The sequence below is a fragment of the Novosphingobium resinovorum genome, from assembly GCF_027922145.1.
GTDB lineage: Bacteria > Pseudomonadota > Alphaproteobacteria > Sphingomonadales > Sphingomonadaceae > Novosphingobium > Novosphingobium resinovorum.
This window is the reverse complement of sequence record NZ_BSFC01000003.1, coordinates 1-56,473: the sequence shown is the minus strand read 5'-3', so window position 1 is coordinate 56,473 and position 56,473 is coordinate 1. Positions and strand designations below refer to the sequence as shown.

The 56,473-nt window shown below is 66.0% G+C and carries 48 protein-coding genes (1 of these 48 cut by a window edge); 20 read left to right on the top strand and 28 right to left on the bottom strand.

Annotation, left to right across the window (positions count from 1 at the left end; all coding sequences use genetic code 11):
* Both PKE80_RS01750 and PKE80_RS01745 read left to right on the top strand, forming a co-directional pair.
* A protein-coding gene (locus PKE80_RS01750) for an acyltransferase family protein (protein WP_271181021.1) crosses the window boundary here: on the top strand, positions 1-710 show its 3' portion. It extends 373 nt beyond the left edge of the window; only the last 710 of its 1,083 coding nucleotides appear in the window; its start codon lies off the left edge, out of view; it ends in the stop codon at positions 708-710.
* A gap of 89 nt (positions 711-799) precedes the next feature.
* A complete protein-coding gene (locus PKE80_RS01745) occupies positions 800-1,711 on the top strand; it encodes a fructose bisphosphate aldolase (protein WP_271181020.1) in 912 nt (303 codons plus the stop codon).
* 59 nt (positions 1,712-1,770) lie between these two features.
* On the opposite strand, the gene PKE80_RS01740 is transcribed toward PKE80_RS01745, so the two are convergent.
* A complete protein-coding gene (locus PKE80_RS01740; RefSeq protein ID WP_036522773.1) occupies positions 1,771-2,340 on the bottom strand; it encodes a hypothetical protein in 570 nt (189 codons plus the stop codon).
* Between the two features lie 95 nt (positions 2,341-2,435).
* On the opposite strand from PKE80_RS01740, the gene thiE reads away from it, so the two are divergent.
* The gene (gene thiE / locus PKE80_RS01735) at positions 2,436-3,083 is read left to right on the top strand and encodes a thiamine phosphate synthase (protein WP_271181019.1); all 648 of its coding nucleotides are present in this window, start codon (positions 2,436-2,438) and stop codon (positions 3,081-3,083) included.
* Positions 3,084-3,191: 108 nt separating this feature from the next.
* Here the strand turns inward: thiE and PKE80_RS01730 are convergent, their stop codons facing one another.
* The 4 genes from PKE80_RS01730 to npdG all read right to left on the bottom strand — a co-directional run bounded on the left by PKE80_RS01730 (position 3,192) and on the right by npdG (position 6,353).
* A complete protein-coding gene (locus PKE80_RS01730) occupies positions 3,192-4,112 on the bottom strand; it encodes a TIGR03619 family F420-dependent LLM class oxidoreductase (protein ID WP_271181018.1) in 921 nt (306 codons plus the stop codon).
* Positions 4,113-4,231: 119 nt separating this feature from the next.
* Positions 4,232-5,089, bottom strand: a complete 858-nt coding sequence (locus PKE80_RS01725) for an SDR family NAD(P)-dependent oxidoreductase (protein ID WP_069707648.1) — start codon at positions 5,087-5,089, stop codon at positions 4,232-4,234.
* A gap of 38 nt (positions 5,090-5,127) precedes the next feature.
* A complete protein-coding gene (gene cofC / locus PKE80_RS01720) occupies positions 5,128-5,706 on the bottom strand; it encodes a 2-phospho-L-lactate guanylyltransferase (RefSeq protein ID WP_271181017.1) in 579 nt (192 codons plus the stop codon).
* Positions 5,703-6,353 (bottom strand): NADPH-dependent F420 reductase, encoded by a 651-nt coding sequence (gene npdG / locus PKE80_RS01715; RefSeq protein WP_271181016.1) that lies wholly within the window; start codon positions 6,351-6,353, stop codon positions 5,703-5,705. The genes cofC and npdG overlap by 4 nt, the downstream gene beginning before the upstream one ends.
* Positions 6,354-6,435: 82 nt before the next feature.
* Here npdG and cofE point away from each other — a divergent pair, with 82 nt between their 5' ends.
* Genes cofE through cofH form a run of 3 tightly spaced genes read left to right on the top strand, consistent with a single transcriptional unit; the run spans position 6,436 to position 10,501 of the window.
* The gene (cofE, locus tag PKE80_RS01710; RefSeq protein WP_271181015.1) at positions 6,436-7,218 is read left to right on the top strand and encodes a coenzyme F420-0:L-glutamate ligase; all 783 of its coding nucleotides are present in this window, start codon (positions 6,436-6,438) and stop codon (positions 7,216-7,218) included.
* The gene (cofD, locus tag PKE80_RS01705; protein ID WP_271181014.1) at positions 7,215-8,180 is read left to right on the top strand and encodes a 2-phospho-L-lactate transferase; all 966 of its coding nucleotides are present in this window, start codon (positions 7,215-7,217) and stop codon (positions 8,178-8,180) included. The genes cofE and cofD overlap by 4 nt, the downstream gene beginning before the upstream one ends.
* A 2-nt stretch (positions 8,181-8,182) precedes the next feature.
* Entirely contained in the window at positions 8,183-10,501 is a 2,319-nt protein-coding gene (cofH, locus tag PKE80_RS01700; RefSeq protein WP_271181013.1) for a 5-amino-6-(D-ribitylamino)uracil--L-tyrosine 4-hydroxyphenyl transferase CofH, read from the top strand.
* A gap of 99 nt (positions 10,502-10,600) precedes the next feature.
* Here the strand turns inward: cofH and PKE80_RS01695 are convergent, their stop codons facing one another.
* The 3 genes from PKE80_RS01695 to PKE80_RS01685 form a co-directional block, all read right to left on the bottom strand.
* Positions 10,601-11,077: a VOC family protein gene (locus tag PKE80_RS01695; protein WP_271181012.1), complete on the bottom strand. Its 477-nt coding sequence runs from the start codon at positions 11,075-11,077 to the stop codon at positions 10,601-10,603.
* A 1-nt stretch (position 11,078) separates the two neighbouring features.
* Positions 11,079-12,308 carry a sulfotransferase family protein gene (locus PKE80_RS01690; RefSeq protein ID WP_271181011.1) on the bottom strand — a complete coding sequence of 410 codons (1,230 nt, stop codon included), beginning with the start codon at positions 12,306-12,308 and terminating at the stop codon, positions 11,079-11,081.
* Between the two features lie 79 nt (positions 12,309-12,387).
* Positions 12,388-13,281 (bottom strand): helix-turn-helix transcriptional regulator, encoded by an 894-nt coding sequence (locus PKE80_RS01685; protein ID WP_271181010.1) that lies wholly within the window; start codon positions 13,279-13,281, stop codon positions 12,388-12,390.
* A gap of 160 nt (positions 13,282-13,441) precedes the next feature.
* On the opposite strand from PKE80_RS01685, the gene PKE80_RS01680 reads away from it, so the two are divergent.
* From PKE80_RS01680 to PKE80_RS01670, 3 genes are read left to right on the top strand one after another with little or no spacing between them, the layout of a single operon-like run.
* On the top strand, positions 13,442-14,233 hold the full coding sequence (locus PKE80_RS01680; RefSeq protein ID WP_008831673.1) for an SDR family NAD(P)-dependent oxidoreductase: 792 nt from the start codon (positions 13,442-13,444) through the stop codon (positions 14,231-14,233).
* A 29-nt stretch (positions 14,234-14,262) separates the two neighbouring features.
* Positions 14,263-15,273, top strand: coding sequence for a zinc-dependent alcohol dehydrogenase (locus PKE80_RS01675; protein ID WP_271181009.1), 1,011 nt, complete (start codon positions 14,263-14,265; stop codon positions 15,271-15,273).
* 1 nt (position 15,274) lies between these two features.
* Positions 15,275-16,516: an MBL fold metallo-hydrolase gene (locus tag PKE80_RS01670; RefSeq protein WP_271181008.1), complete on the top strand. Its 1,242-nt coding sequence runs from the start codon at positions 15,275-15,277 to the stop codon at positions 16,514-16,516.
* A 129-nt stretch (positions 16,517-16,645) separates the two neighbouring features.
* On the opposite strand, the gene PKE80_RS01665 is transcribed toward PKE80_RS01670, so the two are convergent.
* Positions 16,646-17,431: an SDR family NAD(P)-dependent oxidoreductase gene (locus PKE80_RS01665; RefSeq protein ID WP_271181007.1), complete on the bottom strand. Its 786-nt coding sequence runs from the start codon at positions 17,429-17,431 to the stop codon at positions 16,646-16,648.
* A gap of 221 nt (positions 17,432-17,652) precedes the next feature.
* On the opposite strand from PKE80_RS01665, the gene PKE80_RS01660 reads away from it, so the two are divergent.
* A complete protein-coding gene (locus tag PKE80_RS01660) occupies positions 17,653-18,456 on the top strand; it encodes an SDR family NAD(P)-dependent oxidoreductase (protein ID WP_271181006.1) in 804 nt (267 codons plus the stop codon).
* Between the two features lie 39 nt (positions 18,457-18,495).
* Here PKE80_RS01660 and glmS read toward each other — a convergent pair whose 3' ends face one another.
* The 4 genes from glmS to PKE80_RS01640 all read right to left on the bottom strand — a co-directional run bounded on the left by glmS (position 18,496) and on the right by PKE80_RS01640 (position 22,009).
* Positions 18,496-20,319, bottom strand: a complete 1,824-nt coding sequence (gene glmS / locus PKE80_RS01655; RefSeq protein WP_036522793.1) for a glutamine--fructose-6-phosphate transaminase (isomerizing) — start codon at positions 20,317-20,319, stop codon at positions 18,496-18,498.
* 18 nt (positions 20,320-20,337) lie between these two features.
* A complete protein-coding gene (locus PKE80_RS01650; protein ID WP_069707660.1) occupies positions 20,338-20,706 on the bottom strand; it encodes a type II toxin-antitoxin system VapC family toxin in 369 nt (122 codons plus the stop codon).
* Positions 20,703-21,062 (bottom strand): ribbon-helix-helix domain-containing protein, encoded by a 360-nt coding sequence (locus PKE80_RS01645; protein WP_271181005.1) that lies wholly within the window; start codon positions 21,060-21,062, stop codon positions 20,703-20,705. The genes PKE80_RS01650 and PKE80_RS01645 overlap by 4 nt, the downstream gene beginning before the upstream one ends.
* 116 nt (positions 21,063-21,178) lie before the next feature.
* Positions 21,179-22,009 (bottom strand): TIGR00266 family protein, encoded by an 831-nt coding sequence (locus tag PKE80_RS01640; RefSeq protein WP_271181004.1) that lies wholly within the window; start codon positions 22,007-22,009, stop codon positions 21,179-21,181.
* Between the two features lie 287 nt (positions 22,010-22,296).
* On the opposite strand from PKE80_RS01640, the gene PKE80_RS01635 reads away from it, so the two are divergent.
* On the top strand, positions 22,297-22,920 hold the full coding sequence (locus PKE80_RS01635; protein WP_271181003.1) for a tetratricopeptide repeat protein: 624 nt from the start codon (positions 22,297-22,299) through the stop codon (positions 22,918-22,920).
* 133 nt (positions 22,921-23,053) lie between these two features.
* Here PKE80_RS01635 and glmU read toward each other — a convergent pair whose 3' ends face one another.
* On the bottom strand, positions 23,054-24,421 hold the full coding sequence (gene glmU / locus PKE80_RS01630) for a bifunctional UDP-N-acetylglucosamine diphosphorylase/glucosamine-1-phosphate N-acetyltransferase GlmU (RefSeq protein WP_271181002.1): 1,368 nt from the start codon (positions 24,419-24,421) through the stop codon (positions 23,054-23,056).
* Between the two features lie 61 nt (positions 24,422-24,482).
* Between glmU and PKE80_RS01625 the strand changes: the two genes are divergently transcribed.
* Together PKE80_RS01625 and PKE80_RS01620 are read left to right on the top strand one after the other, a co-directional pair.
* Positions 24,483-25,181, top strand: a complete 699-nt coding sequence (locus PKE80_RS01625) for an HAD-IA family hydrolase (protein ID WP_271181001.1) — start codon at positions 24,483-24,485, stop codon at positions 25,179-25,181.
* A 60-nt stretch (positions 25,182-25,241) separates the two neighbouring features.
* Positions 25,242-26,120, top strand: coding sequence for an isocitrate lyase/PEP mutase family protein (locus PKE80_RS01620; RefSeq protein ID WP_271181000.1), 879 nt, complete (start codon positions 25,242-25,244; stop codon positions 26,118-26,120).
* Positions 26,121-26,221: 101 nt separating this feature from the next.
* Here PKE80_RS01620 and PKE80_RS01615 read toward each other — a convergent pair whose 3' ends face one another.
* Entirely contained in the window at positions 26,222-29,053 is a 2,832-nt protein-coding gene (locus PKE80_RS01615; protein ID WP_271180999.1) for a M16 family metallopeptidase, read from the bottom strand.
* Between the two features lie 238 nt (positions 29,054-29,291).
* Positions 29,292-30,074, bottom strand: a complete 783-nt coding sequence (gene purC / locus PKE80_RS01610) for a phosphoribosylaminoimidazolesuccinocarboxamide synthase (RefSeq protein ID WP_008832179.1) — start codon at positions 30,072-30,074, stop codon at positions 29,292-29,294.
* A 154-nt stretch (positions 30,075-30,228) separates the two neighbouring features.
* Here purC and PKE80_RS01605 point away from each other — a divergent pair, with 154 nt between their 5' ends.
* Positions 30,229-30,819, top strand: a complete 591-nt coding sequence (locus PKE80_RS01605) for a GNAT family N-acetyltransferase (protein WP_271180998.1) — start codon at positions 30,229-30,231, stop codon at positions 30,817-30,819.
* 119 nt (positions 30,820-30,938) lie between these two features.
* On the opposite strand, the gene PKE80_RS01600 is transcribed toward PKE80_RS01605, so the two are convergent.
* From PKE80_RS01600 to PKE80_RS01585, 4 genes are read right to left on the bottom strand one after another with little or no spacing between them, the layout of a single operon-like run.
* Positions 30,939-31,409 (bottom strand): low molecular weight protein-tyrosine-phosphatase, encoded by a 471-nt coding sequence (locus PKE80_RS01600; protein ID WP_271180997.1) that lies wholly within the window; start codon positions 31,407-31,409, stop codon positions 30,939-30,941.
* Positions 31,410-31,441: 32 nt separating this feature from the next.
* Positions 31,442-33,271 carry a response regulator gene (locus PKE80_RS01595; protein WP_271180996.1) on the bottom strand — a complete coding sequence of 610 codons (1,830 nt, stop codon included), beginning with the start codon at positions 33,269-33,271 and terminating at the stop codon, positions 31,442-31,444.
* Positions 33,261-34,127 (bottom strand): CheR family methyltransferase, encoded by an 867-nt coding sequence (locus PKE80_RS01590; RefSeq protein ID WP_008832175.1) that lies wholly within the window; start codon positions 34,125-34,127, stop codon positions 33,261-33,263. Before PKE80_RS01590 ends, PKE80_RS01595 begins: the two co-directional genes overlap by 11 nt.
* A 13-nt stretch (positions 34,128-34,140) precedes the next feature.
* Entirely contained in the window at positions 34,141-37,233 is a 3,093-nt protein-coding gene (locus tag PKE80_RS01585; protein WP_271180995.1) for a response regulator, read from the bottom strand.
* Positions 37,234-37,467: 234 nt separating this feature from the next.
* On the opposite strand from PKE80_RS01585, the gene PKE80_RS01580 reads away from it, so the two are divergent.
* From PKE80_RS01580 to PKE80_RS01570, 3 genes are read left to right on the top strand one after another with little or no spacing between them, the layout of a single operon-like run.
* On the top strand, positions 37,468-39,231 hold the full coding sequence (locus PKE80_RS01580; protein WP_271180994.1) for a pilus assembly protein TadG-related protein: 1,764 nt from the start codon (positions 37,468-37,470) through the stop codon (positions 39,229-39,231).
* Positions 39,228-39,821 (top strand): TadE/TadG family type IV pilus assembly protein, encoded by a 594-nt coding sequence (locus PKE80_RS01575; RefSeq protein ID WP_271180993.1) that lies wholly within the window; start codon positions 39,228-39,230, stop codon positions 39,819-39,821. Before PKE80_RS01580 ends, PKE80_RS01575 begins: the two co-directional genes overlap by 4 nt.
* Complete coding sequence (locus PKE80_RS01570; protein WP_271180992.1) at positions 39,818-40,483, top strand: TadE/TadG family type IV pilus assembly protein; 666 nt, start codon at positions 39,818-39,820, stop codon at positions 40,481-40,483. Before PKE80_RS01575 ends, PKE80_RS01570 begins: the two co-directional genes overlap by 4 nt.
* A gap of 191 nt (positions 40,484-40,674) precedes the next feature.
* Here PKE80_RS01570 and PKE80_RS01565 read toward each other — a convergent pair whose 3' ends face one another.
* The 4 genes from PKE80_RS01565 to PKE80_RS01550 form a co-directional block, all read right to left on the bottom strand.
* Positions 40,675-42,726, bottom strand: coding sequence for a glycoside hydrolase family 97 protein (locus PKE80_RS01565; protein WP_271180991.1), 2,052 nt, complete (start codon positions 42,724-42,726; stop codon positions 40,675-40,677).
* Positions 42,723-44,342, bottom strand: coding sequence for an alpha-amylase family glycosyl hydrolase (locus PKE80_RS01560; protein ID WP_271180990.1), 1,620 nt, complete (start codon positions 44,340-44,342; stop codon positions 42,723-42,725). Before PKE80_RS01560 ends, PKE80_RS01565 begins: the two co-directional genes overlap by 4 nt.
* Before the next feature lie 49 nt (positions 44,343-44,391).
* Positions 44,392-46,215 (bottom strand): alpha-amylase family glycosyl hydrolase, encoded by a 1,824-nt coding sequence (locus tag PKE80_RS01555; RefSeq protein WP_271180989.1) that lies wholly within the window; start codon positions 46,213-46,215, stop codon positions 44,392-44,394.
* Positions 46,216-46,380: 165 nt separating this feature from the next.
* The gene (locus tag PKE80_RS01550; protein ID WP_271180988.1) at positions 46,381-49,170 is read right to left on the bottom strand and encodes a TonB-dependent receptor; all 2,790 of its coding nucleotides are present in this window, start codon (positions 49,168-49,170) and stop codon (positions 46,381-46,383) included.
* 276 nt (positions 49,171-49,446) lie between these two features.
* Between PKE80_RS01550 and PKE80_RS01545 the strand changes: the two genes are divergently transcribed.
* The 3 genes from PKE80_RS01545 (at position 49,447) to PKE80_RS01535 (ending at position 53,545) form a co-directional block, all read left to right on the top strand.
* Positions 49,447-50,481, top strand: a complete 1,035-nt coding sequence (locus PKE80_RS01545) for a LacI family DNA-binding transcriptional regulator (RefSeq protein WP_069709135.1) — start codon at positions 49,447-49,449, stop codon at positions 50,479-50,481.
* Between the two features lie 301 nt (positions 50,482-50,782).
* A complete protein-coding gene (locus PKE80_RS01540) occupies positions 50,783-52,294 on the top strand; it encodes an MFS transporter (RefSeq protein ID WP_271180987.1) in 1,512 nt (503 codons plus the stop codon).
* A 93-nt stretch (positions 52,295-52,387) separates the two neighbouring features.
* On the top strand, positions 52,388-53,545 hold the full coding sequence (locus PKE80_RS01535) for an isovaleryl-CoA dehydrogenase (protein WP_271180986.1): 1,158 nt from the start codon (positions 52,388-52,390) through the stop codon (positions 53,543-53,545).
* Positions 53,546-53,640: 95 nt separating this feature from the next.
* Here PKE80_RS01535 and PKE80_RS01530 read toward each other — a convergent pair whose 3' ends face one another.
* Genes PKE80_RS01530 through PKE80_RS01515 form a run of 4 tightly spaced genes read right to left on the bottom strand, consistent with a single transcriptional unit; the run spans position 53,641 to position 56,209 of the window.
* Positions 53,641-54,264 (bottom strand): ATP-binding cassette domain-containing protein, encoded by a 624-nt coding sequence (locus PKE80_RS01530; RefSeq protein WP_271180985.1) that lies wholly within the window; start codon positions 54,262-54,264, stop codon positions 53,641-53,643.
* Positions 54,254-54,955, bottom strand: coding sequence for a molybdate ABC transporter permease subunit (gene modB / locus PKE80_RS01525; RefSeq protein ID WP_271180984.1), 702 nt, complete (start codon positions 54,953-54,955; stop codon positions 54,254-54,256). The genes PKE80_RS01530 and modB overlap by 11 nt, the downstream gene beginning before the upstream one ends.
* A gap of 8 nt (positions 54,956-54,963) precedes the next feature.
* Entirely contained in the window at positions 54,964-55,785 is an 822-nt protein-coding gene (gene modA / locus PKE80_RS01520) for a molybdate ABC transporter substrate-binding protein (protein WP_271180983.1), read from the bottom strand.
* 43 nt (positions 55,786-55,828) lie between these two features.
* Positions 55,829-56,209 (bottom strand): winged helix-turn-helix domain-containing protein, encoded by a 381-nt coding sequence (locus tag PKE80_RS01515; RefSeq protein WP_271180982.1) that lies wholly within the window; start codon positions 56,207-56,209, stop codon positions 55,829-55,831.
* Between the last annotated feature and the right edge of the window lie 264 nt (positions 56,210-56,473).

The following is a 56,473-nucleotide window of genomic DNA, read 5'->3' as shown; positions in this document are numbered from 1 at the left end:
TGCTGCCGTCGCCCTTCACCAACACGCTGTTCCCGATGAACGTGCCGGCGTGGTCGCTGTTCTTCGAACTCGTCGCCAGCCTCGGCCTCGCGCTGGTGCTGTTCCGTCTGCCGCGCATCGGGCAGCTTGCCGTGGCGATCGCCGCCGCCTGCTTCTTCGTGCCCGCCGTGCTGGCGCGCGAGGGCGGCAATCTTGGTCCGTTGTGGAGCCAGATGGGCACGACGATGCTGCGCACGACGATGTCGTTCACCGCAGGCGTGCTGATCGCCGGGTTACCCGTGAAAGAGGTCCGCCATCCCGGCTGGCTCGGCGTTTTCTGCCTCATCGCGATCCTCGCGATGCTGGTCGCCGATCCGGCGTTCATTCCCAAGGGCTGGTACGACGTCACTTGCGCCGTGCTTGTCTCGCCGCTGCTGGTCTGGCTGGGCTCGCGCGGCGAACCTTCGCGTGTACTGATGCCGGTGGCGTGGTTCCTCGGCGAAGTGTCCTACGCGGTCTATGCCGTGCACTGGGCGCTGATGGAGCCGCTGCGCTACTTCAAAGACGATCTCGGCTGGAACGAAGTGCTGATGGGCGCGGTCTACCTTGCCGCCTGCGTCGGGCTCGGCTGGCTTTGCGTGCGCTTCGTGGACATTCCGCTGCGCCGGCGCCTGAACGTCATGCTGCATGCGAGGGCGCGACACGTGCCGCCGCGCGCTATACCGAATTGACCCCCTAATGACAGATGCCGCAGTTGCGAACAGAGGGAGCGCAGCGTAGGCTTTATTTCAAGTTGCCGAACAACTCAGGAGGAGAAACCATGCAGTATTCGGAAATGACGGCCAAGATGGCCGACGGTGACGGCTTTATCGCCGCACTCGACCAGAGCGGCGGTTCGACGCCCAAGGCGCTCAAGGGCTACGGTATCGAGGAGGATGCCTGGTCGACCGAGGAGGAGATGTTCGGTCTCATCCACGAGATGCGCGCGCGCATCATTTCGTCGTCGGTGTTCTCGGGGGAGAAGGTCATCGGCGCGATCCTGTTCGAGCGCACCATGGACGGCACCGTCGAGGGCGTGCCGACCCCGCAGGCGCTGATCGCCAAGGGCGTGGTCCCCTTCATCAAGATCGACAAGGGCCTGGAGGATGAGGCCAACGGCGTTCAGATGATGAAGCCGATGCCGACGCTGGACGAGCTGCTTGCGCGCTCGAAGGCGCTGGGCGTCTACGGCACCAAGGAGCGCTCGGTCATCAACTCGGCCAATGCCGAGGGCATCGCAGCCGTCGTCAAGCAGCAGTTCGAGATCGGCGCACAGGTGCTCTCGCACGGCATGATGCCGATTATCGAGCCCGAAGTGAACATCAAGAGCGAGACCCGCGCCGAATGTGACAAGCTGCTCCTCGACGCGATCCTCGAGAACCTCGACGCGCTGCCCGAGGGCCAGCAGGTCATGCTCAAGCTCTCGCTGCCGATCGTGCCGGGCACGTTCGATCCGCTGATCGATCACCCCAAGGTGCTGCGCGTGGTAGCCCTGTCGGGCGGTTACTCGCGCGCCGACGCCTGCGTCGAACTGGCGAAGAACAAGGGCATCATCGCCAGCTTCAGCCGCGCGCTGCTTTCGGACCTGCGTTCGCAGATGAGCGACGCGGAATTCGACGCGGCGCTGGGCGAGGCGATCGACGCGATCTACCTCGGTTCGACGCAGAAGGCCGAGGCTGCCGCGGCAGCCTGATCCTTCGGGACCGGACAGGAAGAGGCGGCGCTCGAAAGGGCGCCGCCTTTTTCGTGGGCTCAGTAGCCGCCCATGAAGCGGAAGCCGAAGCGATAGGCCGACTGCGCGACGGTGCCGTGGTTGTCACCGCCCGCGACCTTGTCCGGCTGGACCTCGACGAGTTCGAGCGTGCCGTCGGCGACCGTCACCGGCTTGCCCGAGGTCACTTCCACCTCGCCGCCGCGCCCGCTGTCGATGCGTACGCGCAGACGGACCTGCCCGCCCCAGACGCAGCGCGCATTCATCGGGCACCGGCTGTCCTCCAGCACCGCCAGCGGGGTGATGCGCGGGCCGCCTACGGTTACCGTCTGGCCGAGCGCGGCGTAAGTCAGCGAGGGCTCGGGAGTCGCGACCGGCAGTTCCGACGGCGGGGGATAGCTCTGGGCGGGAGTATAGGGCGGCGTAACTGCCGGGCCGGGATAGCTCGCGGCCGGAGGGGCTGACGGCGGCGGCGCTGCGGGAGGCGGAGGAGCGCTCGCCTGCGGATAGGCGGGTGGATATGGTTGCATCCGGGCCGGATCGGCCGGGGGTATGACGGTGCAGCCGGCAAGGGCGGCTCCGGTCAGGGCGAGCGCTATCGGTATCCTCATGGCGCGCGATGCAACACCCGGGCGCCTGAACGGTTCCCGAACGCCGCGTGTTCGGAACGCTTGGCGTTGAGGCGCGGCGCGGCTAGAGCACCCGCATGAAAGACGAAGCCGACATTCCGCGCGCATCCACGCAGCTCTATCTGATCTCGTCGCTCGACGCCGGCGGGGCCTTCCCCGACCGTCTGGCCCGCGCGCTCGACGCAGGCGAAGTCGCGGCCTTCCAGTTCCGCGTCAAGGACGTGGACCAGCATGAGGCTGCGCGTCTGGCCGAGCCGCTGCAGAAGATCTGCGCGGACCGCGAGGTCGCGTTCATCGTCAACGACTCGATCGGCCTTGCCAAGCGCCTCGGCGCGGACGGCGTGCATCTCGGGCAGGAGGACGGCAGCGTCGAGGAGGCACGTCAGGCGCTCGGCCGCGATGCGCAGATTGGCGTGACCTGTAATGCCAGCCGTCACCTCGCCATGGAAGCGGGCGAGAACGGCGCCGACTACGTGGCGTTCGGTGCGTTCTTCCCCACCACGACGAAGGTGACCAAGCATATCGCTGGTCTCGACCTGTTGGAATGGTGGCAGTCGATCTTCGAGATTCCGTGCGTCGCCATCGGTGGGATTACTCCGGAAAACTGCGGTGACCTCGTGCGGGCGGGCGCGGACTTCCTTGCGGTTTCGGGCGCAGTCTGGAACGGCGACGAGGAAGCGGCGGTCCGCGCGTTTCACGAAGCACTGGCGGCGGTGCAGGGCTGAGCGCCTGAACCCACCCCCAACCCCTCCCGCAAGCGGGAGGGGAGCGAGACTTGCTGAGCCTTAGGCGAAGCTAGTCGCAGCGGGGTGGGCCTTGGCGCGGCCAGAGCGTCAGAAATCGATCTTCGCGATCACCTCTTCCCCGAACTTCTGGGCCTGTTCCAGATACTCGGCTCGCGTCTCGGTGTAGATCGTCGCGCCGGAACCATCGACGCCGAGCGACTTGAGGTTGGCGAAATGGTCCAGCGCTTCCTGCGCGTTCCAGCCCCCTTTCACCGAATAAGTCGAGGATGCGATGACCTTGGGCGGAGTCTCGCGGCCGACTTTCTCGCAATGCGTGGCCATGTAGGCGATGGCTTCCAGGATGTCCTCGTCGCCTTCGAGATTGGCGGTGCGGGCGGTATCGGTCACCGCCTTGGGCACGAAGAACGGGTGCCAGGCATCGCCCAGTTCCACCGCCCGGCGCAGCGCGCGCTTGGAATTGCCGCCCACCAGCAGCGGCGGATGCGGGGTTTGCGCCGGGGTCGGCAGCACACGGTTGCCGAGCGCGGTGAAGCCATTGCCCTCGAAGGTGAAGTCCTCGCCGGTCCAGGCGAGCTTCATGGCCTTCATGTATTCGTCCATGATATCGTTGCGACTGTCGAAATCGACGCCCAGCGCCTTGTACTCCGCCTTCATGTACCCCGCGCCAAGGCCGAGGATCACGCGCCCGCCGGTAAAGTGGTCGAGGCTCGATACGGCGCGCGCGGTGATGAACGGGTTGCGATAGGGCAGGACCAGGATGTTGGTCTGCAGCCGCAGCGTGGTCGTGGCGGCGCCCAGCATCGAAAGCATGACGAAGGGGTCCTGCGCATAATGCCCGCCATTGTCGAGCCAGCGCGAAGAGGGCACCGGATGGTCAGTGACGGTGCCCGCGTAAAAGCCCGCAGCCTCGACCGCCTTCGCGATCTGGTGCAGCGCTTCCATGGTGCCCCATTCCTGCGGCTTGTCGATGTGGTCGAAGGGCAGGCTGGTGCTGAGGGTGAAGGTCATCGCTCTCTCGTTTCATGAACCGGGTTCGTCATTGCGAGCGGAGCGAAGCAACCCAGGGCGGTTTGCGCATCGCTGGATTGCTTCGCTGCGCTCGCAATGACGATGAAAGTGGGCATGGTTTACTCGGTGACTTCAGGCGGCAGAATCCAGACCTCGTTACGGTCGCGCGCCCATCCGCCCGAGGCCCACGAGCCTCCGTCTACCGGGATCACGGTGCCGGTCACGTAGCTGGCCATCGGGGAGGCGAGGAACACCGCCACGCGGCCGCATTCCTCGTCGATCCCGGGGCGGCCCGCAGGAATGCGCTTGCGGGCGCTTTCGACTTGCGCGGGGCTGGGCTGGAACCACGCCGCCTCGTCCACCGGGCCGGTGAACTGGCCGCGCGTGCCGGGCGTCACCGTGTAGTCGGGCGCGATGGTGTTCACGCGGATGCCGTGCTCGGCGAATTCGAGCGCGAGAGTGCGGGTGAGGTTGTTGATCCCTGCCTTGCACGCGGCATAGACGGCATAGCCCGGCGCAGCCCGGCTCGCCTCGATACTGGTGACGTTGACGATCGCGCCGCCGCGCCCGCCTGCGATCATCACCGGCACCGCCGCCTGTGTCGCGGCGAGATTGCTGACAAGGTTGAGGTCGATGTGCCGACGCCAGTTCTTCTCAGTGAGGTCGAGGAATCCGCGTCGGGTCACGCCGCCCGCGTTGTTCACCAGCACGTCGAGCCGTCCGAAAGTGTCCGCCGTGCGCGCGATCGCGCCTTGCAGGGCCTCGACGTCCATGACGTTGCCGGGGATGCACAGCGCCTTGCGGCCACGCGCCTCGATCATCGCGGTGACTTGCGCGCAGCGTTCCGGGATCGCCTCTATGATCGCCACGTCGGCGCCCATGTCGGCCATGCACAGCGCGATCGAGCGGCCGATGCCGCCGCCGCCGCCAGTCACGAAGGCCACTTGCCCGGTCAGGTCGATGTCGCTTGCCTGCACTCGCCTCTCCGCTTTACGGGGCCGTGTGCGGCCTCTGGTCAGTTCGTCAAAGCGAACAGGTGTGCAGCATCGGCCAGGTCGGCGGGCTCGTCTATATCATTTGCGAGACCCGGCGTGGTGATCGTCACGGCGTTCAGACCGAGCGTTTCCGCAGCCGCGCGGTGAAGTTCGGCACTGCCGGTGCCGTACTGGAAGCGAAAGTCTGCCGCTTTGGGCAAGGGTAGCGAGAGCGCATTGGTGCCGGTGCCGTGGCGATCGGTGGCGATGCCGAGGGTGCAGGCGGGCAGGGCGGCAAGCTGGCGCAGGTCCTGTGCATCAAGGCGCGGCAGGTCTCCCGCGACGACGATCAGTCGATCGGGCGGAGCACCTCGCGACAGGATTGCCAGCGCGTTTTCCAGCGCCGCGTTGAGTCCGTCACCATCGTCGAAGATGAAGGGCAACGCGCCGCGTGGTGGTCCCAGCAGGATCGTACGGTCCACCGCGCCCGCTGCCGCCTCGATCACGCGCGACAGCATCGCTTCGACCAGCCTGTCACGCTCATGAGGGGGCAGCGCGGGGGCGAGGCGGGTCTTGCCGCGTCCTCGTGCCTTGACCGGGATGAGCGCCCAGACGGTCATGGGATCGCGGGCGCTTCGGCCAGATTGGTGAAGCGGATACCCGCGCCGTCGGCCTTGTAGGTCTTGTTCATGTAGATGAGGATCGAGGTCAGCGCTTCCGCCGCCGCCGAGTTGGCGAGCGCTCCGCCCGAAAGGCCGCGCAGGCCCATGCCGGGGCACAAGTCCACCACCGTCTGGCGCGCGGCGACGTCGTCGGAAAAGACCAGCACGTCGCAGTCGATCGCATGGTCGGAATCGAGGTGATGCGCCGAGACGTTGTGGAACGCCGTCACCAGCCGTGCCTCGGGGCCAAGATGCGCCCGGGCCTGCGCGGCGGCGCTGCCCTCGACGGGAAGCTGCACGCGCATGACCTTGGGCGGAACGAGCGGAACGGTCGTATCCACGACCACCGCATCTCCTATCCGGTCGCGGATCTGCGCAAGGGTATCGCCCTGTGAGCCGTGCGGCACCGTCACGATCACCACGTCTTTGCCTTCCGCCGCATCGGCGTTGGCGGCATGGCCCGCCGCGCCCAGCTCCTCGGCGGTTGCTTGCGCTTTTTCGGCGGAGCGGGAGCCGATCGTCACCGCGTGACCGGCCGCGACGAGCCTGCGCGCAATACCTTTGCCGAGGGCTCCCGTGCCGCCGATGACTGCGATGCTTGCCATGCTTGTATCTCTCCCGCGAAGTTTCGCGCCCTTGGATTGTCGTTGTCGGGGGCGGACCTAAGGTGTCGTTCGGGAGAACAGGATGAACGCTCTTCGAGAACTTACAGTACGACCGCTTGCCGGATTGCCCATGTTCGCCGCGGGGCAGTCTATTGCGCAAGCGATTTGCACCGCGCTCGTGGCCCAGGGTGACGGCTTACGCGATGGCGATATCTGCGTGGTTGCGCAGAAGATCGTCTCCAAGATCGAAGGGCGTTCAATCGACCTTGCGGCGCTGACGCCGGGAGAGGAGGCGCGGGCTCTAGCGGAGCGGACCGGGCGCGATCCTGCCATGGCGCAGGCGATCCTGGACGAGAGCGCCGAGATCATGCGTCCGCATCCGGCCGCGATCATCGCCCGGCATCGCACCGGCCATGTGCTTGCCAATGCCGGGATCGACGCCAGCAATGTCTCCGGTGGAGATGCGGGCACGGTGCTGCTCTGGCCGTGCGAGCCAGATGCGTCTGCGCGGCGCCTGCGCGCGGAACTGGCCGAGGCCAGCGGCGTGCGGGTGGCGGTGGTGATCGCCGACTCCATGGGCCGCGCATGGCGCATTGGCACGGTGGGCACCGCGATCGGCTGCGCGGGGCTTGCCGTGCTGGAGGACCGCCGAGGGCGCGGCGTCGATCTCTACGGCCGTACGCTGCAGGCAACGGTGATTGCCGTGGCGGACTCGATCGCAGCTATGGCGACGTTGGTCATGGGCGAGGGGGACGAAGGCACGCCGGTCGCCATCGTGCGGGGCGCAGGCCGCTGGACCTGCGAGGATGACGGACCGGGTGCGGTGAGCGGCCTGCGTCCAGTGGAACAGGACATGTTTCGATGACGGGCAAGCACGTACTCGCTCTCAGCGGCGGTGTCGGCGGGGCTAAGCTGGCGGCGGGGCTGGCGGCAGTGCTCGCGCCGAAAGACCTCACCATCGTGGTCAATACGGGGGACGACTTCGAGCACCTTGGCCTGACGATCTGCCCGGACATCGATTCGGTAACTTACGCACTCGCGGGGCTCAACGACACGGTGCGCGGCTGGGGCGTGAAGGACGAGACATGGCAGGCCATGGCCATGCTGCGCGCGCTGGGCGAGGCGGACTGGTTCAACCTCGGCGATCGCGACATGGGGATGCACATCGCCCGGTCCTGGCGGCTGCGCGCCGGCGATACCTTGTCGCAGGTGACCACGCGGCTGACGCGCGAACTCGGTATCGCGCACGCGATAGTTCCCATGAGCGATGCCCCCGTGCGCACCCAAGTCGGCACTGCGCAGGGGTGGCTGGACTTCCAGCGCTATTTCGTCGCCGAGCAGTGCCGGCCGGTGGCCACCGGCGTGCGGTTCGACGGCGTTCCCGGTGCTGCGCCATCGCCCGCATTCGCCGAGGCACTGGCCCGCGACGACCTTGCCGCCATCGTCATTTGCCCCTCGAATCCGTACCTCAGCGTCGATCCGATCCTCAGTCTCGAAGGTGTGCGCGAGGCACTAGTGCGGCGGCGAGTTCCTGTGGTGGCGGTATCGCCGCTGGTCGGCGGCGCGTCGATCAAGGGACCGCTCGGCAAGTTGTTGGGAGAACTGGGCAGGCCCGTTTCCAACGTCTCGATCGCCGATCACTACTCCAATCACCGGGGCGATCTTCTCGACCATCTGGTGATCGACGAGGCCGATGCCGCCGATGCGGGGGGCTTGCGGGAGAGGGGCCTTTCGGTCACCGTTTGCCCAACAGTCATGTGCCACGCCGGTGACCGGGAGAGGCTTGCGCGCGAAGCACTGATCGCAGCCGGTATCGAAACAGGATGACCATGGCACGCGACGACGAAGCACTGATAACCCGTCTCCTCACCGCGCCACTGGACGATGTTCTCGCCGAGGCACGGATGCGGCGCGACACCCGCTTCGGAGCGCTGACACCGGCACGGATGACCTATTCGCGCAAGGTCTTCATCCCGCTGACCCGGCTCTGCGCCGACGTATGCCACTACTGCACCTTCGCGACGACGCCCTCCCGGCTGCATGCCCCTTATCTGACCGAGGAAGAGGTGCTGGACATCGCGCGGGCCGGGCTCGCGGCGGGCTGCAAGGAAGCGCTGTTCACGCTCGGCGACGCGCCTGAGCGGCGTTATTCAGCCGCGCGCGAGTGGCTGGAGGAGCGCGGCTTCACGCGCACCATCGACTACGTGCGCCACTGTGCGCAGCGGGTTCTGGAAGAGACGGGCCTGCTTCCGCATATCAATGCCGGGGTTCTGGAGGAGGCCGACTGGCGGATGCTGCGCCCGGTCGCGGCATCGGTCGGGCTGATGCTGGAGAGTACGTCCGAGCGCCTGCTCGACAAGGGCATGTGCCATCATGGATCGCCGGACAAGGTCCCCGCGGTTCGTCTCGCGTCGCTGGCGGCGGCAGGGCGGGCGCGGGTGCCGACCACGAGCGGCGTCCTCATCGGCATCGGCGAGACCCCGCGCGAGCGGATCGAGGCGCTGATCGCCCTGCGCGATCTGTACGAAGAGCATGGGCACCTGCAGGAAGTCATCGTCCAGAATTTCTGCCCGAAGCCCGGCACGAAGATGTCCGGCGCTATCGAGGCGAGCGAAGCGGACTTCCTGCGCACCATCGCCGCCGCGCGGATCGTGCTGCCGGACAAAGTGTCGGTGCAGGCACCGCCGAACCTCAATGATGAGCGCCTCGTCGAACTGATCGACGCAGGCATCGACGACTGGGGGGGCATCTCCCCGGTGACGCTCGATCACGTGAACCCCGAGGCGCCCTGGCCCGAAATCGCGCGGCTTGAGGCGGTCTGCGCCCGGGCCGGGCTGCCGCTGGTAGAGCGGCTGACGATCTATCCGCGCTTCGTTGAGGCGGAAGGCTGGCTCGATCCGGCGATCCGATCTGCAGTCCTGCGACTTGCCGATGCCGATGGACTGGGGCGCGACAGCCGCTGGAGTCCCGGCATCACGGACCGCGCGCCGGGGACAGTGCACGCGCCGCTTGGCATGCGGCACGACGGCCCGGTGGCGGCGCGGCTGCACCGGATACTCGATCGCGCGGCAAGCGGCTTTGCGCTCGGCGAGGAAGAGATCGCCGCGCTGTTCGCGGCTCGGGGCAGTGCTGCGCAGGCGGTGGTGGAGGCGGCGGACGCCTTGCGGGCCGAGGTGCGCGGCGACGTCGTCACGTACGTCGTCAACCGCAACATCAACTACACTAACATCTGCACGCATGCCTGTTCGTTCTGCGCCTTTTCGAAGACCAGCAGCAAGGCGGGCTATCGTGACAAGCCCTACGACCTCGACCTCGAGGAGATCGCCGGCCGCGCCCGTGAGGCGGTGGCGCGCGGGGCGACCGAAGTTTGCCTGCAGGGCGGCATCCACCCGCGCTACACTGGCGAGACCTACCTCTCGATCCTGCGCGCGGTGAAAGATGCGTGCCCGGACCTGCACGTCCATGCCTTCTCGCCGCTGGAGGTCAGCCAGGGTGCCCGCACGCTGGGGATGCCGGTCTCGGATTATCTGTCCATGCTGCGCGATGCGGGGCTGGGTTCGCTCCCCGGTACGGCGGCGGAAATCCTGTGCGACGATATTCGCGAGAAGATCTGCCCGGACAAGCTGACGACCGCCGAATGGCTCGATGTGGTCGGTTCGGCGCATCGGGTGGGGCTGCCGACCACATCGACGATCATGTTCGGACACCTCGAAAGCCCGCTGCACTGGGCGCGGCATTTGCTGGCTTTGCGCAATCTGCAACTCGACACCGGCGGTATCACCGAGTTCGTGCCGCTGCCGCTCGTCCACATGGAGGCGCCGTTCTACCGCAAGGGCCAGTGTCGCAAGGGGCCGACCTGGCGTGAGGCAGTGATGATGCATGCGGTCGCCCGGTTGGCGCTGCACGGGGCGATCGATTCGATACAGGTCTCATGGGTCAAGCTGGGCATGGACGGGGCGGCGGCGGTGCTGGCGGCAGGCGCCAACGACCTTGGCGGAGTGCTGATGGACGAGAGCATCAGCCGCGCGGCCGGAGCCTCGCACGGGCAACTGGCTGAGGTTTCCGACATGCGCGCGGCGGCGGAGAGCGTCGGACGCAAGCTGCGGCAGAGGACGACGCTTTATGGAGATGTGGGAGTGATGGCCTGACCCTTCGACAAGCTCAGGGTGAGCGGGTTTAGTGTAAACCTCCAATCCCGCTCAGGCTGAGCTTGTCGAAGCCCCGGCGTTAAAACGCCAGCCCGGTTCTCACATCGCCCGGATATGCTGCCACATCGGCTCGGGCATCCAGGTATATTCGATGTAGTGCCCGAAGACCTTGCGCGCATCGAGGTACAGGAATTTCAGTCCGCCCTCCGGCTCGCCCGACAAGTCGCGCTCCATCGCGATCGGGAATTCCTGCGCGTTCACCCGCGAGCGGAAGTCGGCCCAGTCGGGCACCCGGAAGCAGATGTGATGGAAGCGCAAGGGGCCGCCATTCGACAGGCAGTTGGCAAAGATGCCGACCTCGTCGATCTCGCTCTCGATCAGTTCATATTGCAGGTCGTCGATCCAGATGAAGCAGATGCGGCTTTTCTGGCGCTTCGGCCCCGATGGCGTCAGCACGGTCTGGTCGACCGGGATGATCGTCGGTTCCTTTTCCAGCCCGCGCCCTCGGAACAGGTCGATCCCTGCTTCAATGTCGTCACAGACATAGGCGTTCTGGTAGTGCAGCCCTTCGAGCATCTCAGCCCTCCCGCGCGACGTCGTAGCGTGACAGGTAGCGCTCGAACAGCGGCTCCAGCGCCTCCTTGCTCAGCCCGTATTGCGCCAGCTTGTATTCGTGGCGGCCGAACTTGTCCTGCGGGTTGTCGTCCACCCACTTCTGGACTCCGGCCTCGGCCTCGGCGGTCCATTCGTCGCCCAGCGCCGCGTAGACCTTCTTCGTTGCGGCGACCGGGTCCTCGACGATGTCGGCGTAGTGGACGTCGATGATCTTGTCCTCGCCGTACTTGTCGCGGAAATCCATGATGCGGTTGGCGTGCTCGGCCGCCTGCCAGGGGTAGTCCTCGGCCAGCCACTCCGCATCGATCCGGCCCATGTGCGCCTGATGGCTGAGCGAGATCACCGAGCACAGCGACCCCGTCGCGGTGAAGGGATCGCGGTGGGTCCAGATCACGCGGGCGTCGGGATAGACCTTGAAGATCGTCTCCAGCCACAGCGAGTGGCTGGGCTTCTTGACGTTCCAGACGCCGGTGGTGTGCTGCTGCAGAACCTGCAGGAACTTCTTGTGGTACTCGTAGGCGCTGGTCATGTCGCACGAGAAGATGAAGTCCTTGTAGAGCGGCAGCTTGCCCTTGGACTCGATCATCAGCGTCTTGAAATCGTGCGCCATGAAGAACACGCATTCGTTGGGGTAGACCGCCGAGCCGCGATAATACTTGCCCATGGCGGGGTTGGCTTCGAGCGCGGCCTTCTCCTGCGCGAGCCGGGTGGTCGCGCGCGGGTCGGTCGTCAGCAGGGCGTTCGAGGTGACCGGGGGCACCGGATCGTCGATCTCCCAGGTCAGCGGCGAACGACGCGAGGGATCTGCGGCAAGGAGATTCGACATCAGCGTGGTGCCGGTGCGCGGCACGCCCATGACGAAGACCGGGCGCTCTACAGGGCGCTGCAGCAGTTCCGGATTCTCGCGCAGGTATTGCGAGACCTTGAGGCGGCCGCGTAGGTAATGCAGCGTGTCGTTCCGGGCGCGGGCGATGCCGCCTTCGCTCATCCAGCCCTTGGCGATGCCTTCGTTGAACGACTGGGTGAAGACGTCGAAGCCCTCGCGCCAGCTGTCGTTGTCGAAGCTGTCGATCCCGGTTTCCTTCATCGCCTGCTCGACGAGGGCATAGCCCAGATGGTGCTCAGTGGTGGTGGCGGTGGTGGCCATGGTGTGGTTGTCCCCTTCCCGGCGGCCGATCGTTCGGCCTTTCATGGGCATGAGATAACCTGTCGATGCCCCGCCGTGGCAACGCGGATGACCCGTCAAAACCAGACCTTCTGTCGAATTCGGGTCAAGACCCGACAGGCTCGGTGAGGACGCGCCCCTGCCTCTGGCGGAAGGTGCTGGGGCTGGCTCCCACGGCGCGGCGGAAGGCGAAGGTGAAGCTGGAGGGAGAGGAGAACCCCATGGTGAAAGCGATGGTCTTCACGCTCTCGCCCTCCATCAACAGGCGCTTGGCGGCCTCCATGCGGCGCTGCTCGATGTAGTCGCCGATCGAGCAGGCGCGGCTGACACGAAACCCTCGCGTGAGTTGGCGCACCGACAGCGCACACAGCTTCGCCAGTTCCTCCAGCGACGGCGCGGCAAGGTCGTCGGCAAGGCGCTCGTCGATCAGCCGCAGCCGCCAGCCTGACAGGCCGCCGGTCATCGGACGCTCGGCCACTTCAAGGCAGTGACGGCCCAGTTCGATCGCCAGTTCGCCGCCGAGAAAGTCCAGCATCCTCTGCGCGGCGAGCCCGGGGTGGCGCACTTCGGCGGTGATGCGGAACAGCAGCGCGCGGATCTGCGCACTGCCGATGTCGAGCGCGGCGGCAAGGTGCGGATCGTCCCAGGTCAGGCGATGGCCGACGAGGTCGTGGACCAGTCCCGCGTCGATGGTGCAGGTCAGCGATGCCTGCCGCCCCGTGCCGCCTTTGATGTGGAGTTCCTCGCCCGGCGGCAGCACGAAGATGTCGCCCAGCCGTTCCAGTCGGTGCGGTCCCCATCGCTTGCGATAGCCGCCGCGCGATTGCAGCGGACGGGGGGTGAGGCACATGTTGACGTGGTAGTCCCGGCCGACCGCATGGACGGTGTTTGTCGGGTCGGGAATGTCGAAGCGCACGATCTGCGCGATCACGCCGCGCGTTTCCAGTTGCGCGTCGATGCTCATCTTCGAACGATGCGCCTCGGGCATCCTCATCTCCATCAGCGTCATCTTCGGCAGGTCGGCCGCAATGTGTCCCGGACGCCACGTTAGGGCCCGAATTCTATGCCTGCCGCGCTTGCCGGGCAATCCTCTCGCGAGGAACATCGCGCCGGTGAACACGCCGCGATGATGGCACGGTTTGGGACAGAGGAAGACAAGGATGGCGAAAAGCCTGTTCGACTGCGCGGGCAAGGTGACGGTGGTGACCGGCGGTAACGGCGGCATCGGCTTCGGCTTCGCGATGGGCGTGGCGAAGATGGGCGGCGACCTCGCGATCTGGGCGCGCAACGCCGAGAAGAGCGCGAAGGCCAAGGCCGAACTCGAAGCGGCCGGTGCGGGGAAAGTCGTCGCCTATCAGGTCGATGTTTCGGAAGAGGTGAACATCGCCCAGGGTTATGAGGCGGTCATGGCCGACTTCGGGCGGGTGGACTGCGTCTTCGCGAATTCCGGGGCTTCGCCGCGCTACAACTCGGTCTTCGAGATGCCGACCGATCACTGGTACGACTTCCAGAAGACCGCGCTGCACGGCGCCTTCTTCACCTTGCGCGAAGGTGCGAGGCTGATGAAGGCGCGCGTCGAGGCGGGGGACGAATCGGGCGGAAGCCTTGTCGCCTGCGGCTCGCTCTCGCTGTTCCAGGGCCTTGCGGGGAAGATGGAATATGCCTCGTCCAAGGCGGCGGTGGCGGCGGCGATCCGCTGCCTTGCCATTGAACTGGCCCCGCTCGGCATTCGCGCCAACGTGGTGGCGCCGGGCCTCGTCATCACGCCGATGATGGGAGAGGGCGCACGCGCCGATGCCGTTGCGCAGCACTTCGCCCCGACGATACCGATGAAGCGCACCGGCTTTCCCGCCGACTTCGAGGGCATCGGCGCCTACCTGTGCTCGGACGCCAGCAGCTTCATGACCGGTGAGACGATCACCATCGACGGCGGATACATGGTCCGGCCGTAAACGCGGCGGACCGGCAAGGAGAGAGGCGTATGGAACTGCTCAGGATCCACGGCTCGGGCGATGTCAGGCTCGACCCTTATGAACGTCCCGCGACGGGGCCGCTCGACGTGGTGGTGAAGATGAAGTCGGTGGGCATCTGCGGCTCCGACCTTTCGTATATCAAGATCGGCGGCATTCCGACGCCCGGTACGCTGACGGCGCTGGGCCACGAAGGCGCGGGCGAGGTGATCGAGGTCGGCGCGGGGGTCGAGGGCATCGCGGTCGGTGATCCGGTGGTCGTCAACCCGATGATGACGCCGGGCAACATCGGCTCCGGCGGCCCGGAAGGGGCCTTCACGCAGGAATTGCTGGTGCGCGAGGCGCGGCTGGGCGAATCGATCCTGCCGATCCCCGACGGCATCGACTACGATGTCGCCGCCATGTGCGAGCCGCTTGCCGTCGCCATGCACGGGGTCAATCGGGCCGAGGTGAAGCCCGGCGACAAGGTCGTGGTGTTCGGCTGCGGGCCGATAGGGCTCGGCATGCTGCTGTGGCTGATCGATCGCGGGGTGACCGACGTGGTGGCGCTCGACCTTTCCGAGGAGCGCCTGGAACGCGCCCGCGCGCTCGGCGTGCGGGCCGCGCTCAACCCGGCCGAGGTGGACTTGCGCGCGGAACTGGCGCGCCTTCATGGCGAAGTACCGAGCTATGGGCGCGTGGGCGTCGGCACCGATGCGTACATAGACGCGGCAGGGGCGCCGAACATCCTGACGCAAGTGATCATGATGGCGAAGTTCCACGCGCGCCTCGTCATCACCGCCGCCTATATGAAGCCGCTGGAGTTCCCGGCCGGCCGCATGCTGACCAGCGAGATGACCATCACCACCGCCGTCGGCTACCCCACCGAAATGCCCGAGGTGATCGCGGCCATGCCGCGCCTCAAGGACAAGATCGCCGCGATGATCAGCCACAAGCTGCCGTTCCGCGACGTCATGAAGGGCCTTGAGATCGCGGCGAGCCCGCAGTCCGCCAAGGTCATGATCAGCTTCGAGGAGGTCTGAAATGAGCGACGTAAAGGATGCAGGACCCAAGCTGGCCGGACTGGTGCGCGCAGGCGACGAGCAGGCCGAGGCGATCCGGGTGACCGACTTCATCTTCCAGGCGAACGACATCTCCAACGCCTACCTCGTCACCACCGCCGAGGGTGACGTGATGGTCAACACCGGCTTCATGGACAATGCCGAGCGCACCAAGCGCCTGCTGACGCCGCACCGGACCGGGCCGCTCGCCTTCGTGATCCTCACGCAGAGCCATGCCGACCACTACGGCGGCTTGCCGGAATTCCTCGAAGACGGCACGCAAGTGATCGGCGGCCCCGGCTTCAACGAGGCTTTGGCCGACATGAACGGCCTGCAGGCCTTCTTCGGGCCGAGAAGCCGCAAGCTCTGGGGCTCGACGCTCAAGCGCGGTTCCACGCCCAAGCCGCCGCCGCACGTCGTGCCGGACATTCTCGTCGATCGCCGCCTGACGCTGGAACTCGGCGGGCGCACCTTCGAGCTGATCTCCACGCCTGAGGGCGAGACGGTGGACAGCCTCACCGTCTGGCTGCCGAAGGAGAAGATCGCCTTCACCGGCAATGTCTTCGGTCCGGTGTGGCTGTCGATGCCGTTTCTCAACACCCTGCGCGGCGACAAGCCGCGGCTGGTGCGCAATTACCTCAAGTCGCTGGAGACCATTCGCGATCTCGGCGCCGAGATCGTGATCACCGGCCACGGCGAGGCGATCGTCGGCAAGGATCGCATCCGCGCCGACCTCGACAAGCTGCACGCTGCGGTGTCTCACGTGCGCGACTATACGCTGGAGGGCATGAAGGCGGGCAAGGACGTCCACACTCTGATGCGTGAATTCGCTTGGCCCGAGGGGCTGGAGATCGGCGAATTTCACGGCAAGGCGAGCTGGGCGGTCAAGTCGATCTGGCGCGAGTATTCGGGCTGGCTGCACTATGAGGACGGCACCACCGCGCTCTACGGCGTGCCGCGCAGCAGCATCGATGCGGATCTTGTCGAACTGGCGGGCGGGGCGGCAAACCTTGCCCGGCGGGCGCAGGAGAAGCTGGACGGCGGCGCAGCGCTGGAAGCCGTGCACCTTACCGACATAGCCCTCGGCGCGGAACCGACCAACGCCGAGGCCATCGCCGTCCGCAAGGCCGCGCATGAAGTCTTGCTGGCCGAGAGCGGCGGACGCAATCTGTCGGAAACGATGTGGCTGCGCGCTGAAATCGCGGAGATGGAAGCGAAACTCTGAGGGCGTCCGGCGGGGGCTTCGACAAGCTCAGCCTGAGCGGATTTGAGAGGTTTACACCACCTCCGCTCACCCTCAGCTTGTCGAAGGGGCAGGCACAGCCTGTCGACGCCCCCGCCGCACACCCCATCCTCAATCGTCGATCCTGACCATTCCGCCCAGAACCGGTCCGCCCGCGACGGCGATGGCTTCGCCGGTGATGTAGCTTGCCGCATCGCTGACGAGGAAGCCGACGAGCTGCGCCACGTCCTCGGGCTGGCCGTAGCGGCGCAAGGGGAAGACATGCGCGGCGTTGTCCGCGTCGAAGCCGGTTTTCTCCCACCCGGCGCGGGCCTTCTCGGTCGCGGTCATCCCGGGGGCGACGGCGTTGACGCGCACACCTGTTGGCCCCCACTCGGCAGCCGCGACGCGCGTGAACATCTGGACGCCCGCCTTGGCCGCCGAATAGGCCGCCACGCCCTGCGTTCCGTGCATCCCGGCGACCGAGGACACGTTGACGATGCAGCCTTTCACCTTGCGCAAATGCGGAAAGGCCGCCTGCGAGGCATACATCGCCGAGTTCAGGTTGAGTGCGATGTCGCGGTCCCACTTGGCCGGGTCCATCTTCGCGATGCCGACGTGGCCATGCGCGCCGCCCGCGTTGTTCACGAGGATGTCGAGCCGCCCGAAATGCACTGCTGCCGTCTCGACCATGGCCTGTACGGGCGCCAGTTCGCGCACGTCGGCCTCCACCGCCAGACCCTTGCGGCCGAGCGCTTCGATCTCCGCCACCACCGCGTCGAGCGGCGCGCGCTTGCGACCCGCCACTGCAATGTCCGCGCCGCGCCGGGCCAGCAGCAGTACGATGGCCCGGCCGATGCCGGTGCCGCCGCCGGTCACCAGCGCCACGCGGCCGGTCAGGTCGAATTCCTCGAACATCCTTTTCTCCTCTCCCTCGGGCGGTATCGCCAGCGTCGCCGCGATATTCGGGACGCTTCGGCCTTCCGGCTCTAGGCAAGCACCGCCGCACCTTATTCACTCGGGTCGGATGGCATGCGGGCATCGCCGGGATGATCGGCGGATACGGGCAGTGCCAAGGGACTCGCAGATAAAGATAGTAAATACTATCTAATGCGCATGCAACATGGGAGCGGGATGAAATGAGCGAACACGATCTACTCGACCTTGGTGGACAAGTGGCGATGGTCACCGGCGCCGGGCAGAACGCGGGACGCGGGATCGCGCTGGAACTGGCGCGCCACAATGCGGGTGGCATCGCAGTGAACGATTTCGTGCCCGAGCGCGCCGAAGCCGTAGCCGAGGAAATCCGCGCGATGGGCGTGCCGGCGCTGGCGGTGCCCTTCGACGTGGGCGATCTCGACGCGATCCGCGCTGCTGATGCCGCGATCAGGGACAAGCTCGGCGCCGCGACGATCCTGGTCAACAATGCCGGGATGGCCGGGCCGGGAGGCTCGCTGCGTCCGACCCTCAACTTCTGGGAGGAGGAGCCCTCGGCCTGGGACCGCTATCTGCGCACCAACCTCTACGGCGTCTACAATGCCTGCTTTGCGTTCATTCCGAACATGGTGGCGGCGAAGAAGGGCCGCATCGTCACCATAGTTTCGGATTCAGGCCGCGTGGGTGAGCCCAAGCTCGCGGTCTATGCCTCGGCCAAGGCGGGGGCGCAGGGTTTCGTGCGCTCGATCGCCAAGGAACTCGGGCGCTACAACGTGACCAGCAACGCCGTCTCGCTGTCCTCGCTGATGCCGGACATGCCTGCGGAGAAGCTCGCCGAAGTCATGCAGGGCGATCACGCCAGGGCGCAGATGGCCCGCTACACGATCCGCCGCTACGGCAAGTCCGACGACGTCGCCGCGCTCGTGACGTTCCTGTGCTCCGACGCGGCGGAGTGGATCACGGGACAGACCTATCCGCTCAACGGCGGTTACGCGCCTTCGATGTGAGGCAAGAGCGCGCGGTTCGCCAACCGCGCGCCTTCGCGTTCACTCGACCGTGACACTCTTGGCGAGGTTGCGCGGCTGGTCGACGTCGGTGCCCTTCACACAGGCGACGTGATAGGCGAGGAGTTGGACCGGCACCGCGTAGACCAGTGGGGCGATCAACGGGTGGACACGCGGCATCTCGATGGTCGCGATGCAGCCTTCGCCCGCCTCGGCGATGCCTTCCGCGTCGGAGATCAGCACGACCTTGCCGCCGCGTGCGCGCACCTCCTGCATGTTGCTGACGGTCTTCTCGAACAGCGGGCCGGAAGGGGCGAGGACGATCACCGGCACCGCTTCGTCGATGAGCGCGATGGGGCCGTGCTTCATTTCACCCGAAGCATAACCTTCGGCGTGGATATAGCTGATTTCCTTGAGTTTCAGTGCACCTTCGAGGGCCAGCGGGTAGTCCGGGCCGCGTCCGAGGTAGAGCACGTCGCGTGCGGGCGCGATGAGGTGCGCCATGGCGGCGATTTCCTCGTCGTGGTCGAGCGCGGCGTTGAGGCTGGCGGGTGTGGCGAGCAGGTGCTGGACGACTTCCGCTTCCTCAGCGCGGTCCATGCGCCCGCGCTTGACCGCCAGATGCGCGGCGAGGGCGGCGAGAACAGCAAGCTGGCAGGTGAAGGCCTTGGTCGAGGCGACGCCGATCTCCGGACCGGCGTGGGTCGGCAGCAGGAGGTCCGCCTCGCGCGCCATCGTGCTGGTGGGCACGTTGACGACGACGGCAATGGTCTGCCCGGCCGCCTTGCAATGCTTGAGCGCGGCGAGGGTGTCGGCCGTCTCGCCCGATTGCGAAATGAACAGGGCGAGGCCGCCGTCTTCCAGAACCGGGTCGCGGTAACGGAACTCGCTGGCCACGTCGATATCGACGGGCACTCTGGCGAAAGTCTCGATCCAGTACTTCGCGACCATGCCTGCGTAGAAGCTGGTGCCGCAGGCAACGATGGTGATGCGCTTGACCGAACCGAGGTCGAAATCGATCTGCGGCAGCGCTACCGACTGGTCGACCTGGCGCAGATAGCTGCGCAGCGTCTGGGCGACCACGGTGGGCTGCTCGAAGATCTCCTTCTGCATGAAGTGGCGGAAATTGCCCTTCTCGATCGCCACGGCCGAGGCGCCCGAGGTGACCACCTCGCGCGTCACCGGATTGTTGTCGGCGTCGTAGATCGTCGCGCCCTCACGGGTGATGACGACCCAGTCGCCTTCTTCGAGGTATGTGATCTTCTGAGTCAGCGGGGCGAGGGCCAGAGCGTCCGAACCGAGGTACGTCTCGCCGTCCCCGTAGCCGACGACCAGCGGCGAACCGAGGCGGGCACCGATCAGCATGTCCGGGAAGCGGCGGAAGGCGATTGCGAGCGCGAAGGCGCCGCGCAACTGCGGCAGGACCGCCTTGACGGCGTCTTCCGGCGATACGCCCGCTTCGACCTGCTCGGACACCAGATGCGCGACGACTTCGGTGTCGGTCTGGCTCTCGAAGGTGCGCCCGCGCGATTCGAGGGCTTCGCGTAAAGGTTTGAAGTTCTCGATGATGCCGTTGTGGACGAGCGCCAGTTCGGCGGTCGCGTGCGGGTGGGCATTGGCGGCGGTCGGCGCGCCGTGGGTGGCCCAGCGGGTATGGGCGATGCCGGTCAGGCCCGGCGCCGGATCACGCGCCAGTTCCTTGACGAGGTTCATCAACTTGCCCTCGGCGCGGCGGCGCACGAGCTGGCCGTCAAACAACGTACAGACGCCAGCGCTGTCGTAGCCGCGATATTCCATCCGGCGCAGGCCGTCGACCAGCCGGTCCGCCACGTCTTCCTTGCCGACGATGCCGATGATGCCACACATGAGATTAAGTGCCTTGGTCTAGAGAGAGTAGGGGACGCGGATGCCCGGCATGCTTGCCGGAAAATCCTTGGTATTTCGTGTAACCAGAATGCGCTGGCGCACTTGCGCAGAGGCCAGGATGATCGCGTCGGGCAATTTCAGTTTCGGTCGCTCCCGTCGCAGCGCTGCGGCATGGCGAGCGATCTCCGCATCCACTTCCTCGATCAGGAAGCCGGACAGGAATATCTCTATGTTCCTGAGAGTTGCGCCGCCTTCCTTGGAAAGAACCTCAGTCCAGACCAGCCTGCTTATGCAGGGCCGATCAACACGTGCGATCTCGGCGTGGGCGGGCGGAAAACCGTTCAGCGCATCGATCAGGATATTGCTGTCGAACGAATAACCGCTCATTTTGCAGACGGCTTCCCGCCGGATTGGGCGAGATAATGCGCGCGTTCGCGGTCATCCTGCTCGTCGAAAAGGTCCGGAAATTCGGCCTTCACCTCTTCGTAGTCGTCATCCCACGGCCGGGTCCACGAAGCGCGCTCGCGGCGTTGCCAATCTATTGGATCGCCGATGTCCTGGCGGTTCTTCCAGATGCCGAAAGCCTGATCCAGCCAGTCCTTGCCGCTCGCCGGCTGCGCCTGGGCCTTGTAGGTCGATACCGCCTCGCGCAGGACCGAGGCGCGCGACTGGCCGAGTTCGGCGGCGCGGGCGTCGAGCCAGCGGATGTCCTCGTCGGGCAAGTCTGCGAGAATGCGCGTCATGATATCGCGATATCATATCGTGATATCATCGGCAAGGCGGATGTATCGTGAGCCATGGCAGGACAATGCCGGATCGCCGATGACCGGGCGCTGTCCTGCACATTACATTCGCGTCATCAATCTCCGTCGATGAGGTTGCCCAGCGAGCCCAGCAGCGATCCCTCGCCGCGGTTCTGACCGCCGGTCGAGCCTGCCGCCGCCAGCATCCGCCCGGCGAGCCGCGAGAACGGCAGCGACTGGATCCAGACTTTCCCGGGGCCGCGCAGGCGGGCAAAAAAGACGCCTTCTCCACCGAAAATCATGGACTTGACGGAGCCTGCTCGCACCACGTCGAACTCCACGCTGGGCTGGAAGGCGGCGACGCAGCCGGTATCGACGTGCAGTTCTTCTCCGGGGCGAAGCTCGCGCTCGATCACGGTGCCGCCCATCTGGACGAAGACCCAGCCGTCGCCTTCCAGCTTCTGCATGATGAAGCCTTCGCCGCCGAACAGGCCGGTCAAGATGCGCTGCTGGAAGTGGATGCCGATGGACACGCCTCGCGCGGCGCACAAGAAGGCGTCCTTCTGGCAGATCAGCCGTCCGCCGACTTCGTCCAGCTTAATCGGCAGGATCGAGCCAGGGATGGGCGCCGCGAAGGATACGCGCGCCTTGCCTGAGCCGCGATGCGTGAAGACGGTCGTGAACAGGCTCTCGCCGGTGACGAGGCGCTTGCCCGCGCCCAGCAGCTTGCCCATGAAGCCGCCGCCCTGATCTGCCGAGCCTTCGCCGAACACGGTGGTCATGTCGATGGAGGCGTCCTTCCAGACCATCGCCCCGGCTTCGGCCACCGCGCTTTCGCCGGGGTCGAGTTCGATCTCGACGAACTGGAGTTCCTGGCCCTTGATCTCGAAATCGACGTCGTCGGAAAGCGATGAACTGCGCGTATGGCTCCAGGGGCTGTTTGCCATCGAAAATCTCCGTCGTCGGCCCACCAGCGGGCCATGTGCGATGAGACGAGGGTTTGGTTTCGGCAAGATGACTTGTCAAACCGCGCCGGTCGGATATTCTTCGCAGTTCAACGAACACTGTCTGACGATTGGCCCACGTAGAAGGGCTCGGCACAGACCGGCGCGGTATCGGTGTTTTGGGGAGAGGAAAAACACCGATGAACGCTCGAATTGCGTCTTCCGTTCTTGTTTCGCTTTTCATCGCGGGAGCGGCTCATGCCGAACCCGTGCAGCAACAGCCGCATCTTGTGGCGGCCAATTTCGCACCCGCCGCGCGGGTGACGGATACCCGCTTCGATGCGGCCGCGCATGTCCAGCAGGGCTACGATCTGATCCGTCAGGGCAAGCAGGCGCAGGCGGTCAAGCTGTTCGACAAGGTCATCGCCGATGCCGACCAGCGGCTTTCCGGCGATTTGCGCCCGCGCCTCTGCCGTGATGGCGGGGCTGGCACCGCGGGCAGCGTCGATGTCGATCCCGCACTGTGCGAGGCGCATTTCGGCAAGGGCTTCGCGCTCATCGATCTCGGTCGAGGCGATCTTGCCGAGGCTGAATTGCGGCAGGCCTCGCAGATGGCGCCGGGCAATGCCCACTTCGCCAACGAATATGCCGAACTCTTCAAGTCGCGCCGTGACTGGCAGGGAAGCTATGATCTGTTCGCCAAGGCCTGGGCCGTGGTCGACAAGTCCACGACCGGCAAGGACGCACGGATAGCAGCGCGCGCCCTGCGGGGGATGGGTTTCACCAAGGCGGCGATGGGGCAGTATGACGAGGCGGAGAAGTTCTACGACCAGTCGCTACAGTACGATCCCAAGAGCGAGATCGCGCGGGTGGAACTGAGCAATATTTCACGCCGTAAGCTCATCGGTTCCTGAGCTTTCAGTTCCCAACACCAGATCGTCATTGCGAGCGAAGCGAAGCAATCCAGGGCCGCGTAAACCGCCCTGGATTGCTTCGCTTCGCTCGCAATGACGAACGTGTTTCAGGTCGGCGGCATACCCGGCTGGATCAGCCCTTCAACTCGGCCTTCTTCTTCTTCATCGCATCATGGAAACGGTCGGCCCAGCCGGGCTTGACCAGTTGTTCCCCGCGCACGAGGCGCAGTTCGCCGTCCGCCACGTCGCGGGTGACCGCGCTGCCCGCCGCCACGATCGCGTCGGCGCCGATCTTCACAGGCGCCACCAGCGCGCTGTTGGAGCCGATGAAGGCGCGCTCGCCGATCACGGTCTTGTGCTTGAAGTAGCCGTCGTAGTTGCAGGTGATCGTGCCCGCGCCGATGTTGGCGCCCGCGCCGACCACCGCGTCGCCGAGGTAGGTGAGGTGGTTGGCCTTGGCGCCTTCGCCCAGCACGGCGTTCTTCATCTCGACGAAGTTGCCGATCTTGGACCCGGCCTTGAGCACCGCGCCGGGCCGCAGGCGAGCGTAGGGTCCGATGGCGACGCCGCTTTCGAGCGTCGCGCCCTCGAGGTGCGAGAAGGCGTGAATGACGACGTTATCGGCGACACTCACACCGGGGCCGAACACCACGTTGGGTTCGACGGTGACGTCGCGGCCGAGCTTCGTGTCCCAGGCGAAGAATACGGTTTCCGGCGCGATCAGCGTCACGCCATCGGCCATGGCCTGAACTCGGCGCGTCTTCTGCCAGCGGCCCTCGGCTTCGGCGAGTTCGCCGCGGCTGTTGATGCCGCCGACTTCGTCCGGGTCGTCAGTTACGATCACCGCGCAGGCGCGTCCTTCGAGCGTGGCGATATTGACGATATCGACGAGGTAATACTCGCCCTGGGCGTTCTCGTTGCCGACTTTGGCGAGCAGGTCGAACAGATCGGCCGACTTCACCGCCATCAGGCCCGAGTTGCACAAGCGGCAGGCGCGCTGTTCCTCGGTGGCGTCCTTGTACTCGATCATCATCGCGATGCGCCCGTCGTCATGGGCGAGCACACGGCCGTACTGCAGCGGGTCCTCGGGCTGGAAGCCGAGCACGACCACCGCCGGGGCATCCTCGGCATGGAGGCGGGCGATCATCGCGCGCATCGTCTCTTCGCGCACGAAGGGCACGTCGCCGTAGAGGATCAGCACGTCGCCGTCGAAGCCTGCCAGCGCGCCCTCGGCCTGCTGGACGGCGTGGCCGGTGCCGAGCTGCGGCTCCTGCACCGCGATCGTCGCGCGGCTGCCCAGCGCCTTTTCCAACTGCTCGCGGCCATGCCCGGCGACGACGACCTGCCGCTCGGGAGCCAACTGCGCGGCGTTCGCCAGCAGATGTTCCAGCATCGGACGGCCGGCTACGGGATGGAGCACCTTGTGCAGGTCGCTCTTCATGCGGGTGCCCTTGCCGGCGGCGAGGACGACGATTGCGAGGGGGTTACTGGCCAAAGTCATGGGTGCTCTCCTGCCAGCAAATTGTTGCGGTTTCCATCCCGAGCCTGCACTGCTTGGCGCAATGACCAGCTTTCCTTTTCAGATCGTCGGTTTCGACCTCGACGGAACCCTTCTCGACAGTCTCGGCGACCTTGGCCACGCGGTCAATCACGCCCTTTCTCTGGAAGGCCGCCGACCGGTCCCGCGCGAGGAAGTGCGCGGGTTCGTGGGCGGCGGCGCGCGCAAGATGCTCGCCAATGCGCTCGTCGCGACGGGCGGCGCGGTGGACGATGTGCGCTTCGAGGAACTGCACGATGCGCTGCTCGCCTTCTATGAGGCGAACATCGCGGTCGAGACCTGCCTGTTCCCCGGCGGCACGGCGATGCTGGACGAACTGGCGGCGTGCGGCGTGAAGATCGCCGTCGTCACCAACAAGCTGGAGCGGTTCGCCACGAAGATCTTCGGCGAACTCGGCCTGTCGGAGCGGTTCTACACGGTGATTGGCGGCGACACCCTCGGCCCCGGCCGGGCCAAGCCGCGTCCCGACCTGCTGCAGCTCATGCTGGAACGGGGCGGGGAAGGGCGTGCGGCTTATGTCGGCGACACCACGTACGACACGCGCGCGGCGGCGGCGGCGGGGCTGCCGTGCATCGCGGTCAGCTTCGGTTTCAACGACCTGCCGCCCGGCGAACTCGGCGCGTCGGCGGTGATCGACCATTTCGACCAACTCGTCCCCGCGCTCGAGCGGATCGGCAACAACGCGGGGCCGATACCCGCCTGACCCGCTTGCCCGCCCGGCGGCTTCGTGCGAGCCCTCCGTTCGAAAGAGGGAGAACCGACGATGCCGACACCGGGTGAGAAGCTGCGCGTGCTGATCGAGAACGGCGAGCATTTTGTCGCCGCCGAGGCCTACAGCGCGCTCACCGGGCGGATCGTCCAGCAGGTCGGGTTCAAGGCGGCCTATCTTGGCGGCCATGCCTGCTCGGCGTTTCACTATGCGGTGCCCGACAACGGCATCTTCAGCCAGATCGAGCAGATCGATCAGGCAGGTCGCATCGCGCAGGCCATGGATATTCCGCTGATCGCCGACGCCGATACGCTGGGCGAGACGGTGGCCGATGCATACCGCTTCACGAAGATGTACGTCGCGGCTGGGATCGCCGGGTATCACGTCGAGGACGAGGTGAACCCCAAGCATTCCAAGCACGTCAACGGCTTGTGCTCGATCGAGGAAATGCAGTGCCGGATCGAGGCCGGGGTGAAGGCGCGGGGCGATTCGGGCCTGGTGATCATCGCGCGCTGCGATGAACTCTACACCAGCGCCAACGGCGGCGGCGGTTCGGGCTCGGTGGAAGAGGCGATCCGGCGCGGGCACGCTTATGCCGAGGCGGGGGCGGACGCGATCGTCTTCGCCAGCGCGCCGCCCGAGCAGCAGGGCGGGGTCATCCCGCATATGCCGATCCCGGTCTGCACTTTGGGGTTCAACTTGCCGGATACGGGGTTCACGCTTTCGACCGGGTGGGGCTGGGTCTCGGCGGCGGTGAACCACCTCAAGATGGCGCGCGAGCTGATGGAGACCGGCTCGGTCGCCAGCGCGATGGACGCTTTCCGTAACTTCCCGGAGAAGTACGACCTGATCGATCAGAAGCTGTATGATGATCTTATCGTCGATTGGGCGGAGCGGACCGGCAAGCCGACGCGGCCCAATCACGCGCGATAGCCCCTCCGTCCGTCATTGCGAGCGTAGCGAAGCAATCCAGGGCAGTCTTGAGCCGCCCTGGATTGCTTCGCTACGCTCGCAATGACGAGGTATGCGGGGGCTTACTTCGGTTCCGCCACATCCTTCGGCAGCGCCAGCACCTCCAGCCCGGCCTCGGGCGTGAGGTAGCGCTGGGCCATCGCCTGCACGTCCGCCGGGGTAAGCGCCAGCAGCTGTTCGCGCGCATTTTGGAAACGCTCGATCCGATCGGGCTGGGACTGCGCGTGGTCGACGAGTGCCATCCAGCCCGCATTGCTCTTGAGCGCGTTGGCGAGGCTTTCGATCATCGGCTGCCGCGCACGCAGCAGGATGTCGGCGCTGACCGGGGCCTTGCGCAGATCGTCCAGCACCTGCCGGATCGCCGCGCGTGTCGCGGGCACTTCGGCGACGTCCACCGAGGCGTTGACCGAGAAGGTGCCATAGCCTTTCCACTCATGCGAAAGCTGGCTCGATGCCGAGGGCGAGTAGGCCTTGCCCAGCGCCTCGCGCAGCTGGTCGGTCAGTTCGACGCGCATGACCCGTTCCAGCAGTTCGAGTTCGAGCGCCTCGACCGGATCGGTGTCGTCGCGCGTGGGCCAGGTGATTCGTATCAAGGCCTGATCCGCAGGGCCGGTGTGACGGACGATCCGCGCCGACCGATCGCTGGCGAAGAGGCGAGGGGGCTGGCCGGTCTCACCATGGAAGGCCGTCTCGCGGGCGGGCAGGGCGCCAAACGTGCGGGCAACCAGCGCGATCGCGGCGTCTTCGTCGATGTCGCCGACGAGGCCGATCTCGATCGCGCCCCGGGCCAGCCGGTCGCTGACGTCGGTCTTCAGCTTGGCATAGGACAAGTGGCGATAATCCTCGACGTTGCCGAGGCTGAAACGCGGGTCGTCGTTGCTGAGGATGCCGCCGATGCGGGCCGCGAGCGCCGAGGCCGGGGTCGCATCGAGCTGTGCGAAGTAGTTGTTGATCGCCTGCCGATAGCGCACTTCGCCTTCGGGCCGGTAACCGGGGTCGGTGACCAGCGCGGCTAGCAGCTGCAGCTGGATTTCGAGGTCGCGCGGGGTCGTCGTCACCCGCGAATCGAAGCTCGCCGCCGCGCTCGACAACCCGAGCCCGACGCTGCGCCCGGCGAGAATCGTGTCGAGCGAATCGCGGCTGTGCTTGGCGAGGCCGCCATCGTCGAGATTGGGCACCAACTGCGTCGCATGCGGGTTCTCGCGCGTGTTCAGCCGGTCGCCGCCGTCGATGGCGAGGCTCACGCGCACGCGGTCCTTCTCCAGATCGGTCTTGCGCAAGTTCAGCATGACCCCGTTGGCGAACCGCACCTCGCGGATGCCGAGGTCTTCGCGCCGGGTGTCCGACACGACCTGCCCTGCCGGGCCGAAATCGGTGTAGGCGAACTGCGCGGTATCGGCACCGGTTTCCTTGTCGATTTTCGCGCGCATGACCTCGCGCCAGGCATCGCGCAGCGCGGTTTCACCGCCTTCGGGCGCCTTGCGGCCCTGGAAGCGGATCAGCGGCGCGTCGAGTGTCAGCGCCTCGCGTTTGAGAGCGGCGAGCACGGCGTCAGGGGTGATCTGCGGGGCGAAGCGCTCGAAGCGTTCCAGCCCCGACTGCGGGGTGGAGGGCACCATCTCGTCATCGACCAGCGAGAGCGCCAGCGCCGTCAGCATCGCATTGCTGCGCGTCGAGGCCGAGGCTGCGGCATTGACGATGCCGGTGCGCACTTGCGCCACCTGTTCGGCGACTTCGGCCGCCGAGAAGCCGTAGGCGAGGGCGCGGCGGTATTCGATTCCGGCTGCCTCCAGCCCGGCGCGCCACTTGCCGTCCACGGTGTCGATGATGATGCGGGTCGAGCGTGCCGCCTTGAACACGTCGCCGGTGCCGAAGCCTGCGCCCCGGAACGGCGGCTCGGCGCTGCGGGCGAGGCGCTGGAGGCGGCGGTTGACGATGTCGTAGCCGATCGAGCGCAGCAGCGTCTCACGGCGTTCGGCGATCGTATCGGGCTCGTCCTGATAGGCCCCGTTGCGCTGGACGGTGACGCGCTCGGACAAGGCCGGGTCGAGGTAGACGCCGGTGCGCGCCTTGTCCTTGGCCTTGACCGGGCCGGGGAAGGGTTGGGGCTCGGCGGGCTTGGCGCTCCAGTTGTTGAAGTGGCGCACGATGCCCGCTTCCACCGCATCGACGTCGAAATCGCCGACCACTACCAGAGTGACGTGGGCCGGGACATATTCGCGCTCGTAAAAGGCGCGCAGGGATGCGGCATCGGCGGCGTTCAGCGTCTCGACGGTGCCGATGGGAAAGCGCTGGGCGTAGAGCGATTTGGGGTAGAAGAACCGCGTCGTGTCGATCGCGTTGCGCAAGGCCCAGGAATTGCGATCGCGCATTTCCGCCAGCACGACGCCGCGCTCGCGGTTCACCGCCTCCTGCGAGATGGTGAGGTTGCTCGCCGTCTCGCGCATCAGCATCAGTGCGGTGTCGATCAGCGCGGGATCGTTGCGCGGCAGGTCGAGCTTGTAGAGCGTGCGGTCGAAGCTGGTCGAGGCATTGGTGTCGGCGCCGAAGGCCAGCCCCTCGCGCTCCAGCAGCGGCACCATCTGGCCCTCGGGCACGCGCTGCGAGCCGTTGAAGGCCATGTGTTCGAGGAAATGCGCGAAGCCCTGTTCGGCAGGGGATTCGTCGAGCGATCCGGCCTCGACGTCCATGCGCACGATCGCGGTTCCGGCGGGCGTCGCGTTGTGGCGGACGATGTAGCGCATGCCGTTGGGCAGGCGGCCGAAGCGAAAATCGGGATCGACCGGGATGTCGCTGCGGTCGAAGGCCCAGACAGCCTCTTGGGCGGGTTTGTCCTTTGCAGCCAGTGGCATGGGAGCCAGTGCGACAAGGAGCGCGATCAGGGAAACTCTCATCGCTTTGAGGAGTGCCAAGGCCGGAAGGCGAAGGCAAGGCGCATGTGACAAGAAGCGAAGGCCCACCCCCAACCCCTCCCGCAAGCGGGAGGGGAGCAGGACGCATCGCCTTCCCGCTTGCGGGAGGGCCGGGAGGCTTGGCAGCTTGCTGCCTAGCCGGACGGGGTGGGCGTGGCCCATAGAAAAAGGCGGCGCTCCCACCGGAACGCCGCCCTTTCAATTCAACGCCTTGCGAGGCTTACTTGCCGCGCAGCTTGCGGTGCTTGGTCAGGTCCAGCACTTCGCTCGGGCCGTTGTCGTCCTGCAGCAGGCCGAGGCGGCGGGCGACTTCCTGGTAGGCCTCTTCCTCGCCGCCGAGGTCGCGGCGGAAGCGGTCCTTGTCGAGTTTCTCGCCGGTGGTCATGTCCCACAGGCGGCAGCCGTCGGGGCTGATCTCGTCGGCGAGGATCACGCGGCTGAAGTCGCCGTCCCAGATGCGCCCGAATTCCAGCTTGAAGTCGACGAGGCGGATGTTGATCGCCGCGAACATGCCCGCCATGAAGTCGTTCACGCGGATCGCCATGGCGGCGATGTCCTGCATCTCGTCATGGTTGGCCCAGCCGAAGCAGGCGATGTGTTCCTCGGCGATCAGCGGGTCGCCCAGCGCGTCGTCCTTGTAGTAATACTCGATCAGCGTGTGCGGCAGCATCTCGCCCTCGGGGATGCCGAGGCGCTTGGAGATGGAACCGGCGGCCACGTTGCGCACCACGACCTCGATCGGGATGATCTCGACCTGGCGGACCAGCTGCTCGCGCATGTTGAGGCGGCGGATGAAGTGGTTGGGCACGCCGATGTGGTTCAGGCGCGTGAACACATACTCGCTGATGCGATTGTTGATGACGCCCTTGCCCTGGATAGTGCCCTTCTTCTGGGCATTGAACGCGGTCGCATCGTCCTTGAAGTACTGGATCAGCGTGCCGGGCTCGGGGCCTTCGTAAAGGATCTTGGCCTTGCCTTCGTAGATCTGGCGGCGACGGGACATGCGCTTGGGTCCTTGCAAAACGTGCGAAAGAGCAAGCCCCGGCGCTTCGGGAAGGCCGGGGCATTCGAGCGGGCATATAATGGAAGCCGGTGTAAAAGCAAACTGCCCGCGCGGCAGGGGCCTCCGGGGCGAAGATGAGCGAGGAATTGTGCGGATGGGCGTGACTATCGAGGTGCTGACGGGGGCGCAGATGCTGGCGGCCGTGGGCGATCTTGCGCAGCTGCGGATCGCGGTCTTCGCCGAATGGCCCTACCTCTACGACGGCGCGGAGGCTTACGAGGAAAGCTACCTGCGCGAATTTGCCGAGGCGGCCAATGCCGTGCTGGTGGCGGCGCGCGATGGAGCCCGGGTCGTGGGTATGGCGACGGCCTCTCCCATGGCGGCGCAGAAGGCGGAGTTTCGCGCGCCTTTCGAGTCGCGCGGGCTGGACGTGGCGGGGGTTTTCTACTTCGGCGAATCCGTGCTGCTGCCGGAATATCGCGGGCAGGGCATCGGCCATGCCTTCTTCGACCATCGCGAGGCCCAGGCGCGGCGGTGCGGTGCGAAGGCGACGACGTTCGCGGCGGTTGTGCGGCCTCTCGATCATCCGGACCTTCCGGAGGGGTACGTGCCGCTCGACGGGTTCTGGCGCAGGCGCGGGTATGTGCCGGTCGAGGGACTGGTCACCGAACTGGCGTGGAAGGACCACCGGGATGAGGGCGATCGTCCGAAGCCGATGCAGTACTGGATGCGGGAGCAGGGGTAGTGGCTTGCCGTCAGGCCCACCCCGTCCGGCTAGGTCCTTCGGACCAAGCCTCCCGGCCCTCCCGCAAGCGGGAGGGCCGGGAGGCTTAGGCCGCAGGCCTTAGTCGCAGCGGGGTGGGCCTATCGCGCCTTCAACTCTGCCACCAGCGCCCGTGCCGCCGCGCTGACCTGCTCCCACGTCGACTCGAACCCTTCCGGCCCGCCGTAGTACGGATCGGCCACGTCCTGCCCCTCCAGCCCCGGCACGTGGTCGAGCAGCAGCGACAGGCGCGCCTCGCCATCGGAGGGCGCGATGCGGCGCAAGTCGGCGAGGTTGGAGGCGTCGAGCGCGACGATGCGGTCGAAACGGCGGAAGTCCTGCGCCTTTACCTGCCGCGCGCGGTAGGAGTGGATGTCGATGCCGTGGCGCGCGGCCTCGGCGCAGGAGCGCGGGTCCGGTCCCTTGCCGACATGCCATGACCCGGTGCCGGCCGAATCGACGAGCACCTCCAGCCGGGCGCGCTCGGCCTCGTGGCGCAGCGCGGCTTCGGCGAGGGGAGAGCGGCAGATGTTGCCGAGGCAGACGAACAGGACGGAGGGAACATGCGACATGTCCCTCGCGATAGCGTGACCGGCCCGCTCCGTCACTCCGCGAGTTTCTGGGGTATGGGAGCCTTCGCGCTTTCGGCCAGCTGCAGCAGCATCGCCCGTACGTCGGCGACGACGAAGGGCTTGTTGAGCATCGGCCGGTCGGCGTGACTCTGCGGCAGATGCTCGCGGTCATAGCCGCTGACGAAGGCGAAGGGCGTGTCACGCGCGGCGAGGGCGTCGGCGACGGGGTCGATCTTCTCGCCGTTGAGATTGCCGTCGAGCAGCGCGAGGTCCGGTCCTGCCTCGCGGATCATGGCGAGGGCCTGTTCGCACGAGGTCGCCGGACCGATGGCGACGCAGCCGCCATCCTCGATCTCCATGATCAGTTCCATCGCGACCAGCGGCTCGTCCTCGACCACGAGTATGCGCATCGGCGGCATCGACGCAGGCGCATCGGCCACCGGCGGAGGGGCGACCGGTTGCGGTTCGGGTTCGACCACACGGGCTCCGGGCACCAGGGGCAGCACCATCGACCAACGCACGCCTTCGGGCGCGAACTCGGAGACGATGCGGGCGCCGTCGGAAACCATGCTGTGCTCGATCAGGGTCGAGCCGAAGCCGCGCCGCTCAGGGGGAGAGACCGGCGGGCCGCCGTGTTCGCTCCATTCCATCGCCAGCACGTGGCTGGTGACGGTCCAGGCGAGGCGCACCGTGCCGACCGCATTGGAGAACGCCCCGTACTTGTGCGCATTGGTGGCGAGTTCGTGGAACACCAGCGAGAAGCGCAGCGCCAGTTCGGGCGGCAGGTCGGCGTCGGGGCCGTCGAGCAGCAGCCGGTCCTCGCTGAGCGCACCGATGGCGACGTGGTCGGCGATGAGGCGGCGCAGGCTCGCGCTCTCCCACGTGGTCGCGCTGAGCATCGAGTGCGCGCGCGCCAGTGCCTGCAGGCGGCCGGTGAAGGCATCCTGGAACTCCCGGTGCGAGCGGGCATGGCGGAACCCCTGCGAGGCGATCGCCTGCACCGTTGCCAGCGTGTTCTTCACCCGGTGGTTGAGTTCGCCGATGAGCAGGCGCTGGGTGTCCTCGGCGCGGCGGCGTTCGGTGATGTCGAGCATCTCGATCATCACGCTGCCCGGGCGCAGGCCAGTGCCCGCGAGCGAGGAACAGTACCATTCACCTTCACGCAAGGACCCGTCGGCACGGCGATAGCGGTGCTCCTGCATGGCGCGGCGGTCGCCGCCTTCGAGCAGTTCGCCCATGCCCTTCAGGAACGCCTCGCGCCCGCCGTTCGGCGGCAGGAACGGCGCTTCGGAAAGCGGCACGCCGAGCATATCGGCTGCCGTGTAGCCCATCGTGCGTTCGGCACCCTTGTACCAGCCAACGATACGCAGGCTGGAGTCGATCTCCAGCACCGCCATTGGCGAATTGTCGCCATGCGCGCGCAGACGGCCCAGCGCGGCGCCGAGTTCATCGCGCTGGAATGCGATCTCGCGGCGCTGGCGGGCCAGCTCGACGAACACCGTGACCTTCGAATTGAGCACGGTGATGTCGATAGGCTTGAGCAGGTAATCGACCGCGCCGGTCTCGAAGCCGCGGAACTTGCGCCGCTCGTCCGTGGCGACGGCGGTGAGGAAGATGATCGGCACGCCGCGCGTCCGCTCGGTGCCGCGCATGAGTTCGGCCAGTTCGAAGCCGTCCATCTCGGGCATCTGCACGTCGAGCAGGGCCAGCGCGAAGTCCTGCCTGAGCAGCAGTTCCAGCGCCTCGAACCCGGAGGATGCGGTGACGAGTTCGACGCCGGGCTGATCCAGCGCGGCTTCCAGCGCGATCAGGTTCTCGCGGACGTCGTCCACCGCAAGGATGCGCAAGGGTTCATTCGGCAAAGGCGGCCTCCTGCACATCGTGCGTGGTGCGCCGCCAGATTTTCTCGGCCGGGGCGAAGTCTGAAAAGCACTCGGTCTCCGCCGAGAACGCGACGGTCTCCTTGGAGCCGAGGCCGAGGAAGCCGCCGGGCGGCAGCGACTGGGCGAAGAGGCCGAGCGCGCGGTCCTGCAGGGCGCGGTCGAAATAGATCAGCACGTTGCGGCTCGACACCAGCTGGACCTCGGAGAACACCGCATCGCTGGCGAGGTTGTGGTCGGCGAAGACCGCGCGGCGGCGCAGCGCCGGATCGAAGCGGGCGACGTTGCTGTTGGCGGTGTAGTAGTCCGAAAGCGAACCCTTGCCGCCCGCCTCGCGGTAATTGCGCGAGAAGCCGGCAATGCGCTCGATATCGAAGATGCCTGCCTCGGCCTTGGCCAGCGCGGGGCGGCTGATGTCGGTGCAGTAGAACATCGTGCGATCCTCCAGCCCCGCCTCGCGGAACAGGATGGCGAGGGAGTAGAACTCCTCGCCGTTGGCGCAGCCCGCGATCCACACCTTGATCGTCGGCCATGTGGCGAGGTGGGGGATCACCGTCTCGCGGATCATTCGGAAATATTCGGGGTCGCGGAACATGTCGCTGACCTGGATGGTCAGGAAGCCGATCAGCACCGGCAGGCTGGCGGAATCGTGGAGGATCACGTCGAGCAGGCCGGAGAGGTGCGCCACGCCGAAATGGGCCTGCGCGCGTTCGAGGCGGCGCAGCAGCGAGGCGCGCGAATAATCGCGGAAATCGTACTGGTAGCGCCGCCAGATGGCCTCGACGATGAGGTCCAGTTCGATGTCGTTCAGGCTGTCGCCGGAGCGGATGACCATCATCTCTCTCGCCCGATCATCGCGGCATCCACACGCGCACGAGGCTGAGCAGCTTGTCGATGTCGAGCGGCTTCGAAAGATAGTCGTTGGCGCCCGCGTCGATACATTCGCGGTGGTCGCGCTCCATGGCTTTGGCGGTGAGCGCGATGATCGGCAGGCGCGACCACTGCGGGTCCTTGCGGATCTCTTTCATGCAGGTCAGCCCGTCCATCTCGGGCATCATCACGTCCATCAGCACGAGATCGACCGGCGCCCCGTCGCTGTCGGCGCTGCGGGCGAGTTCGTTCAGCGCCTCGATCCCGTTGCGGGCGATGCGTACCCCGACGCCGTGCGGTTCCAGCACCGAGGTCAGCGCGTAGACGTTGCGGATGTCGTCCTCGACCACCAGAATCTGGCGGCCTTCCAGCGCCTGATCGCGGCCCAGCGAGCGGGCGAGCAGCTGCTGCTTTTCCTGCGGCAGTTCGGAGACGACCTGGTGGAGGAACAGCGTGACCTCGTCGAGCAGGCGTTCGGGGCTCTTGGCGCCCTTGACGATGATCGACTTGGAATAGCGCCGCAGCCGCATCTCCTCTTCGGGGGAGAGGTCGCGGCCGGTGTAGACGATCACCGGCGGGAAGCCGACGCTCTCGTCGTGCGAAAGGCGTTCGAGCAGGTCCAGCCCCGACATGTCGGGCAGGTTGAGGTCGAGCACCATGCAGTCGAACGTCTCGGTGCCGAGGCTGCCCAGGCATTCGGCGGCGGAGTGGACCTCCACCGTCTCGACATCGCGCGAGGCGAGCAGGTGGTGGATCGCCTCGGCCTGCTGGGCGTCGTCCTCGACCACCAGCACGCGGCGCAGGCGCTGCGACATGCGCGCCTCCAGCCCTTCGAGCATGTCGACCAGAGTGTCGCGGCTGACCGGCTTGAACAGGTAGCCGACCGCGCCGCTGGCAAGCGCCGCATGATCGTCATGGTCGGCCGAGACGATATGGACCGGGATATGGCGGGTGCGGGCGTCGCGCTTGATGCGGTCGAGCACCGAGAGCCCGGTGTGATCGGGCAGGTGCATGTCGAGGATCACCGCCTGCGGCAGGTACTGACGCGCGAGCAGGGCGCCTTCGTCGGCGGTCCCGGCGATCAGGCACGAGAAGCCGACTTCGTGCGCGAGTTCGGCAAGGATGCCGGCGAAGGCCGGATCGTCCTCGACGATGAGGATCACGCGCGAATCGCCGCTGAGCGTCTCGCGGTCGTCGGCAATGGCTGCGAGGCGGCGCGGGGCCGTCGGCGCGGGCGTCGGCGACGTGGCAAGCGGTGTGGGCGAGGGGCGGCGGACCTGTTCGGGCGCGGCTTCGGCGTCGAAGTGCTCGGGCAGGGTGATGGTGAAGGCGCTGCCCTTGCCGGGCTCGCTCTCCAGCGAGATCGTGCCGCCGAGCAACTGCGACAACTCGCGCGAGATCGAGAGGCCGAGGCCGGTGCCGCCGTACTTGCGGGCGATGCCGCCGTCGGCTTGACGGAACGCCTCGAAGATCGCGCCCTGCTTGTCGGCGGGGATGCCGGTGCCGGTGTCGCGCACGGTGAAGGCGACGTTCCCGGCGGCACGGCCGACCTCGATGGCGACGTGGCCGCGCTCGGTGAACTTGATCGCGTTCGACAGGAAGTTCTTGAGCACTTGCTCCAGCCGCAGCGGGTCGGTCTCGATTTCGCCCGCCACGTCGGCGATGCGCAGTTCCAGGCCGCGCTTGGCGGCGGCGGGGGCGAACGTATCGCGCAGCTTGGCGAGGATCGCGGCGACCGGGACGGTGCGCGGTTCCAGCTCCAGCTTGCCTGCTTCGATCTTGGAAATGTCGAGCACGTCGTTGATCAGCGCCAGCAGGTCGTTGCCCGAAGTCTCGATCGTCTCGGCAAAGCGGACCTGCTCGGACGAGAGGTTGCCGCCGCGATTGTCGGCCAGCAGGCGCGCCATGATCAGCAGCGAGTTGAGCGGCGTGCGCAGCTCATGGCTCATGTTGGCGAGGAATTCGCTCTTGTAGCGGCTCGCCTGTTCCAGATCCTCGGTCTGGCCGCGCAGCATCGTCTGGGCGCGGGTCAGTTCGTCGCGCTGGGCTTCGAGCGAAGTCGCCTGTTCCTCCAGCTGGGCGTTCGAGCGCTCCAGCTCGGCCTGCTGGGCTTCGAGTTCGGTCTGGGAATTCTGCAGGGCCTTGGCCTGCGCTTCCAGTTCGTCGTTGGTGGCGCGCAGTTCCTCGCTCTGGTTGGCGAGTTCCTCGGCCTGCTGTTGGGTTTCGGAGAGCAGGTGCTCCAGCCGCGCGCGGTATTTGGCGGAGCGCAGCGAGAGGCCGACCGCGCCGGAAATCGTGTCGAGGAAGCGGGGCGCGTCTTCGGGGCGGGCCTCGGGCGTGTCAAGGAAGCCGAGTTCGATGACGGCATTGACCTTGCCGTCGATCGCGGCCGCGCCGAGTACCAGACGGTCCAGCGGCGACTGCCCGAGCGCGGTCCCGAACGAGAGATAGCCGGCAGGGGCCTTCGCGATCGTACGGGTGCGCCCGTCGCGGATTACTTCGGCAAGCAGGCCGTCGTCGGGCGCGAGCTGGTCGGGAACCCCGGCACCTTTGGGCACGCCGTAGCTGGCGACGCGGCGAAAGGCGCCTTCGTCATTGACATAGACGATCCCCGCCGCCGCGCCGAAACGGTCGGCAAGGAAACTGATCACGCGGTGCGAGAGGTCGTCGAGGGAGAGGTTTCCGGTCGTCTCCCGCGCCAGCTTCGCTTCGCCTTCACGCAGGGCCTGCAAGGCCCGCGCGGAATTGCGGTAGCTGATGAACGCGGCACCGATGCCGGCCAGCGTCAGGTTGGTGATCGTGCCCAGGGTGCGGTTGATGAGCGCGATTTCCTTGGCCACGCCTTCGGGCGCGAGCTGGTAGCCGATCACGATCAGCACGGTCGTCGCGGCGGCCACGGCAAGGGGCGCAAGCCGATGCGGTGCGAGATAGGACAGCACCGTCGGCAACAGGTAGATGACCCAGATCGAGGTGCCCAGCGGGAAACGGGTGTCGGCGATGAAGGTCAGGCCGATGACGATGGGTAGCAGGATGTAGAGAAATTTGGTGGAATCCAGTCCGCGGGCGGTTGCCATTCACTCGTCTCGCGGGGGTACAGAACCGCTTCAGCCGGACCGCTCCCCCATCACGCGCGGTCCCCGGATCAGCTCGAATAACGTTAATGGCGTTCCCCGGTTCCCGGCGAGCCGAAATATTTTCGCCGCGGGCTGCCGCAGGACGCGAAGCGGCGCGCGCAAAAACTTCCTTAAGACATTGCTGGTATCGGCAAGGGATTATCGGGGCAATTCCAAGAGCGAGCCTGGTTTACGATGCGTCAAGCATGTCACTATCCCGCCAAGGTCGTTCGCAGCGTTCTGCGCGATTCCGCTGGCAACATCCTACCGATCGCTGCGATCGGCATGCTCGTGGCGGCCGTGGTGGTGGGCTCGGCGGTGGACCTGAGCCGCGATTATCTCGTGCGTGAACAGATCCAGTCGGCTTGCGACGCGGCGGTGCTGGCGGGGCGGCGTACGGTGACGACGGCGGGTTTCGACGCCGCATCGAAGAAAGTCGCGACCGACTATTTCAACACGAACTTCAGCGACGCGCAGCAGGGCACGAGGTCCACGGCGTTCGACGCGACTTCGACGGATAACGGGCAGACCATCACCGGCACCGCGACGACGGTGCTCGACACCCTGCTGATGCGCATCTTCGGCAAGGACGCCTTCAATATCAGCGTGACCTGCGGCAGTTCGATGGGCGTGGGCAACTCCGACATCATGATGGTGCTCGATACGACCGGTTCGATGGACTACACGCTGTCGGGCTCGCAGACGCGCATCCAGGCGCTGCGCGCGGCGATGAAGAACTTCTACACGACGATCTACAACGCCACCGCCAACAGCAACGCGCGCGTGCGCTATGGCTTCGTACCGTTCAGCTCGACCGTGAACGTCGGCAAGTTGCTGACCGCGATCAGCAGCAACTACATCGTCGACAGCTATTCCTACCAGTCTCGCGCTTACGAACCGACCGGCAGCGTCACTTACGGCAGCTGGAGCAAATACTCGAGCAAGAGCTACAGTTCCAGTTCCTGCGGGGGCGATGTTCCTGCGGCGACGGTGGATGGCGATGTCACGTCAAAAAGCCAGAAGTACCAGCGCAGTACGCAGTATAAATGCGATGTCTCGGGCGGGAGCTACTATATCTATTCGCGCACGGCCGACGCTGCCTATGAATTGAACTATCGCCAGATCGCCTACGATACGAGCAAGTTCAAGACCTTCGCGACGGTCAACACACCCACCGGCAGCACCGGCGGCAACGTGTCCTCCAGCTGGGACGGCTGCATCCAGGAGCGCGACACCGTCGCCCAGTCCACCTTCAAGTATTCCGCGACCGCCGGCATCACGCCCAAGGCGGCGCTGGACCTCGACCTCGATACCGCACCGACCTCCGACGACAAGACGAAGTGGCGCCCGCTCTGGCCGGAGGTTTCCTACCGCCGCTGGAACGACTACAGCTACTACACCACGGCATCGACCCACAACGGCGGCAGCGCAGGGGACTATTGCCCCGTCGAGTCCCGGCTGCTGGCGAGGATGTCGCAGAGCGAGTTCAACACGGTCGCGGATTCGCTTCAGGCCGTCGGCGGCACGTATCTCGACATCGGCATGATCTGGGGCGGCCGCCTGATGTCGCAGCAGGGCATGTGGTCCACGCTGAACAGCGATGAGCCCAGCAACGGCGGCAAGGTCTCGCGCCACCTGATCTTCATGACCGACGGCGAGATGGAGCCGAACTACACCATCGCACAGGCCTGGGGCATGGAATACTGGGACCGCCGCGTCACCAGCGACGGCTCCACCGACGACGAGAAGCGCCATACCCAGCGTTTCCTCGCGACATGCGAGGCGATCAAGGCCAAGGGCATCCGCGTATGGGTGGTGGCGTTCACGTCCACGCTCAGCACCGACCTCACGACTTGTGCGTCCGACGACAGTTCGTTCACCGCGAACAGTGCAGCCGATCTCAACACCGCGTTCCAGGAGATCGCCAAGCAGGTCGGCGAACTGAGGGTCGTGCAATGACGGCGGCGGCGCTGCTCCGTCGCCTCCGGGCGGGCGAGCGCGGCTCGGCGGTGATCGAGTTCGCCGTCGCCGCGCCGGTGCTCCTGTTGCTGCTGATCGGCATCTACGACATGGCGCACAGGGCCTATCTCACCGCGATCCTCCACGGCGCGGTCGAGGAGGCCTCGCGCCAGGACGGGCTGGAAATCGCCGACACCACCAAGGCCGACAACTATGTCACCGCCATGGTCCAGCGCGTGGCGCCGGGCGCGACGGTCACTTTCAAGCGTTCCAGCTATTACGATTTCGCCGACCTCAAGCGCGCCGAGACGTGGAACGACAAGAACGCCAACGGCAAGTGCGACAATGGCGAAACCTACACCGACGAGAACCGGAACGGAAAGTGGGATGCGGACGTCGGCACCAGCGACAACGGCGGCGGCAACGACGTCGTGCTCTACACGGCGACGGTGACCTATACCCCGGTGTTCATCGTGCCGTTCGTTCCCAACTCGACCTCGCAGCGTACCCTGACCGCAAGCACGGTGCGCAAGAACCAGCCGTACGAGCTTCAGGAAAAGTACGGCTCGGACGCGGGGACATGCTCGTGATCGGGCATCTTGCACGGCGCCTTGGCGGCCGCCTCCGCCGGGACGAGCGCGGCGTGTCCTTCATGGAGTTCGCACTGATCCTGCCGATCATCGTTACCATGGGGTTCTACGGGACCGAACTGGCATGGATGGCGATGATCAACATGCAGATCGCGCAGATCGCCAGCTCGGTGGCCGACAACGCCTCTCGCCTCGGCCAGACCGACAACAGCGCGGTGACGCCGACCGTCACCGAGACGATGATCGATTCCGTCATGTCGGGCGCTTTGGTGCAGGGCTCGTACTTTAATTTCGAGGCGAACGGACGGATCATCCTGTCGAGCCTCGAGCGCGATACTGCGACCGGGCGGCAGTTCATCCACTGGCAGCGCTGCCGGGGCAATCTCAAGGTCAGCTCGCAATATGGAGCCGCAGGCAAGGGCCTGACCGGATCGACGATCGCGGGCATGGGCAATCCGACCATCGCTGCCGTCGCTGGTTCCGCAGTTATGTACGTCGAGGTGAACTACACCTACCAGCCATTGTTCGGCACCTGGTTCGTCGGCCAGCCGAACTTCCGCCGCGAGGCCGCCTACATCATCCGCGACGATCGTAGCCTCGGCACCAGCACCGGCACTGGCGTAACGCCTGGGACGAGCACCGCGAAGTCGCTTTGTAGCTGAGTAAAACGCGGGGGGCTTCGACAAGGTCAGCCTGAAAGCAAGCTATAGAGCACGATGACAATCCCTTCGTCATTGCGAGCGCAGCGAAGCAATCCAGGGCGGCGTAATGCTGCCCTGGATTGCTTCGCTGCGCTCGCAATGACGGAGATATGGCCGGAGGTCCCGAACCGAGGTTCGGGACCGCAAGTGGCTTACTTCGGCTCCAGCCGGATCGCGGTGCCGCCGCCGGGCGCCAGCCACACGTCCATCGTATCGCCCTTCTTCACCGTCCGCGTGTCGTAGGCGATGTTGTGGCGCGCCTCGGTCTCGTACGTCGCGCCTTCGCCGTCTTTCCAGACGCTGGCCTTGTAGCTCTTGCCCGCATCGAGGAAGTCGAACTTCAGCGTCACCGTGCGGGCCGTCGCATCGTTCACGCCGCCGACGAACCAGCGCGGCGAAGCGCGGTCCTTCCTTGCGAAGATCGCATAGTCGCCCACTTCGCCCGCGATCAGGTGGCTCTCCGACCAGTCGGTCGGCACGCTCTCGATGAAGTTCATCTCGCGCGGGTACTTGTCGAGCTGCTCGATGAAGTCCGCCGCCATCTGGATCGGCGAGTAAATCGCGAGGTACAGCCCCAGCTGCTTCGCCAGCGTCGAGGCGAGGGGGCCGTTCGCGCCTTCGAGGCTCAGCACGCCGGGCGTGAAGTCCATCGGGCCGGACAGCATGCGGGTATAGACCAGCGTGGGCTCATGGTCCGGGCCGTTGGCGAACTTGCCCCAGGCGTTGTACTCCATGCCGCGCGCCCCTTCGCGCGAGACCCAGTTGGGGTATGTGCGGCGCAGGCCGGTGTCCTTGACCGGTTCATGCGCGTCGATGGCGATGTGGTGCTTGGCAGCATCCTCGACGACGGCGAGGTGGTGCTCCACCTGCCGCTGGCCGTCGTGCCACTCCATGCGGATCGGGCCGACCGGGCCGCCGGGATAGTCGGTATTGGCGATCACGCCGCCGTGGTCGGCGACGTAGCCGGTCTTCACCGTATCCACGCCCAGCTTCTGGTAGAGTGCGAAACCGGCGTCCATGTTCGCTTCGTAATTGGCGATGTTGCCGCCGGTCTCGTGGTGACCGATCAGCTTGACGCCCTTCTTCGCGGCGTACTTCGTCACCGCTTCGATGTCGAAATCGGGCGTCGCCTCGGTGAAGCTGAATTCGTCGCCGTGGCCGAACCAGTCGCCGTTCCAGCCCTTGTTCCAGCCCTCGACCAGCACGCCGCGGAACTTGTGCTTCGCGGCATAGTCGATGTACTGCTTGGTCCGCTCGGTGGTGGCGCCGTGCTTCGGGCCTTCCGCCCAGGTCCAGTCGTTGCGGATCATGCCCCACCAGATGCCGATGTAGCGGCCCGGCTTCACCCAGCTGACATCGCCCAGCTTGTTGGGCTCGTTGAGGTTCAGCTCCAGATCGTTGTCGACCAGACCTTCGGCGTCATCCGCGATGCGCACCGTGCGCCACGGCGTCGCGAAGGGCAGGTCGCGCACGACGCGAGGGCCTCGCGAGGAGGGCGAGAGCGTCGTGCGGAAGGTCTGCCCGGTCGCGCGCTTGAACCAGTAACCGGCATAATCGACCAACGCCGCTTCGTGGAACGACAGGTGGGTGCCGTCCTCCAGCTTCATGGTGATCGGCGTGTGTGCGGTGGAGACGGCATCGATCGGGGTCTTTTGGTAGACCTGCTCATAGCGGTTCCACTCGCCGCCGGGGATCCACCATGCGGTGCCCTTGGGGACGATGTCGAATTCGGTCGTCTCGTCGGCGATCTTCATCGTCTTGAGGCCGGGCTGTTCGGGGATCTCGTAGCGGAAGCCCACGCCGTTGTCGAAGAGGCGGAAGGTGACGTTCATCATCCGCGTCCCGTAGGTCTTGCCCTGCTTGAAGCGGACGGTGACCTGATTGTACGTGTCCTTGACGAAGCGGCGCTCACCCCAGGGCTGTTCCCAGGTGTCGTCGCCCTTGGCGGTATCGCTGCTCTCGATGGCGAAGCCGCGCGTCATGTTGAGGCCATCGGTGAGGATGAAGCCCAGCTTGCTCGGCGCGATCAGCAGCTTGCCCTTGCGGGTGAGCGACCACATCGGGCGGCTGTCGTTGTCGGTCGTGACCGTCAGCACGATCGAGCCGTCGGGTGATTGCGCGGTGACAGCGGGCTTGGTTTCCTGTGCGAACGCAGGCGCGGCGATGACGATGCCGGCGGTAGCCAGCAGGGCGAGCGGCTTCATGCCGTTTCTCCTTCGATGATCCACAAGGCGCCCCAAGCAGGGAGCGTGCCGGGTTCGGCATTATTGACGGCGGCGAGAACCTTGCCGCCGGTCGGAATTGCTGCGGGCCATGCTGCAGGCGCATCGCTCATGTTGACGACCACCAGGACGCGGTGGCCGTCCAGTTCTCGGCGCAGCACGAGGCGCGTTTCGTCGGCGAGCAGCACTTCGCCGGAGCCCCGGCGCAGCGCCGGATCGGCGGCGCGAAGCTGCAGCAGATGCCGTGTCAGGTTGAGCAGCGAAGCCGGGTCCGCCTCCTGCCGATCGACCGCGCGCGACAGGTTCTGTTCGCTCAGCGGCAGCCACGGTGCGGAGGACGTGAAGCCGCCATGTTCGCTTTGCGCCATCCACGGCAGCGGCGTGCGCACGCCGTCGCGTGAGAGGGTGAGCGGCCAGTTGGCGATCGCCTCCGGGTCCTGCAGCATTTCGAACGGGATCTCGTCCTGCAGCAGGCCGAGTTCCTCGCCCTGGAACAGGATCGGATTGCCCCGGATCGAGAGCAGCGTCAGCATCTTCATCCGCGCGAAGGCGTCGATCTGGTCGGGCGCGCACCAGCGGGAGAGGGCGCGCGGGGCGTCGTGGTTCTCGAAGGCCCAGCTCGGCCATCCGGCGCCGGGTTCGTCGGGCCAGAACTTCAGCACCTCGGCGATGTGCGCGGGACGCAGCGCATCGGCATAGAGCAGGTCGAAGCCGTAGGCGCTGTCGAGCCGCGCGGGCCCTTCGGTGAAAGTACGCTTCTCCTCCATCGCCCGCGATCCGCCGACTTCGGCCAGCGAATAGGTATCGGGATAGCTGGAGATCAGCGCCTGCAGCCGCTCGATGAACTTCAGGATGTCGGGATGCGACTGGTTGTAGACCTGCAGCTGGAAATCGTAGGGCCGCGTCCGCACTTTTCCATCATCAGGCGCGGGCGGATTGTTGCGCAGCATCGGGTCGTGCATCGAGTGGTTGAGCGCATCGATGCGGAAGCCCGCGACGCCCCGGTCCAGCCAGAACTTCGCCACCGCCAGCAGCGCGTCCTGCACCTCCGGGTTATGGCAATTGAGCTGCGGCTGCTCGGCCAGGAAGTTGTGCAGGTAATACTGCCCGCGCCGCGCATCCCAGCGCCACGCCGGGCCGCCGAACACCGACTGCCAGTTGTTGGGCGGCGAACCGTCCACCTTGGGATCGGCCCAGACGTACCAGTCCGACCGCGCGTTGCTGCGGCTGGACCGGCTCTCGGCAAACCACGGGTGCTGGTCGGAGGTATGGGCATAGACCTGATCGACGATGACCTTGAGGCCAAGCGCCTTCGCCTTTGCGATCAGCGCGTCGAAATCCTCCAGCGTGCCGAACATCGGATCGACCGCGCAGTAGTCGGAAATGTCGTAGCCGAAGTCCGCCATCGGCGACTGGTAGAACGGCGAGATCCAGATCGCCTCGACGCCGAGCCGCGCCACGTGGTCGAGACGGGCGGTGATGCCGGGCAGGTCGCCAATGCCGTCGCCGTTGGAATCGGCGAAGCTGCGCGGATAGATCTGGTAGATCGCCGCGCCGCGCCACCATGGCGCCTTGGAAGAGGTTTCTGGGTTCGTCATGGCGCTCTCTGGTACGTCTGAGTGTCGTTGTGTGCCGCCCGTGTGCCGCTCAGGGGCGGGCCGCGCAGACAGCGAAACCGAGCGGTGGCAGGGCGATCGAAACCGTTCCCGGCGCGGTCGCCTTCACGGGGCATGCGGAGCCCGCAAGCATCTGGAATTGCGCCGATTTCGGCTCCACCGCGAGGTTACCTTGGACCGCCTCGGTGGAGGTGTTGAAGGCCAGCACGACCTCGCTTCCGGTAGCCGGATCGAAGCGGGAGACCGCGAACAGCCCCGGCTTGTCGGATGCGGCGCGAACCCGGGTCATCCCGCCCGTCAGCGCCGGAGTCTGGCGGCGCAAGGTCGCCAGCTGCGAGATCAGCTTGTAGAGTGGGTGCGCCGGGTCGAAATGTTCGGCATTCGGGGCGCGGTCGGTGCCCAGCAGCGGTTCATCCGTCAGGCGCAAGTCCTTGGAAGCAAACATATCCTGCCGCGACCACTGATCCCCGCCATGACCGACGAAGCCCTGTTCGTCGCCGTAATAGATCGTCGGAACCCCGCGCAGCGTCAGCAGCATGGCATGGGCCAGCATCGAGCGCTTGAGCAGTTCGTCATTGCTCGCAAGCGGTTGACCCAGCTTGAGAAACATCGGCAGGCGCCCGGCATCGTGGTTGCCGAGGAACGTCGGCAGCTGCAGCGCCCCCGCCTTGCCGCCCGCATAGAGCGCATCGTCGTCGAACAGCCGCGCCAGCGTCTCGGTGCCGCCGTTCTTCGCGCCGCCGGCAGCATCGTCGACCGCCCGCATGAACGCGAAGTCGAGCACGCCCGGCAGGCCCGCATTGCGCGTCCACGAGGCGAGCAGGGCAGGGTCGTAATCGCCCGTCGCGACTTCGCCGAAGATGTGGAAGTTGTTGATTCCCTTTGCCTTCGCGCGCTCCAGCATGGCGGGCACGAACTTCTGCCACAGCTCCGCGTTGACGTGGCGGGCGGTGTCGATGCGGAAGCCGTCGATGCCGAAACGGTCGATCCAGCTGCCGTAAATCTCGATCATCCCATCGACCACGCGCGGGTTCTCGGTGGCCAGGTCGTCGAGGCCGACGAAGTCGCCGTACTGCGCGCTCTCGCCCTTCCAGTCGGTGTTGCCGCGGTTGTGGTAGTAGATCGGATCGTTGAGCCAGGCGGGGACTTTCACGTCCTTCTCCGCCTTGGGCACGACGGGGGTGTAGGCGAACGAGGGATCGGTCAGTTTCGCCCAGTTCTCAGGCGTTTGCACCGTTTCCCCGAGGAAACCGGGGTTGATCGCCGGACCCTTCACGCCGCCCCGGGTGGAGAAGGGATAGTCCGCCTTGGAACGATAGGGATACCCCTGCGAGACCCCTTCCTTGTACTGGATCACGTCCGCCGTGTGGTTGACGATGATGTCCATGTAGACCTTCATGCCGCGGGCATGTGCGGCCTCGACGAGCGCCTTGAAGTCCTCGTTGGTGCCGAAGTGCGGATCGACAGCCGTGAAATCGGTGATCCAGTAGCCGTGGTATCCCGCGCTCTCGTTGCCCTTGGGGCCTTGCACCGGCTTGTTCTTGAAGATCGGCCCCACCCACAACGCACTGGCGCCGAGGCCCTGGATGTAATCCAGCCGCGCGGTCAGGCCCTTGAGGTCGCCGCCGTGGTAGAACGCCTTGTCGGTGGGGTCGAAGCCGGTCTGCAGCTTGCCGCCGCTGAGGCCGCCGGTATCGTTTGAGGTGTCACCGTTCTCGAAACGGTCGGGCAGGACGAAATAGATCACTTCCTGCTCGGGCGTGCGGGCGCGCATGTCCTCGACCGTCCCGGCGAACGCGGCACCATGGGAGAGGGCCAGCGCGAGGGCCGAGAGCGAAGGTATCAGGCGGTTCATCACAGGCGATCTCCGGATGGCCGTCGGGGAAGGGTAGGCGGAACCGTCGAAGGGAGGGATAACTTCGACGGTTCCGCCGGTGTGGCGCCGTTCAGGAGGAGGGTTCCATCCCGACGCCGGGGGGGTAAGTGTCAGATCAGAACTTAGCCCGAGCCTCACAGAGGCTCAGAACTTGTACGTGAAACCGGCCAAGAAACGGCGGCCGTACGTCTGGTAGTCGATTACCTCGCGGCTATCGCCCGGGTTGGTCGTGATGAACGGCGCGTTGGTCAGGTTCTGACCCTGCACGTAGAGCGACAGGCCCTCCAGCGCGCTACCCGCCTGGAAGTCGTAGCCGATCTGCGCGTCCACGATCGTTTCCGCAGCCGCGCGGCGACGAACGCGGTTGGCCGCGAAGCCCGAGACTTCACCCAGGAATGTCGAACGGTAACGGACCGAACCGCGCGCGTTGAAGCCCCACTTCTCGAAGTAGGCGGTGCCGTTGGCGACCCACTTCGAATAGCCCGGGAGGTCACCCGAGGGCGAGTCCGGCGTCGCCTGGATCTTGCTCTTGGTATAGGCGACCGAGCCGGTGATCCCGAAGCCATCCAGCGCGGGGAGGAAGGTTTCGAAGGGCAGGGTGGTGGCGATCTCGACGCCGTAGAGCGTGCCGCCCTTGCCGTTGATCGGAACGTTGAGCTGCGCGGTATCCGACACCGGAATGCCCTGGCCCGGGTCCTGCAGCGCAAGGCCGTCGGTGGGCACGGTGAGGTCGGTGTTGTAGATGTAGCTCTTCAGGTCCTTCCAGAAGAACTGCGCCGCGATCACGCCCTTGCCGCCGAAGTACTGCTCGATCGTGAAGTCGAGCGCATTGGCGCGCCACGGACGCAGGTTCGGATTGCCCGAGGAACCGGTGGCCTGCGCCACGCCGTCCGCGATCGTGTAGCTCCAGCTGAGCGAGGCGCGCATGTCGTCGAGACGCGGGCGGATGATCTCGCGCGCGGCGGCGAAGCGGATGACCGTGTCGCTCGGGAAGCGCAGCGAGAGGTTGAGGCTGGGCAGCACGTCGAGATAGTCGGTGCTGGCACGGCGCTCCTGTCCGCCGATGATCGGCGAACCATTGGGCGCAGTACCCAGGTTCACGGCCGTGGCGCCGAGCGAGTTCTGGTCTGTCCACTGCGCCTGCACGCCGAAGTTGCCGGTCAGGTGCGCCGAGCCGACCTCGCTGTCGATGTTGCCCTGGAAGTAGGCGGTCATCAGCCTTTCGCGGATCGCGTAGCTCTTGACCACGACGTCGCCGTAAGGGTTCGCGACGCGGTTGTAGATGCCGTCACGCACCAGCGCGGCGGGATCGTAGCTGATCACCGAGCCGAGGCCGTACATGCTCAGATCGGTGGCGCCGAGCCGATATTCCTGAGGCACGGCGACGCTGGTGAGGCCGTCGGTATTGGCGGCCAGACCCAGGAAGTATTCCTCCGGCACCAGCGACTTGGAGCGGTTGGTGTAGTTCAGGCCGACCTGGAACGAGTGCAGCGGGCCGCTTTCGAACTCGTGCTCGACCTCGGTGCGGAACTGCCAGAGTTCGTCCTTGATGTGGCGGTTGTTGTAGTAACCGTCCTGGCCGTTGCGGATCGCGGTGCCATCCGGCGCGATCTGGGTGCCGCCCCAGCCCTGGGGGCTGGTGAGGAGGATCGTGTCGTAGTCGCCGTAATCGATCACGTTCGAGAAGGTCGAGCCCTTGGTGCCGGTATTGAAACCGATGGTGTCCTTGGCGCCTACGAGATTGCGGCCGGTGCCGGCGGTGGTCTCGATGGTCAGTTCGCTGCGGTCGGTCTTCGAATAGCTGGCGTCGAAGAAGGCGTTCCAGCCATCGTCGCCCTCCCACTTGGTGTTCCAGCCGAACGAGTAGAGCTTGGCATGGCGCTGGAACAGGTCGTTGCGGGCCAGGGGCTTGGCATTTGCGAACTGACCCGAGGTGACGAGGCCGTTCTCGACCGTGGTGGCGGTGAGGACCGGCGACATGGCGGGATTGTCGGCGCTGACGCCCATCTGCAGCGGCATCTCGACGCCGCGCTTGATCTGGTCGTCCTTGAAGTTCGAGTAGAACGCGTCGAGCGTGGTCGTCAGGTTCGGCGCAGGCTTCCATTGCAGGGTGCCGTTGAGGCCCATGCGCTTCAGCTTGGTCGAGGTGACCATGGCCTTGGCGCCGCCGATCACGCGGTCGCCGTTGGCGAGGTCGCTATAGCCCCAGGCGTTGTACTCTTTGATCTGGTAGGGCTCGTTGTTGTAGCTGGCGCCAAGGGCAATGCCGATGGTGTCGTCGGCGAACTGGTCGACGTACATCGCGTTGGCGCGGTAGCCCATGTCGTCCGACTTGGCGTTCAGCTTGCCGAGATCCGCATAGGAGCCGCGCGCGCCGACCGAGAAGATGCGCTTGCCGGTGTCGAGCGGACGGATCGTGCGCATGTCCACGGTGCCAGAAAGGCCCTGGCCGACGAGGCTGGCCATCGGCGTCTTGTAGACGTTGACGGCGCTGACGACTTCGGACGGATACTGGTCGTACTCGACGGCGCGGTTGTCGCCGGTCGAGGTCTGCTCGCGGCCGTTCAGCAGCGTGGTCGAGAAGTCCGGCGCGAAGCCGCGGATGGCGATCGAGTTCGAGCGGCCGTTGACGCGCTGCGAGGTCAGGCCCGGCAGGCGGGCGATCGATTCCGCGATCGAGGCGTCGGGCAGCTTGCCGATGTCCTCGGCCGAGACGCTCTCGACGATCTGCTCGGCGTTGCGCTTCTGGTTGATCGCGTTGAGCAGCGATGCGCGGTAGCCGGTGACGACGATGGTGTCGGCGCTGGCGTTGTCCTCCGCCGGGGCGGCGTCCTGCGCCCACGCTGCGGCAGGAAGGGCAGCCGCGATCATGGCGGCGGCGATGGCCATGCGGGACGAAGTGCCCGCGGCCGAAAACTCGTTACGAAGCGACATGAAGTGTCCTCCCCTGTTCTGGCCGGGACAGCACACCTGGCGCCCGGCATCTCCTCCTGATGAGCCCGTGCATTTCTGCCGCGACTCCATTCGACCCCCTCTGCTTAAGGCGGTCCTACGTTGCGCATAATATGGCATACGTATACGTAGATGCCGGAGGGAAACGCGGCGTGTCTTCCATGCAACGCTGCAAATCCCGCATAACTACGTGATTACGTGAAGTTAGCTATCCGGTGTCGTGGCATTGTTGCGGCGCAGCATCGGGTGGAGGAGACCATGGGACGCAAGCCGACCAATCGCCCGACCAGCTTCGACATCGCCTATCGCGCCGGTGTCTCGCAGCCCACCGTCAGCCGCGCGCTGCGGGGGAGCAAGTCGGTCAGCGCCGCCACGCGCGAGCGGATCGAGGCGATCGCGCGCGAGTTGAACTACTCGGTGGACAAGAACGCCTCGTCGCTGCGGTCGCAGCGTTCGAACACGATCGCGCTGCTGTTCTTCGAGGAACAGTCGCCCGACGATTCCAAGATCAACCCGTTCTTCCTCGCCATGCTCGGCGCGATCACGCGCGAGTGCGCCAGCCGGGGGCTGGACCTGCTGATCTCGTTCCAGAAGCTGGAGGACGACTGGCACGTGCGCTATCAGGACAGCCACCGCGCCGACGGCCTGATCCTGCTCGGCTACGGGGACTATACGCTTTACGAGAGCCGTCTGCGCCAACTGGTCGGGCAGGGCACGCACTTCGTGCGCTGGGGCAGCGTGGACGAGGTCAATATCGGGGCGACGGTCGGTTCCGACAATCTTGGTGCGGGGCGGCTGGCGGGGGAGCATCTGCTCGGCCTCGGCCGTCGGCGCATCGTCTTTCTCGGGCAGGCCGACGAGCATTATCCCGAGTTCGCCGATCGTTACCGGGGGCTGTGTGAGGCGCTCGGCGAGGCGGGGGTGACGGTGGACCCGCGCCTGCAACGCGACGTGGTGAACCTTGAGGACATGGGCCACGCGGCGATGCGCGAGGTGATTGGCGAAGGGGTGATTTTCGACGCCGTCTTCGCGGCCAGTGACCTCATCGCCATCGGCGCCATGCGCGCGCTGGGTGAGGCGGGCCTGTCGATCCCCGGCGACGTGGCGGTGATGGGCTTCGACGACCTTCCCGCCGCCAGCATGACCAACCCGCCCCTGACCACGATGATGCAGGACCTCAGGCGCGCCGGAGAAATTCTGGTCGAGACGCTGGCCGACCAGATCGCGGACCGCGCGGCGCCCTCGCGCACGCTGCCGGCGCGTCTGGTGGTGCGGCGAAGCACGGCGGGGTAGCGTTCGCGGCCGTATTTCGGTTGCTGGCACAGTACTCCTTGGGCGCTCTACCCACCGTCCGTCGTTGCGAGCGTAGCGAAGCAATCCAGGGCGGCACAAGACTGCCCTGGATTGCTTCGCTACGCTCGCAATGACGGAATAGGGGTGATGGCTGGAGGTGCGCGCGGGTAAGGCGCGGAAAACGAGACAGAAGGTTATGGTGACCGGCTAGGCATTCGTATGCATGTTGTCGCATCCGGCGCATCGTGCAAGGCGGGCGGACTGCGCGGCGTCAAGTCCGCGAGCTTAGGGAAGGGACGCGATGACGGACATGGCTTCGGAGAAACCCCGGCAGGGCTGGGCGGGGCTGTGGAACATCAGCTTCGGGTTCTTCGGCATCCAGATCGGCTTCGCACTGCAGAACGCCAACATGAGCCGCGTCTTCCAGTCGCTGGGTTCGGGGATCGACGATCTTCCCGCGCTCTGGGTCGCGGCGCCGCTGACGGGCCTGCTGGTCCAGCCCATCGTCGGCCACATGTCCGACCGGACATGGCTGGGCCGCCTCGGTCGCCGTCGTCCCTATTTCCTCGCCGGTGCCGTTCTGGCGACGATCGCGCTGCTGGCGATGCCCGAGAGCGCCGGGTCATCTTCGGGACTGCTGATGGCGGCGCTGCTGCTGTGGATGCTCGACGCCAGCCTCAACGTCTCGATGGAGCCCTTCCGCGCTTTCGTCGGCGATATGCTGCGCAAGGATCAGCACACGGCGGGCTATGCCGTGCAGACCGCCTTTATCGGCGCGGGCGCGGTGGTGGGGTCGCTGTTTCCTTATGCGCTGGAGCACTTGGGCGTCTCCAACGCGGCGGCGCTCGGGGAAATTCCCGATACGGTGCGCTACAGCTTCTGGGCCGGAGGACTGGCCCTGCTGGGCGCCGTAATCTGGACGGTGCTGACGACGCGGGAATACTCGCCCGAGGAGCAAGCGGCGTTTGGGGATGCGCAGGAGGCGGAGGGCGCCAGTGCTGCTGCACTCGCCGGGCGCCCGATCTGGAACGGGTTGCCGTGGATCGTCGCCGGTGCTGTCGTTGCGGCGCTCGTCAAGGCATGGGCTCTGGAGAAGGAAGTCTATCTCCTCGCCGCGCTCCTCGCAGGCTACGGCATCGCCATCATGGCCGCTATCGGCCTTGCGCGCTCGGGCCGCAGTGCTTCGATGCTGGCAGGGATCGTCGGTGACTTCGCGGGAATGCCGCCGCTGATGAAGCGGCTCGCTTTCGTGCAGTTCTTCAGCTGGTCGGCGCTGTTCATCATGTGGATCAACACCACGCCGGTGGTGGCGCAGTACCACTTCGGATCGGCCGACCCCGCCAGTGCCGCCTATCAGGAGGCGGGCAACTGGGTCGGCGTGTTGTTCTCGGTCTACAACGGCGTGGCGGCCATCGCCGCGCTGGCGCTGCTGCCGGTGCTCTCGGCGCGGCTGGGCAAGGCGCGGACGCATGCGCTGTGCCTCGTGGCGGGAGCGCTGGGCTTTGCCGGGTTCCTGCTGCTCCGCGATCCCAAGGGCCTGATCGCGTGCGAGATCGGCATCGGCATCGCCTGGGCCTCGATCCTCGCGATGCCTTACGCCATTCTTGCGAGCAGCCTGCCGCAGTCCAAGCTGGGCATCTACATGGGCCTGTTCAACGTCTTCGTGGTGCTGCCGCAACTGCTGGTCGCGACGGTGATGGGCTCGATCATGAAGGCCTTCTTCCCCGGCGAGCCGATCTGGACGATGGCCTTCGCGGCGGGCACTCTGCTGCTCGCGGCGATCGCCTCGCTGCGAATTGGTGCGGAGACATAATTGCGCGACCGCTCGTAATATTCCGTCTTCGCGCTGCATCGATATTGCTCTAGGAGCGTTGCCAAAGATCAGGCAGCCAGAGGAGAGGAACCCATGCGCGCCACCCCCGATTTCGATTTCGCCCTTGGCGAAAGCGCGCAGATGATCCGCGAAAGCGTGTCGCGCTTCGCCGACGAGCGGATCGCCCCCATCGCCGCGAAAGTGGACGCCGAAGACTGGTTCCCGCGCGATCTCTGGCCCGAGATGGGCGCGCTCGGCCTCCATGGCCTGACGGTCGAGGAAGAGTGGGGCGGCATCGGCCTGGGCTATCTCGAACACGTCATCGCGGTCGAGGAAGTGAGCCGGGCCTCCGCCTCCGTCGGCCTGTCCTATGGCGCCCACTCGAACCTGTGCGTCAACCAGATCCGCCGCTGGGGAACCGATGAGCAGAAGGCGAAGTACCTGCCGGGGCTGATCTCCGGCGAGCATGTCGGCAGCCTGGCGATGTCCGAGGTGGGCGCCGGGTCCGACGTCGTCGGCATGAAGCTGCGCGCCGATGCGGTGGCAGAAGGCTTCCGCCTCAACGGCACCAAGTTCTGGATCACCAACGGCACGTATGCCGATACCCTGGTCGTCTACGCCAGGACCGGCGAGGGATCGAAAGGCATCACCGCCTTCCTGATCGAGAAGGGCATGCCCGGATTTTCGATCGGCCAGAAGATCGACAAGATGGGCATGCGCGGTTCGCCCACGTGCGAGCTCGTGTTCGACGACTGCCTGGTGCCGGAAGAGAACGTCATGGGGCCGCTGCACGGCGGCGTCGGCGTGCTGATGAGCGGGCTCGACTATGAGCGGGTGGTGCTGGCGGGCCTTCAACTTGGCATCATGCAGGCATGCCTCGACACCGTCATTCCCTACCTTCGCGAGCGAAGGCAGTTCGGCAAGCCGATCGGCGCGTTCCAGCTGATGCAGGCCAAGGTCGCGGACATGTACGTCGCGCTGCAGTCTGCGCGCGCCTATGTCTATGCCGTGGCGCGCGCCTGCGATGCCGGGCAGACCACGCGCTTCGACGCGGCGGGGGCGATCCTGCTGGCCAGTGAAAACGCCTTCCGCGTCTCGGGCGAGGCAGTGCAGGCGCTGGGCGGCGCAGGCTATACCAAGGACTGGCCGGTCGAACGCTACCTGCGCGATGCCAAGTTGCTCGACATCGGCGCTGGCACGAACGAAATCCGCCGCATGCTCATCGGCCGCGAACTGATCGGTGCGGGCTGAGCCCTCAGTCGTCGCGGCTGCGACGCACATGGCCCTCCGATCAGGCAGGCTCCCGCGGGCGAAGTGGCGAGATCCGGTCGCACCGCTGCCTTGCGTCAATCGACGAGAGGCAAGACCGGTACTATCGTCTGTGCCAGCCGTTCGACTTCGGCACGGTCGTGGCTGACGTAGAGGATCGGCAGGTGCAGTTCGTCGCGGATGCGTTCGATGAGTCGCAGGATTTCTTCGCGGCGCACTCCGTCGACCGATGCCAGCGGCTCGTCCATCAAAAGAAACTCGGGCGCGGAAAGCAGTGCGCGGCCGATCGCGACCCGCTGGGCTTCGCCGCCGGACAGGGTCGCAGGCATACGGTCCAGCAAGTCGGCAATTCCCAAGAGGTCGATGGTATGATCCCAATCAAGCGTGGCCCCTTGCCTGCGGCCGAACTCCAGATTGCGGCGGACCGAGCGATGCGGAAACAGGCGCAAGTCCTGAAACACGTAGCCGCAGCGGCGCGTCTCGGGTTTGAGGTCTATGTGCGCGGCACTGTCGAACATGGATCTTTCGGCTACGACGATGTGGCCCTCTGTGGGGCGCAGTAGGCCCGCGACCGCATCGAGCAGGCTCGTCTTGCCGGCGCCCGAAGGGCCAAAGAGTGCGGTAAGTCCCGCTCCGGCGGTAAAGGTGTAACGCAACGGCCGTTCGCCGCGTGACAGGGTAAGGGCAATGTCAAATGACATGGCGACCCTTCTCCTGACCGCTGCGGCGGGCAAGCCATTCTGACAGCACAAGTGCAGCGACCGACAGCATTACGGACAGCCCGGCCAGGCGTGCCACCTGTAGATCGGAGCCAGGCACTTGCAATGCGCTATAGATCGCAAGGGGCAGGGTCTGCGTCTCACCTGGAATATTCGATGCGAAGGTGATTGTGGCGCCGAACTCACCAACCGATCGCGCGAAGCCGAGAACCAGCGCTGCCAGCACACCGTTCAGGCTGAGGGGCAGCGTCACGTTCACGAATGTGCGCCATGACCCGGCACCAAGGGTGCGCGCGGCATTTTCCAGGCGGCGATCGACCCCTTCCAGTGAGAGCCGCATCGCGCGAACCATCAGCGGCAGTGCCATGATAGCAGCCGCAAGTGCCGCACCGGTCCAGCGAAACAGGAACGTCAGCCCGAATGCGCGTTCCAGGAGACCACCAAGGGGCGCGTTCGGGCTGAAGGCAAGAAGGAGCAGCCAGCCGGTCACCACCGGAGGCAGGACCAGCGGCAGATGGACCATCGCGTCGACCAGTACCTTCCCCGGAAAGCGCCAGCGCGCCAAAACCCATGCGAACGCGAAGGCGACCGGGAGTGCTGCCGACATGGCAACAGCGCCAACCTTGAGCGAGAGGACCAGAACCTCCCATTCGGCTGATGAAAGCGGATTCACGCGGCGGCTTACTTGGTCCCGAAGCCGAAGCGGCGGAACACCGCCTTGCCCTCGGTGGAAACCAGATAGCGCCGGAACGCCTCACCCTCCGGATTGCGTGAAGAGGAGAGAGTGGCGACAGGGTAGCTGATCGGATCGTGGCTCGAGGGGGGGAAGGTGCCGACCACGCGCACGCCCTGGTCGGCGCGGGCGTCGGTCGCGTAGACGATGCCAAGCGGCGCCGCGCCCCGGCTTACCAGCGCGAGTGCAGCCCTTACACTGTCGCCGGGTGCCAGCCGATCCTGCACCGAGGCCCATACGCCGAGCCGGGTGAGCGCCTGCTTGCCGTAGATACCTGCAGGAACCGCGGCCGGATCAGCGATCGCCAGTCGGCCCTTGCCCAGCGCCCGCGCCAAAGGCATGCCGCGCCCGAGCTTCAGGCGGACGTTGCTCGCGCGCGGGGCGACTAGGACGAGTTCGTTGCGCAGAAACGACACGCGCGTGCCCTTGCGCACCAAACCTTTGCCCTGCACGTCGTCCATCCAGGGTTCGTCGGCAGAAACGAATATATCTGCGGGGGCGCCCGAGGCGATCTGCCGGGCGAGTGCGGAGGATGCCGCGAAGGAAATGCGCGGGCGGGGATGCCCCTTGCGGGCCCAGGCGTCGGCAGCAGCATTCATCGATTCCTGCAAGCTCGCTGCGGCGAGCACCAGCGGTGGCTGGGCTCCGGGAGCGGCGCTCAGGGGGGCGGCGGCTCCGTACAGAACCGTTAGCGCCGCGAGCAGCAGCGCGACGAGTTTGCGCACTAGAAATCTCCAGGAGAATATATTGTATCCGACAGTATATCGCATGAAGTCGAATGCAAGCTGTGGTCTGCGGAAACCTGCCAGTCCCTTAAGCCTTTTGCGAGGCTCGTGGTTTGGGCAACAGCCGGGCAGCGAGTGCGTCATAATCAGGACCATGAGCGACTTGTGCGATGCCCTCTTGCAAAGCGCGGTAATGGGCCAAGACGGAATTCCCGAATTCAGTGACGCGAGCGCCGCTCGTCGCGGCGCGGCCGGGCGCGGTCTGCACCAGCGGTGCATCCCAACAGCGGTTCATCACGTCAACCAGCAGCCAAGCCCGGCGGTAGCTCATGCCCATCGCACGACCGGCGGCAGAGATGGAACCATGCTCCCGGATGGCATCGAGGAGGTCGGCCTTTCCGGGTCCCATCGCGATCTCCTCGCCGGAGTGGATCTGGATCTTGATCTTCAGGCGGGGTGGTACGGTCATGCCCGTTACCTAGATCCAAGGTGCGTCGCCAGCAAGGTGGCGGTAAGCTGAACGAGTCGGCGCAGACGGTCTTTTCCGAATCATGCTGCCCGCAATCGATAACGGTCGGTCGTAAAATGTGCTTCCGTTCCTTCATCGGTTCGAACGGTTTACGCATCTCTGAATGCGTCGCTGCACTAACTGTCGATTGGTGTTGCCTTGCGGCGAAAACGGTCGCGTCCGTCAATGTGGTGTAAAATCGGGTGTGGCCACTGGGCTGCATTT

What these genes read in the sequence shown, in the direction of transcription:
- PKE80_RS01580 (WP_271180994.1), top strand. Translation starts at nt 37,468, where the DNA reads ATGCGTCAAGCATGTCACTATCCCGCCAAGGTCGTTCGCAGCGTTCTG.
- PKE80_RS01565 (WP_271180991.1), bottom strand. Translation starts at nt 42,726, where the DNA reads ATGAAGCCGCTCGCCCTGCTGGCTACCGCCGGCATCGTCATCGCCGCG.
- PKE80_RS01695 (WP_271181012.1), bottom strand. Translation starts at nt 11,077, where the DNA reads ATGCTCGAAGGGCTGCACTACCAGAACGCCTATGTCTGTGACGACATT.
- PKE80_RS01590 (WP_008832175.1), bottom strand. Translation starts at nt 34,127, where the DNA reads ATGATGGTCATCCGCTCCGGCGACAGCCTGAACGACATCGAACTGGAC.
- PKE80_RS01685 (WP_271181010.1), bottom strand. Translation starts at nt 13,281, where the DNA reads ATGGAGATGAGGATGCCCGAGGCGCATCGTTCGAAGATGAGCATCGAC.
- PKE80_RS01740 (WP_036522773.1), bottom strand. Translation starts at nt 2,340, where the DNA reads ATGAGGATACCGATAGCGCTCGCCCTGACCGGAGCCGCCCTTGCCGGC.
- modA (WP_271180983.1), bottom strand. Translation starts at nt 55,785, where the DNA reads ATGCGATATACTGTCGGATACAATATATTCTCCTGGAGATTTCTAGTG.
- cofD (WP_271181014.1), top strand. Translation starts at nt 7,215, where the DNA reads ATGACGGGCAAGCACGTACTCGCTCTCAGCGGCGGTGTCGGCGGGGCT.
- PKE80_RS01670 (WP_271181008.1), top strand. Translation starts at nt 15,275, where the DNA reads ATGAGCGACGTAAAGGATGCAGGACCCAAGCTGGCCGGACTGGTGCGC.
- PKE80_RS01615 (WP_271180999.1), bottom strand. Translation starts at nt 29,053, where the DNA reads ATGAGAGTTTCCCTGATCGCGCTCCTTGTCGCACTGGCTCCCATGCCA.
- npdG (WP_271181016.1), bottom strand. Translation starts at nt 6,353, where the DNA reads ATGGCAAGCATCGCAGTCATCGGCGGCACGGGAGCCCTCGGCAAAGGT.
- PKE80_RS01600 (WP_271180997.1), bottom strand. Translation starts at nt 31,409, where the DNA reads ATGTCGCATGTTCCCTCCGTCCTGTTCGTCTGCCTCGGCAACATCTGC.
- PKE80_RS01550 (WP_271180988.1), bottom strand. Translation starts at nt 49,170, where the DNA reads ATGTCGCTTCGTAACGAGTTTTCGGCCGCGGGCACTTCGTCCCGCATG.
- PKE80_RS01625 (WP_271181001.1), top strand. Translation starts at nt 24,483, where the DNA reads ATGACCAGCTTTCCTTTTCAGATCGTCGGTTTCGACCTCGACGGAACC.
- PKE80_RS01535 (WP_271180986.1), top strand. Translation starts at nt 52,388, where the DNA reads ATGCGCGCCACCCCCGATTTCGATTTCGCCCTTGGCGAAAGCGCGCAG.
- PKE80_RS01650 (WP_069707660.1), bottom strand. Translation starts at nt 20,706, where the DNA reads ATGAGCGGTTATTCGTTCGACAGCAATATCCTGATCGATGCGCTGAAC.
- PKE80_RS01690 (WP_271181011.1), bottom strand. Translation starts at nt 12,308, where the DNA reads ATGAAAGGCCGAACGATCGGCCGCCGGGAAGGGGACAACCACACCATG.
- PKE80_RS01575 (WP_271180993.1), top strand. Translation starts at nt 39,228, where the DNA reads ATGACGGCGGCGGCGCTGCTCCGTCGCCTCCGGGCGGGCGAGCGCGGC.
- PKE80_RS01620 (WP_271181000.1), top strand. Translation starts at nt 25,242, where the DNA reads ATGCCGACACCGGGTGAGAAGCTGCGCGTGCTGATCGAGAACGGCGAG.
- PKE80_RS01540 (WP_271180987.1), top strand. Translation starts at nt 50,783, where the DNA reads ATGACGGACATGGCTTCGGAGAAACCCCGGCAGGGCTGGGCGGGGCTG.
- PKE80_RS01730 (WP_271181018.1), bottom strand. Translation starts at nt 4,112, where the DNA reads ATGACCTTCACCCTCAGCACCAGCCTGCCCTTCGACCACATCGACAAG.
- glmS (WP_036522793.1), bottom strand. Translation starts at nt 20,319, where the DNA reads ATGTGTGGCATCATCGGCATCGTCGGCAAGGAAGACGTGGCGGACCGG.
- cofE (WP_271181015.1), top strand. Translation starts at nt 6,436, where the DNA reads ATGAACGCTCTTCGAGAACTTACAGTACGACCGCTTGCCGGATTGCCC.
- PKE80_RS01555 (WP_271180989.1), bottom strand. Translation starts at nt 46,215, where the DNA reads ATGAACCGCCTGATACCTTCGCTCTCGGCCCTCGCGCTGGCCCTCTCC.
- PKE80_RS01530 (WP_271180985.1), bottom strand. Translation starts at nt 54,264, where the DNA reads ATGTCATTTGACATTGCCCTTACCCTGTCACGCGGCGAACGGCCGTTG.
- PKE80_RS01545 (WP_069709135.1), top strand. Translation starts at nt 49,447, where the DNA reads ATGGGACGCAAGCCGACCAATCGCCCGACCAGCTTCGACATCGCCTAT.
- PKE80_RS01665 (WP_271181007.1), bottom strand. Translation starts at nt 17,431, where the DNA reads ATGTTCGAGGAATTCGACCTGACCGGCCGCGTGGCGCTGGTGACCGGC.
- PKE80_RS01660 (WP_271181006.1), top strand. Translation starts at nt 17,653, where the DNA reads ATGAGCGAACACGATCTACTCGACCTTGGTGGACAAGTGGCGATGGTC.
- PKE80_RS01640 (WP_271181004.1), bottom strand. Translation starts at nt 22,009, where the DNA reads ATGGCAAACAGCCCCTGGAGCCATACGCGCAGTTCATCGCTTTCCGAC.
- cofC (WP_271181017.1), bottom strand. Translation starts at nt 5,706, where the DNA reads ATGACCGTCTGGGCGCTCATCCCGGTCAAGGCACGAGGACGCGGCAAG.
- PKE80_RS01675 (WP_271181009.1), top strand. Translation starts at nt 14,263, where the DNA reads ATGGAACTGCTCAGGATCCACGGCTCGGGCGATGTCAGGCTCGACCCT.
- purC (WP_008832179.1), bottom strand. Translation starts at nt 30,074, where the DNA reads ATGTCCCGTCGCCGCCAGATCTACGAAGGCAAGGCCAAGATCCTTTAC.
- PKE80_RS01680 (WP_008831673.1), top strand. Translation starts at nt 13,442, where the DNA reads ATGGCGAAAAGCCTGTTCGACTGCGCGGGCAAGGTGACGGTGGTGACC.
- glmU (WP_271181002.1), bottom strand. Translation starts at nt 24,421, where the DNA reads ATGACTTTGGCCAGTAACCCCCTCGCAATCGTCGTCCTCGCCGCCGGC.
- thiE (WP_271181019.1), top strand. Translation starts at nt 2,436, where the DNA reads ATGAAAGACGAAGCCGACATTCCGCGCGCATCCACGCAGCTCTATCTG.
- PKE80_RS01560 (WP_271180990.1), bottom strand. Translation starts at nt 44,342, where the DNA reads ATGACGAACCCAGAAACCTCTTCCAAGGCGCCATGGTGGCGCGGCGCG.
- PKE80_RS01585 (WP_271180995.1), bottom strand. Translation starts at nt 37,233, where the DNA reads ATGGCAACCGCCCGCGGACTGGATTCCACCAAATTTCTCTACATCCTG.
- PKE80_RS01745 (WP_271181020.1), top strand. Translation starts at nt 800, where the DNA reads ATGCAGTATTCGGAAATGACGGCCAAGATGGCCGACGGTGACGGCTTT.
- PKE80_RS01605 (WP_271180998.1), top strand. Translation starts at nt 30,229, where the DNA reads ATGGGCGTGACTATCGAGGTGCTGACGGGGGCGCAGATGCTGGCGGCC.
- PKE80_RS01645 (WP_271181005.1), bottom strand. Translation starts at nt 21,062, where the DNA reads ATGACGCGCATTCTCGCAGACTTGCCCGACGAGGACATCCGCTGGCTC.
- PKE80_RS01515 (WP_271180982.1), bottom strand. Translation starts at nt 56,209, where the DNA reads ATGACCGTACCACCCCGCCTGAAGATCAAGATCCAGATCCACTCCGGC.
- cofH (WP_271181013.1), top strand. Translation starts at nt 8,183, where the DNA reads ATGGCACGCGACGACGAAGCACTGATAACCCGTCTCCTCACCGCGCCA.